This window comes from Pantoea sp. A4, from assembly GCF_000295955.2.
GTDB classification, from domain to species: Bacteria; Pseudomonadota; Gammaproteobacteria; order Enterobacterales; family Enterobacteriaceae; genus Pantoea; species Pantoea multigeneris.
This window is the reverse complement of the sequence record NZ_ALXE01000069.1, coordinates 1-52,705: the sequence shown is the minus strand read 5'-3', so window position 1 is coordinate 52,705 and position 52,705 is coordinate 1. Positions and strand designations below refer to the sequence as shown.

Here is a 52,705-nt window from a genome sequence, read left to right as displayed (position 1 = left end):
AGGGGTTTTTTGCGTTTGCGACACTTAAAATTCCCCCTATCCGAGATATAAACCAGCTGCAAAGTACAACAGAGAGGGGGATAACAGCGTAAATCCACCTCCCAGCCTGTTCTGGGCTGCGCAAAGTGCGTGGTTCTGCTGGAAAAACCGGCCCGTAAACGTGGCGAACCGTGCAAAAAACGGCCTTTATCGCCCATCACCTAGCCGCAATTGCCCGGCTTGTTGCAGATCTTCTGCCATATATCTGCATAAAAAAGCAGAAATCCTACCTCTATCAATAACATTCTGTAATATGTTTAGCCTGCGGCCATCTTTGTGCCGCCATTGAGACGTTCCCTCAATGTTTTACGCTGCTTAGCAGCAAGGAAAAGAGGTTTTACAATGACAATAAAGCAAGAAAACATCGCATCGCCGCAGAGCGGGCAAGACGTTAAACAGCGGATCTGGGCGATAGTAGGCGCATCATCAGGTAACCTGGTTGAGTGGTTCGATTTTTACGTTTACTCATTCTTCTCCCTCTATTTTGCTCATATCTTCTTCCCTAAAGGGGATACCACCACACAGTTACTGCAAACCGCTGGCATCTTTGCGGCAGGTTTCTTAATGCGCCCTGTGGGTGGCTGGCTATTTGGTTATATTGCCGACCGACATGGCCGTAAAAACTCGATGCTGATTTCAGTCTGTATGATGTGTCTGGGATCGCTGGTCATCGCGTTCTTACCCGGCTTCGATAGCATTGGTGTCGCAGCACCGGTTATTCTGCTGCTGGCTCGCATGTTCCAGGGGCTCTCTGTCGGTGGAGAGTACGGCACCAGCGCAACCTACATGAGTGAAGTGGCTTTGGAAGGGCGCAAAGGTTTCTACGCCTCATTCCAGTATGTCACGTTGATTGGGGGGCAACTTTTAGCGGTACTGACCGTGGTGATTTTGCAGAACCTGTTGAGCGATGCCGATCTTCGTCAGTGGGGATGGCGTATTCCCTTCGTGCTTGGGGCTGTGCTCGCCGTTGTGGCCGTCTGGCTACGTCGTTCCTTAAATGAAACCTCGGATAAAAACAGCCGTGAACACCGCGAAGCGGGTAGTATTGTTGGTTTACTACGTCATCACTGGCGTCCATTCCTGATGGTGCTGGGTTTCACCGCCGGTGGATCGCTGAGCTTTTACACCTTTACCACTTATATGCAGAAGTATCTGGTCAACACCGCCGGTATGGATGCCAAAACCGCCAGTAGTCTAATGACCGGTGCGCTGCTGGTATTCATGCTGTTGCAGCCGCTGATTGGCGCTCTGTCGGATAAAATTGGACGCCGTGGATCAATGTTGATCTTTGGTGCGGGCGCTGCAATTTGTACTGTGCCGATTCTGACGCTGCTGCAAAGTGCCGATAATCACTGGGTGGCCTTCTTACTGGTAATGCTGGCATTGGTGATCACCAGCTTCTACACCTCGATCAGTGGGATCCTGAAAGCTGAGATGTTCCCGCCTCAGGTCAGAGCATTGGGTGTGGGTCTTTCTTACGCGGTTGCTAATGCGATATTTGGCGGTTCGGCGGAATACGTCGCCCTGTTGCTGAAAAACGCGGGTATCGAAACCAGCTTCTTCTGGTATGTATCGGCGATGGGTGCAGTAGCCTTTTTCGTTTCGCTGTTACTGCATCGCAAAGGCAAGGGGTTACAGCTTTAATTCTGGCTCAGATTCCATAGCGCCATGCCGGTGGCTGCACCGGCAATATCCCAGCTAAAATCTTTCCAACTCCAGCCGCTGCCACTCGGGCGGCTGTCCCAGCCCTCTTTAGCGGCACCTAATGAAACCGAAAACATCAGTCCGTAAGTCGCGCTCTGGCGGGTATTGAGGTGCTGATGCTGTGCAAATTCACTGCCTGCTGCGGCAAGTGCGGCCGAGGCAATGAAATGTTCTGCTTTGTCTTTACCGGTCCAGCTATCATTTGCGGTATGGGCACAACCACTGCACAAACAGATACAGCCGAGTATCAGGATGCGCATGGTTATGCCCTCGCGGTCAAAGAATACGGCTGATAATGCGATCAACACGAATACGGCGCATACGACGAATCAGTTTACGCACTTTAGCCGGGTAGTCAGAAATGCTTTCCAGTTCACGGAAATGCTGCACAACACGGGTATGAGTGCGGATCAGTTCCAGTTCACGCGCACGCTGTTCTACAAGCTGTTTTTGCGGATCATGGATGAGTACTGCGTTTTCCAGATCCAGTCGCCATGCGCGCGGATTAAGGTTATTTCCGGTGATCAGCGTCCACTCATCATCTACCCAGATGCCTTTCAGGTGATAGCTGTTTTCCCCGTCTTTCCACAGACGCATAGTAAGCTGGCCGTTATCCATGTAGTACTGCAAACGGCTGAGAAAACGGCGCAGATTAATTTCATACAAATAGGGCAGGGCACCAATAACTTTAAACGGCTCTTCAGGCGGGATGTAGAAGTCATTGGCGGTTTTATCCCCCACAATGATCTCCACAGATTTTCCGCTGCGCAGTAAATGAATAATGCTACGCACTAACACCGCCGGCAGATTGAAGTAAGGGGTGCAGATCGTCAGCCTTTCCTCAGTACACGGGATGAGGTGGAAAATGGTTTTATTCAGCAGGCTACGTTTGCCAAGCCCTACCAGGGGCGTAACCGCCAGGCTCTCGTTATCGCCATCAGCCGCGAACTGATAATTGAAGCTGCGCAAATCCTGACGGAACTGGCGGGTTTCATTTTTGATTTCCAGGCTGGAAGGTCGACTTACCTGATCGAGGCGATTAACCGCTTCGGCTTTTTTCAGGTTTTCGTTGATCCAGTCGAACATGGTGTCCGCGAGTTTGGCGTTACGGATCAGTTGATAACGGTCGTAACGGTAGCGCTGGTGCTGATGCAGATAGACATCATTCAGACTCGCGCCACTGTAGAACAGCGTATCATCAATAATAAAGCCTTTCAGATGCAGTACGCCCAGCGCTTCACGGGTGTTCACCGGAATACCATAGACGGGAATTTCCAGCCTTGGGTGCTGCTGAGCCATCTCACAATACCAGTCAGCGTTGGTTGCCGTTCGGGCTGCACCAATACGCCCGCGCTGGGCACGATGCCAGTCTACGCAGACAGAGATGTCTAACTCTGGGCGTGCCTGTTTCGCCGCGTACAGGGCATTGAGCACACTGCGGCCAGCATCATCGTTCTCAAGATACAGTGCAACGATGCTGATACGCTGGGTTGCGGCAGCAATTTTTGCCAGCAGGGTGTCGCGAAACTCTGCTGGTGAGTAGAGTGTCGACACATCCGCAACGGATTGTGACAGTTTTGGCAGTTGCGCCAAGTGCTGTTGGTGTTTATTACGTCTAAATTTAGTCAACATCACAATGCGCTTCTTCTCTGTTCATTGCATGGCCTTTTGCCATCAAATTCATGACTATAACTTCAAATATTAACATCATCTCAGCCAGTAGGTGAGAATTTTACCTTTCTCTACAGGGGATTGCCGCGGTGGTTTGTAGCGGCAGATTCAGGCTGACAATCCCTTCATCAATTTGAATCCCAACGGAAAAGTTGAGTTTTCTCGCCAGCGCAATCATGCCGTTATTGTGCAACATAGTGATACCATTCAATTGTTGCAGGCCATGATCGTGCGTATAGCGAATCATCTTCTCCAGTAACCGTCTGCCCATGCCTAAACCTTTGAGATCCGACCGGACCAGCACGGAGAACTCCGCATCGATGTTATCAGCATCGGAGATCGCGCGGGTTACGCCAATGATCTGCGGCTGTCCCTGGAACTCACGTACGGCGACGATCGCCATTTCACGGTCATAATCGATTTGGGTCATATTGGCCAAATCTTCATGGGTGAATTCATTGATCTCACTAAAGTAGCGATAGTAGAGATCTTCTTTCGTGACCTGACCAATAAAGTCACGCAGCAGAGGTTCATCTTCCGGCAAAATGGGGCGGAACAGGCAGTGCTGACCATCTTTCAGCGTTACCCGCTCTTCGAGATGGTGCGGATAAGGGCGGATAGCAAGGCGAGCTTCATTGTCGCCACTAAACGGTGCCAGGGTCAGAGTCACATCCAGAAGGGTGAATTCGCGTCCGGCAGCCAGTAGCGGGTGAATGTCGAGGCGCTGAATTTCTGGCCGGTCGACCGCCAGCGTGGAAACCTGTACCAATAGCTGGCTGAGGGCGGCAATATCCAGCGGCATCAGCGCACTGCGGCTGCGAATTTTGCCGCTGTTAATCGCCTGCATCACCAGATAACGCGCCAGCGTCATGTTCAAAGGGAGTAGGGCAACAGCGGCCTGGCGCTCTGCTTCCCACTCAACGCCACCTTCCCCCAGTAAAATGACCGGGCCAAACAGCGGATCTTGCTGGACCACCACACGTAATTCTTGCGCACCCGCGCGGTTTGCCATGCTTTGTACCAGTAAGCCATCAATTTGCGCTTCCGGCTGTGCCAGGCGGACGCGATCGATAATCGCATCGGCAGCCTGGGTGACTTCAGCCGCATTGCGCAGATAGAGCATCACCCCCTGCACCTCCGATTTATGCATGATGTCAGGCGATCGCAGTTTCAGTGCCACGGGGAAGCCAATCTGTTCTGCAATTTCGGCCGCCTGCTGGCTATCACTGGCAATCCAGGTGGGCAGTGTGGCAAGGCCATAAGCCTGAAGTACGGGCTGGACTTCGTGCGTATCGAGCGTAGTGATACCGCGATCCAACGCTTGTTGGATCAGCTGATGTGCCTCACTGCTGTTTTGCGTCAGATGGAGGGGGAGTGCTGGCGTTTCACGCAGCAGATGCTGGTTACGACGATACTCCACCTGGTGCATAAAGGCGGTGACTGTCCCTTCCGGGGTTCGCCAGGTGGGGATCCCCGCCTGAGTAAAGGCGCGACGTGCTGGCAGAGAAGAGGACTCACCACACCAGTTGGTGAGTAACGTCACCTGCTTGCCTCGGGGATGGCGCTGGATAGCCTCGATCAGCTTCTCCGCGGTTTCACTGGCTGGTGCCACGGCGCTCGGCGCATGAATAATCATCAGCGCATCCAGATCGTGGCTGTTCAGCAGTATCTCAACGCAGGCAGCATAGCGTTCAGGCGTGGCGTCATCTTTCAAATCCAGTGGATTGCCCTGACCACACCCTTCTGGCAACAAAGCATTCAGACTGTTCAGGGTTTCGCTGTTTAACGTCGCGAGGCGACCATTACGGGCATGCAGTTCATCCAGCGCCAGCGCCGCAGGTGCGGCCCCGTTACTGATGATCATCAGACGTTCACCCCGCAGCGGGCGCATATGGCTCAACGACTCTACGGCAGAAAACAGCTCGTGGGTGTCCTGCACGCGCAGCATGCCGGCGCGTTGAATGGCGGCATCCCAGGCGGCATCCAGCCCTGGCGTGGTGCCAAGCAGCAGCTGTGAGGCGAGGCTACGCCCACTCTTAATCACCAATATGGGTTTATTACGTGAGGCACTGCGCGCCGCAGACACGAAGCGACGTGCATCATCAAGATGTTCAAGATAGAGCAGAATAGCGCTGGTTTTGCCGTCACGCGCGAGGAAATCCAGTAGCTCATCGACGGAGATATCCAGGCTATCCCCAAGGGCGATAAACCAGGAGAAGCCAAGGTTACGCTGCTGTGCCCAGTCGAGAATGGTATTGGAGACCGAGGCGGACTGCGAGATAAAAGCCAACCGGCCTTTAGCGATGGGCACCGGGGAAAAGCTGGCGTTCAGACCTTGCCATGGGGCAAGCAGGCCAAGACTGTTCGGGCCGAGCAGGCGGATTTGCCACTGGCTGGCAGTGGCTTTGAGTTCTTCAAGCTGGCTGGCTGGCGCGGAGAGAATAATGCAGGCTTTACAGCCTTTTTCACCTAACTGCTGCAACAGTTCCAGATTGCGCCGCGCATGGGTGCAAATAATGGCGAGATCGGGAGCAAAAGGCAGGCTGGCAATATCGGGCCAGGCCAGTACGCCATTTACGGCTTTATATTTGGGGGTTACCGGCATCACTGGCCCACTAAAGCCGCCAGCCAGCAGGTTACGCATCATGAAATAACCGGCTCTGCCCGTTTTTACTGAGGCACCAATCACCGCAATGGATTTTGGCCTTAGCAATGCTTCCAGACCGCGCTGACTCATCTTTCGCTCCGTCACCCTGAAATTAGCGAAAGTTTACCCGTTTTCGGGGTGATTTTCCTGCTGATGTATTGGGTGATGCGGTTTTCCAGCCAGATACGCATGGCGGAACTGTTCAAAGTGCTGATGTAGTGCGGCTGCCGCCTGCCGATCGCCTGCCTGAGCCAGTAGCTCTGCGGCCACTTCGGCAGTACAGTGCTGCCCCTCACCGTGGGCTTCACGCAGAGTGTAACGGGAAGGCGTGGTGACATTCAGCGACATCACCGGAAAACCGTCGAGCCACGGGCTTTTGCGGAACATTTTACGCGCTTCGGTCCAGGTCCCATCGAGCATAATAAACAGCAGTGGTTTGCCTTCATGCGGCGGAGAAAAGTGCACTGGCCGTCCGGCATCGGCATAGGAGGCCGGGAACACTACCACGGGCTGCCAGGCGGGATCGGCGACGGCGGCCAGCAACGCGGGATCGGGTTCGGTCCGCGACCAGCCAAACGCCAGAGTATCCGGCAGGATATCGGCAATTAAGCGTCCGGTATTGCTGGGTTTCATCGGTTCGGTGTCGAACATCACCAGACAAAAACGGTTACGAGCAGGCTGTGGCTGAATCGTCGCGCACAGGCAACTTTTTTGCGGTAACAGGCAACCCTGACAGCGAATAACGCGATTACCTCGGGCAAGGAATGGGCGAGTAGCGCGCGCAAGGCGTTGGGCACGCAGGCGCAAAACGGCATTTTCAGACATGAAACGGTGAAACCTGGCAATAAAAACGCCAGTGTAAACCAAAGCCTGATGAAAAGGAAAAGCCCGGTTTTAGCACTGGCGCAGGGGATTACAGTGACTCGTCAAGCCATTGGTTGAACGGTGCTTTCGGCATAGCCCCGCCTAGCGTGTCCACCAGTTTTCCCTGTTTGAACAACATGATGGTGGGAATGCTGCGAATACGGAAACGTTGGCTCAATGCGGGCTGGTCTTCGGTATTCACTTTAATGAATCGCACTTTCCCACTACGCTCTAAAGCAGTGTCCTGATAAATCGGGGCAAAGTTCACGCAAGGTCCACACCAGGGGGCCCAAAAATCGATCACCACGGGCAGGTCATCCTGCAGGTATTTATCCAGCGTCTCCGCTGTTGCATTCACCACTTCGCCGGTAAACAGCGTAGTGCCACAGCGTCCGCATTTTGCCCCATCGGCAACGCGCGCTTCCGGGACGCGATTGGTTGCCTGACAGGAGGCACATACCGTATTCATACACACCTCAAAAGATTGGTAGAGTTAACAGAAATACGACTCATTATGAAAGGGTTGCTGCAGAGTCTCAATCGGTAACGCCCGATAGGTTCAATAGTTGATAGCTAAGCGCCGGGACATCAGGTAATCTGCGCGCTCTCAATGCAGGAGGAACAGATGAACGACGAATTTAAAGGTAAAAGCGGTAAAGTCAGAGTGATGTACGTGCGCGAAGAGGAGGCACAGCGTCCTGGTGGCCAGAATCCGCGAACCGGTAAAGGTGGCCGCCCGGCAGAGCGTCAGGAAAAGCCGCGTCGTGCATCTGGCGATGACTCCCGCAAGCCACGTAATGGCGATGATTTCCGCAAATCACGCTCAGGTGATGATGCACGTAAGTCACGTAGCAGTGATGATTTCCGTGGTTCACGCGGTGATTCACCGTGGCGTACCGTGTCACGCGCCCCAAGCGACGAAGCGACCTCTGAAGTGCAGGAAGCGCCACGTCACATCGTTGATCCAGAACAGATTCGCCGCCAGCGTCAGGAAGAGACGCGCGTATACGGTGAAAATGCCTGTCAGGCACTGTTCCAGCATCGCCCGGAAAGCATTGTGCGCGCCTGGTTTGTACAGAGCGTCACGCCTCGCTTCCGTGAAGCGCTGCGCTGGATGGCGGCGAACCGCAAGGCTTATCACGTAGTGAATGATGATGAGCTGGCAAAAGCGTCAGGGACTGAACACCATGGCGGCGTGTGCTTCATTATTAAAAAACGTCTGGGTATGGCGGTCAGCGACTGGCTGGCGCAGGCAGACGAGAAAGATTGTGTGCTGGCACTGGAAGACGTGAGCAACCCGCACAACCTTGGCGGCATCATGCGTAGCTGCGCACACTTCGGTGTGAAAGGCCTGCTGGTCAACGATGCGTCGTTGCTGGAATCGGGTGCTGCGGTACGTACTGCCGAAGGCGGTGCTGAGCACGTTAAAGCCATCAGCGGTGAATCGTTTGCTGAAGGTCTGGAAGCGTTCCGTCGCGCGGGTTACACCATCGTAACCACTTCAAGTCACCAGGGGACACCGCTGGCGCAGGCACAGCTGCCGGCGAAAATGGTTCTGGTACTGGGTCAGGAGCGTGAAGGCCTGTCCGACTCTACTTTCCAGCAGGGTGATATGAGCCTGTCTATCGGTGGTACCGGGCGCGTTGAGAGCCTGAACGTATCGGTAGCAACCGGCGTACTGCTGGCCGAATGGTGGCGTCAAAACGCCTGAGTCCGGTAAGAAAATAAAAAGCCCGCCAGGTTTCCCCGGCGGGCTTTTTATTGCTATGACTAGTGAGCGCCTCCGCCCCCTCCGCCGCCCGCACCGGCACCAAACGGTGGTCGGGCGAACCAGACCAGCACCAATAATGCCAGGAACACCGCGGCTGAGATCCAGAAAATCTCATTGGCGGAGATAATCAGCCCCTGGTTGGTGATCTGCTGGGCGATATAAGCCGACGCCTGCTGCTGCGACATGCCCATCCCTTCCAGCTGTTGGTACATCTGCTGCGAGTTCGGGTTAAACGGATTTACCGCTTCAGCAAAATGACTGTGATGCAGTGACTCGCGATCGGTCCACAGCGTGGTCGAAATCGAGGTGCCAATTGAACCCGCCAGCGTACGCACAAAGTTCGACAGGCTGGAAGCCGCCGCCAGACGCTGTGGTGGTAAGCCGGAAAGGGTAATGGCCGTCAGTGGCATGAAGAAGCAAGCCACGGCAAAGCCCTGAATAAACTGCGGCCACGCTGAGGCACCAAAATCCATACCCGGCTCAAAGGTATACGCGCGCCAGTAGAAGCACACGGCATACATAATGAAGCTAAAAGTCACCAGGTGGCGCATATCCAGCTTATGCGAGAAGCGACCGATGATCGGCGACAGGATCACCGGAATGATCCCGACGGGTGCCGAAGCCAACCCGGCCCAGGTGGCGGTGTAGCCATATACCTCCTGCAACAGCTGCGGCAACAGGACTATCGAGCCGAAGTAGAGCATATAGGCCAGGCTGATGGAGAGGCAGCCGATGGTAAAGTTGCGCATTTTAAACAGCGACAAATCGACAATCGGGTGATCGTCCGTCAGTTCCCACACCAGCAGGAAGCAGAGTGACACCACCGACACTACCGTGAGAATGACGATCTCCGGCGAGCTGAACCAGTCGAGCTCTTTACCGCGGTCGAGCATCACCTGCAAACAGCCAATGCCCAACACCAGCAGAACCAGGCCTACCACATCAATGGGCTGCTGCTGGGTTTGCGTCTCTCTTCCGCGCAGCGTTTGCAGCGTCAGCATCACCACCACCGCACCAATCGGCACGTTGATAAAGAAGATCCAGCCCCAGTGATAGTTATCGCTGATCCAGCCCCCGAGAATCGGCCCACAGATGGGTGCGACAATTACCGTCATCGCCCACAGTGAAAGGGCGACGCTGCGTTTTGCCGGAGGATAGTTACTCAGTAACAAGCTTTGGGAGAGCGGGATTAATGGCCCGGCCACCACCCCCTGCAGAATACGGAAAAAGATCAGCATCGGCAGGCTGTCGGCCATCCCACAGGCCCACGAAGCAATGGCAAACAGAATCGTTGCCCAGGTGAAAAGCCTGACCTCACCAATGCGTTTTGCCAGCCAGCCGGTGATCGGAATGGAGATAGCATTCGCTACCCCAAACGAGGTGATCACCCAGGTGCCCTGAGAGTTCGAGGCACCGAGGTTACCGGCAATGGTGGGGATAGCCACGTTGGCGATGGTCGAGTCCAGCACCTGCATAAAGGTTGCCAGCGACAGGGCAATGGTCATTAAGACCAGCGGCATACCTTCAAGTGGTTTTTGTCCCATGACAGCCTCCGCGTTGTTACCCGGCATTGGCACGCACGATATCAGCGATCAGCTGATTTACCGGCGCTAAATCAATGGCCAGTGCGTTGCTCTGATAAGCCGGTTGCTGGCGGATGCTGGTCGCCAGTGCTGCGCCACCTTTCTCTGCGGTATCTACCGTGACCAGGGTCGAAAGACCAATACGCAGCGGGTGTTCGGCGACTTCTTTGGCATCCAGTTCAATACGCACCGGCAGACGCTGGACGACTTTGATCCAGTTACCAGTGGCGTTCTGTGCTGGCAACAGTGAGAAGGCGCTGCCGGTGCCCATATCAAGGCCAACCACTTTGCCGTGATAGACCACATCATCACCGTACAGATCGCTCACCACAGTGGCGCTCTGACCAATGCGGACATCCGCTAACTGGGTCTCTTTGAAGTTCGCATCAACCCACAAGCCGTTAGCAGGCACGACGGCCAGCAACGCGGTGCTCGGCGTGATTTGTGAACCGACCTGCACGCTACGACGTGACACATAGCCATCCGTCGAACTGCGGATATCGGTACGTTGCAGTGCCAGCCAGGCATCACGCAGTGCCGCAGCACTTTGCTGAACCGCAGGCTGATTTTCCAACGAGGTATTGAGGATCATTGCCTGGTTCGCGTTGTACTGCTGAACGGCAACGTCGTACTGGGCTTGTGCGGTGGCAACGGCATCACGGGCGTGTTGCAGTTCTTCACGGCCAATCAGATTGGCAGCACCCAGCGGTATGCGGCGTTTCAGGTCAGCTTCGGCCTGATCGAGTGCGGTTTTTTGCAGCGCAATGCTGGCTTGATACTGCTTGCCGTTGATCATTAACTGATGCGTTTGACGCACACTGGTAGCCAGCGCGGTTTGGGCTTTTTCAAAGGCTTGTTCGGCATCGGTTTTATCCAGCGACACCAGAATATCGCCTTGCTTAACCCGATCCGTATTATCGAACCAGACTTTGTTAACGCTGCCGGAGACCTGGGCCATGACCTGCACCTGGTTACCTGAAACGTAAGCATCGTCGGTATCCTGGTAGTGACGTAGTACAAGGAACCAGTAAATCAGATATCCGATACCAATCAGCACGAACACCAAGGCCAACACGACTAACGCCGTTTTGCGCGTCTTCTTTTTCTGTGTTGGCTCTTGGGCGCTCTGCGTTTCCGCTGCTGCACTCATGTTCTTCTCCACGTTTTCCGCTGAGACAGGGTGCACCGATCCTTCAGTGTACGTCCTGAATCGAAAAGCCAGCGTCACAGGACGCTGGCGATAAAAGGGGAGTTAAAATAGCGGTTTCGGAAGGTGATTGTGTCGCACTTCTTGCTATTAGCGCGACAGGTTAGAGATAACCTGATCTTCGTCCATTTTATCCAGACGATTAAGTAATTTACGGGTCAGACCTTCCAGCAGCGCTTGCTCATCACCAGAGAGAGAAGACCACAGATATTGCAGGCTTTGATGCTGCGGTGGCAGTAGCTGGCGCAGGAACTCGTTGCCTTTTTCTGTCAGATGCAAATGCAGGCAGCGACGGTCATTGTCACTTTCACGGCGTTCGATCCAGCCGCGTTTCTCTAATTCATCGGCGATGCGGGTCGCATTGGTACGCGAAGAACCCAGGGCTGCGCTCAGCTCGGAAGGCTGAATGCTCTGGTTTTCCTGCGCATCAAGGGTGATCAGCGCCATGAATAAAGTTTCGTTAATTCCCTGTGCTTTTAACATCTTATTGCGGTTATCCAGCAATTTTCCCTGCATATGCATGCAGAGGCGCGTCAACAAGATTTCCTGCAATGGAAATTCTTTATGACGGCTGGCGCGAATATTCAGCATATGCTCAATGGGAGTAAACGAACTTTCCATTAAAAAAACCTCATTAGTTGCAACTTATATAGTAACGATAATGACATGTTCAGCGTAGCCATTTTCACGCTGCGCGATTGTTGCTGCGATCACATTGCCATCATCAGGCGCAGCTGGCAGGAAATTGTCCTGCTTCAGTCACGCACCCTGTTCGCTGTGGCGGCTAAGCCCCTCAGCATCCTGCCTTAAACCAACGTATAACCATTTTTCCTGCTAAATTGTTTCCAGGGAAAAAATAACGTTAGTGAATAAGTACCCTGCTAACCATATCAAACTCAAACCGGGATGAACAGCCGCATCTCACGGCTGTCATGCATCTTTACGCTTTCCCAACACTTTCGAAGCGGTGACCGCGCCACCAGATAATGATGTTGAGCAGCGTCATCAGCACGCCAGCGGCACACACGCCGTACCAGCCTGCCAGATGGAATGCATTAGCGGAGATCAGTGAACCCACAGCACCACCAATAAAGTAGCTGGTCATGTAGCCGGCATTAAGGCGATTACGTGCTTCCGGCATCAGGCCATAGATCACACTCTGGTTAGTGATGTGAACGCCTTGCACGGCGAGATCCAACAGCAGCACGCCAATAATCAGTGCCACCAGTGAATGCGCGCCCAGCGCAATCGCACCCCATGAAATCAGCATCACGGCCAGCCCGCCGCTGGTGGTGAGTTTGGCTTTGCCCTTGTCAGCAAGGCTACCTGCCTGGCGAGCGGCCAGTGCGCCTGCGGCTCCCACCAATCCAACCAGACCGATTTCTGCTTCGTTATAGTTATACGGTGGGGCAGAGAGCAGAAAGGCCAATGACGTCCAGAACACGCTGAAGTTGGCAAAAGAGAGACAACCAGTGAAGGCGCGAGTCTGTAGCACCCGCTTGCTGGCGTACAGGCGGAAAATCGTGCCAAGCAGCTGGAAATAGTTCAGGGAAACCGATTGCTTCGGCACGCGAGGTAAAAAGCGCCACAGGGCCAGAGCCATCAGCACCATTAATACACTGGCCGTCCAGTAAACGGCACGCCAGCCGCCCAGCTGTGCCAGGCCACCAGCAGCAGTCCGCGCCAGCAAAATGCCTAACAGCAGCCCGCTCATCACTGTACCCACCACTTTTCCGCGCTTCTCTGGCGCAGCCAGCGTCGCGGCCAGCGGCACCAGAATTTGTGCCACCACGGAGAACAGGCCGGTAATCACGGTACCGATGAGCATCATTGACAGAGAGTTTGAGGTGGCGGTAATCACCATTCCGCCAGCGGCGAGCAGGGTCATGCTGACGATCAACCCGCGTCGGTCAAGCATATCCCCCAGCGGAACCAGCAGGAGCAGACCAAGGGCATACCCTAACTGGGCAGTGGTAACGATGAAACCCGCAAGACTAAAAGAGAGGCCAAAATAGTGGGCGATGGTGCTAAGGAGTGGCTGTACATAATAGTTACTGGCAACGGAAAGTCCGGTCGCCAGTGACATCAGCAATACCAGCGCTGGATTCAGGCCATGTCTTGTTGCTTTCATAGGAAATAGTGAATGCGAATAATCATGATGCGGGAATAGTAACTCAAAAAACTATTTCCCGGTTGATTTAATTAACAGGACAAACCAGTGAACAGATGTGTTGGCAGGGGATGGCGGGCATCACGGACGCAATAGCGTCCGTGATTAATTTCACTCAATTATGATTTGGCAGCGGCTTCAGCGTCTTGAATCCACTGATCAAATTGCGCCTGGTGCGCTTTGATCCAGCCATCAACGTGAGCATTGATCGCCGCTTCGGAATTCTGACCATTACGCATTGCAGCATTTTCCGCATTGATATCCGTCAGAGGCAGTTTCATCTCGGCGAACAGTTTTGCGGCGGCCGGGTTTTTCTCAGCCCAGGCTTTATTTGCCACGATGCGCATTACGTTGACCGGGAAGCCATAGTTGGCACCGTTTGGCAGTTTGGTATCGACCTTAGACTGTGCGCCCGGCAGAGAAGAGAAGGGCACTTGCAGCCAGACAACATCGCGGCCTGGTTTTAACACATCGCTTAACCAGTAAGGTGTCCAGGTATAGTACAACACCGGCTTACCCTGTTTGTAACGCGCCAGGACATCGGCAATCATCGCTGAGTAGTTACCCATGTTAGCCTCAACGGTGTTGCTCAAACCGTAGGCCTGGACCTGGTGGCTAATCACCGTTTCACAGCCCCAGCCAGGGGTACAGCCGGTAAGGTCCGCTTTACCATCGCCATTGCTGTCGAACAGTTTGGCAATTTTAGGATCTTTTAACTGGTCAATATTGGTGATGTGGTATTTTTCCGCCGTTTTCTTATCAATCAGATAACCCTGTGCGGCACCGGTCACGTAGACCCCCTCGCGATATAACTTCTGATCGCCACCGGCGGCGCTGTACATGTCGTCATGCAGCGGCTGCCAGTTCACGGCGGTAAAAGTTGCATCGCCAGAGGCAATAGAGGTGTAGCCAACGTTGTAATCCACTTCGTCTGGCTTGTTCACGGTATAACCCAGTTTCTCCAGCGCACGGCTGACGATCAGAGTCTGAAAAGTTTCTTCTGCGATGGTGCTCATCACCGGCTGCACGGTGATGCCTTTGCCAGGGAGATCGGCGGCAAAGCTGTGGGAGGCCGTAAAGGTGGCGAGAGTGGCGACAATCAGAGCTGTCTTGCGCATAGTCGTTCCTTATTGTTGTGTAAGAGGAGGGGGGCGGCACCGCAGTGCCGCCGTCGATCAGTTTTTACGCAAAGGGCGTAAGATCAGTCCCAGTGGACCGGTGTGATACCAGCGGCAATTGCCACGGCTGCGCTTATCGCGTCCGATGGATTGCGTTAATCGATCGAGGATAATCGCGAGAATAACGATGCCGACACCGCCCACGGTAGCCAGACCCATATCCAGGCGGCCGATACCGCGCAATACCATCTGACCCAGGCCGCCAACGGCGATCATCGAGGCGATAACCACCATCGACAGCGCCAGCATCAGCGTCTGGTTTATCCCGGCCATAATGGTCGGCATCGCCAACGGCAGCTGGACTTTAAACAGCATCTGACGCGGACTGGCACCAAAGGACTCGCTGGCCTCGATCAGATCGGCAGGCACTTGTTTAATCCCCAGAATGGTCAGGCGGACAATCGGCGGCAGTGCAAAGATGATGGTCACGACCACGCCTGGCACGTTACCGATGCCAAACAGCATGACAATCGGCACCAGATAGACAAACGCAGGGGTGGTTTGCATCGCATCCAACAGTGGCCGGATGATACGGGCAGCACGCTCGCTGCGCGCCAGCCAGATGCCCAGCGGCAGGCCGATCACCACGCAGAACAGCAGAGCCGTCAGCACCAGCGCCAGCGTCACCATTGCCTGCGACCAGGCACCAATCGCGCCAATCAACACCAGGGAGACCAGCGTGGCGATACCCATGGCCGGGCTGGCCATTTGCCACGCGATCAGGGCGAACAGCACAATCGCCACTGGAGAGGGCAGGCTGGTCAGCGCATGCTGGAACGCACTCAGGATCACATCGACCGGCGTACGGATTGCCTGGAACAGCGGACGGAAGTGGTTAACCACCCAATCGATGCCATGGGTAACCCAGTGGTCGAGTGGGATCCAGGTTTTGTGGAACGGGTCCATGATATTAAAGTGTTCAGCCTGCGGGGCTGGCGCACTGTTGAGCCAGCTGTCAGCGCTGTTGCTGGCGGCATCGCCGGTTGGCGATCCCCATGCGTCGCTGCTACTGGCGGCCTGCGTCGTGGCATGGCTGGTGGTTGCCTGTGAGGCGTCTGGTGCGGCACCCCACGGATCGCTGCTTGTGGATGGCGTAGTGCTGCTGGCATCTGGCGTCGTCGTATCGCCCCACGGATTGCTGGTTTGTTCGGTCATTGTTCTGCCCCCTCACGGTCTAGCGCACGCAACAACGTGCTTTTTGAAATCACCCCAATGTACTGATTCTCTTCGCCAATCACGGGCACGGCATAAGGTGCCTGCGCAACGTGGGACAGGAGTTCATTGAGCGAGGTTTCAGCAGGAACCACTGCGGGTGACTCCAGGAGGGCGCTATCCAGTCCTTCGCCAGCCGCCAGTGCGGCTTTGAGGGAGTCAGTTGACACTACACCCACAAACTTTTGCTTCTCCAGTACGTAGCCATACTCCCGGTCTTCGTCCTGCAACAGCTTGATGGCAGAGCGTGGGCCGAAACCTGCGGCTTTGCGGATCAGCGCAGTGGCACTGCGGCGGGCAATATCTTTCGCACTGAACACATGGCTGATATCAACGCCACGGAAGAAGGTGCGCACGTAGTCATTGGCTGGATTATTGAGGATCTCATCAGGCGTACCGACCTGAACCACTTCGCCACCCTGCATGATGGCGATGCGATCGCCAATACGCATGGCTTCATCGAGATCGTGGGAAATAAATACGATGGTGCGCTGATGACGGGACTGTAATTTCACCAGCTCATCTTGCATCTCGGTACGGATAAGGGGATCGAGCGCAGAGAAGGCTTCATCCATCAATAATATATCGGGATTAATCGCCAGCGCGCGGGCTAATCCAACACGCTGACGCATGCCGCCAGAAAGTTCATCGGGATAAGCATGAGCATATTTTTCCAGCCCGACCTGGCGCAGTGCGTCCAGCGCTTTTTCCTGACGCGTTTCCAGTGCGACGCCCGATAATTCCATGCCAAAGGCTGCGTTATTTAATACGTTCATATGCGGCATGAGCGCAAAGGACTGGAATACCATACTGATTTTATTTCGACGCACTTCACGCAGTTCGCTGTCAGATATTTTGGCAATATCGACACCGTCAATCAGTACCTGGCCCCGGGTGGGCTCTATCAGACGATTGAGAAGGCGAACCATGGTTGATTTCCCTGAACCGGAAAGCCCCATGATGACGAAGATCTCGCCTTCTTCAATGGCCAGACTGGCATTGTTGACGCCGAGGGAAAGTCCGGTTTTCTCCAGAATTTTCTCTTTGCCTTCGCCACGTTCAATATATTTAAAAGCGCGATCGGGGTTGTCCCCGAATATTTTATACAGGTTTTTTACTTCGAGTTTAATTGCCATGCAGTGATGAATTCCTGGTTAAACTAAATTAGTGGCTGTTTCTTATGTGTAGTCCGGTTAAATTTGAGCTGACATTACCGTAGCAGACTGAGATTATTTGACAACCCTTGTTGCGGATAATTAGGCACGGTGATGAAAGGCTTGACAGCGATATAGCCAGTGCTCACAAGGGATGCGGCGGAATCAGGCGCGGGGAAATAAAAATGAATTTTTTTGTAATCTGAGGCGAATTTCACCCTGAAAAGGGCAAAAGAGAAAGCGATGTAAAGCAAAACGGGCCACTGAGGGCCCGTTGAAATGTGTCAGAAATCCCAGTCTTCGTCTTCAGTTTCAACCGCTTTCCCCATTACGTACGAGGAACCGGAGCCTGAGAAGAAATCGTGGTTCTCATCAGCATTTGGTGACAGTGAGGCTAAAATTGCAGGATTCACCGCCGTCATTTCACCCGGGAACAGCGCATCGTAACCGAGGTTCATTAAGGCTTTGTTGGCATTGTAGTGCAGGAAGGTTTTTACCTCGTCTGCCCAGCCCACATCCGCATACAGCGCGTCGGTGTACTCCAGCTCGTTCTCGTACAGCGCCAGCAGCAGCTCAACAGCAAACTGTTGCAGCTCTTCTTTACGCTCATCACTCTCTTTTTCCAGCGCGAGCTGGTACTTGTAGCCAATGTAGTAGCCGTGAACCGCTTCATCGCGAATGATCAGGCGAATCAGGTCGGCGGTGTTGGTCAACTTACCACGGCTTGACCAGTACATCGGTAACCAGAAACCAGAGTAGAACAGGAACGATTCCAGGAACACGCTGGCGATCTTCTTCTTCAGCGGGTCATCAGCCTGATAGTGCTCCAGCACAATGCGCGCTTTGTTTTGCAGCGGGCCATTCTCTTCGCTCCACTGGTATGCAGTGTCAACGTCGCTGGTGTTACACAGCGTTGAGAAGATGGAGCTGTAAGAGCGTGCGTGCACCGCTTCCATAAAGCTGATGTTCGACAGCACCGCTTCTTCATGTGGTGTCTGTGCATCGGGCATCAGGCCCGGCGCACCAATCACGTTCTGGATGGTATCCAGCAGGGTCAGACCGGTAAACACCCGGATCGTCAGCTGCTGTTGCTGTTTATCCAGCGACTGCCACGCGGGCAGATCGTTGGACAACGGCACCTTTTCCGGTAGCCAGAAGTTGGTGGTCAGACGGTTCCACACTTCAAGATCTTTATCGTCCTGAATTCGGTTCCAGTTAATTGCCTGAATACGTGAGAGTGAAGTCATAGTTGTCTTTTAACAGGTTGTCTTTTACAGAGCGCAGGAAACGCAACCCTGCACCTCAGTTCCTTGTAGCGCCATCTGACGCAGGCGGATGTAATAAAGGGTTTTAATCCCTTTCTTCCAGGCGTAAATCTGCGCCTTATTGATATCACGCGTGGTGACGTCATCACGGAAGAACAGCGTCAGTGACAGCCCCTGATCAACGTGCTGGGTGGCTTCTGCGTAGGTATCAATAATCGCTTCTGGCCCAATCTGGTAGGCATCTTCATACATCTCCAGATTGTCATTGGTCATAAACGGTGCCGGATAGTAAACGCGGCCGGTTTTACCCTCTTTACGGATCTCAATACGCGACACAATCGGGTGAATACTTGATGTGGCGTGATTGATATACGAGATCGAGCCGGTCGGTGGAATCGCCTGCAAGTTCTGATTATAGAGGCCATGTTGCATGACTGCCGCACGCAGCGCCTGCCAGTCCGCCTGGGTTGGCAGAGTAATACCGGCATCGGCGAACAGCTTCGCTACGCGTTCAGTGCGTGGCAGCCAGGCTTTCTCGGTGTACTTGGTGAAAAACTCACCGTTGGCATATTGCGACTGCTCAAAACCATCAAAGCGTTGATTACGCTCGGTGGCGATGCGGTTCGAACTGGCAATCGCATGGTAAGTAATGCAATAGAAGTAGAGATTGGTGAAATCCAGCGCTTCTGGTGAACCATAACGCATACCTTCACGTGCCAGGTAGCCATGCAGGTTCATCTGGCCGAGGCCGATAGCATGTGAACGGCGGTTGCCTTCAGCCACCGAAGGCACTGAGTTGATCTCACTCTGATCGGAAACGGCAGTCAGCGCGCGAATCGCCACATCTACGGTTTGCGCAAGGTCACGTGAATCCATCGCATGGGCGATGTTCAGGGAACCGAGGTTACAGGAGATATCTTTACCCACTTTACGGTAAGTCAGGTCGTCGTGATATTCGCTGGCGTTATTGACCTGCAAAATCTCCGAACACAGGTTGCTCATGTTGATGCGACCGGCGATCGGGTTACTGCGGTTCACGCTGTCTTCATACATGATGTACGGATAGCCAGATTCGAACTGAATCTCGGCCAGCGTCTGGAAGAAGTCACGCGGGTGAATATAGGTTTTACGGATACGGTCATCCGCCAGCATCTCTTCGTAGAGATCGCTGATGCTGATATCACCAAAGGCTTTACCGTAGATACGCTCAACGTCATACGGTGAGAACAGCGCCATGTCGCGGTTCTCTTTTGCCAGCTGGAAGGTGATGTCCGGGATCACGACGCCCAGTGACAGCGTCTTGATGCGGATTTTCTCATCGGCATTTTCACGCTTGGTGTCGAGGAAACGCAGGATATCCGGGTGGTGTGCGTTAAGCCACACCGCGCCCGCGCCCTGACGCGCACCCAACTGATTCGCGTAGGAGAAGGCATCTTCCAGCATTTTCATCACGGGAATCACGCCGGAAGACTGGTTCTCAATACGCTTGATAGGCGCACCAGCTTCACGCAGGTTCGAGAGCAGGAAAGCCACACCGCCGCCGCGCTTAGAGAGCTGCAGCGCAGAGTTCACCGCACGACCAATCGACTCCATGTTGTCTTCGATGCGTAACAGGAAGCAGGAGACCAGCTCACCGCGCTGCTGTTTACCGCAGTTCAGGAAGGTGGGGGTCGCGGGCTGGAAGCGGCCACTCAGAATCTCTTTCAGCAGCGCGCGTGCCAGGGTTTCGTCACCCTGTGCCAGTGCCAAAGCCACCATGCAGGCACGCTGCTCAAAGGTTTCCAGGTAACGTTTGCCGTCGAAAGTCTTCAGCGTATAGCTGGTATAGAACTTCCATGCGCCAAGGAAGGTGCGGAATTCAAAACCAAACTCTTCTGCTTGCTGGTGCAGGCTGTCGAGGAAGCCGATGTCGTACTGATTCAGCACGCTCGCTTCGTAGTAGCCTTCGTCAACCAGATAGCGCAGACGTTCCGCCACATTGGCAAAAGGCACGGTATTAGGTTGAACGTGTTGCAGGAAGAACTGACGTGTGGCTTCGTGGTCTTTCTCAAACTGGATACGGCCATCGGCATCGTACAGGTTGAGCATTGCGTTCAGGGCGTGATAATCCAGCCCTACGCCATTGAGTGTGTCTGTTGTTGCCAAAATTTGGATACTCCCGCTTTGACATTAGCGACATCGTCGGGGGTTCCCATGAGCTCGAAGCGGTACAGATAGGGAACCTGGCATTTTTGCGCAATGATGTCGCCTGCGAGGCAAAAACCCTCGCCGAAATTACGGTTACCCGCTGCGATCACACCACGAATGCCACGACGATTATCGTTATCGTTAAGAAACTGTATAACTTGTCTGGGCACGGAACCACGCGCACTGCCGCCGCCATAGCTGGGCACCACGAGAATATAAGGGTGTTCAACATGCAAAGTCTGCCCGAGATCAACCGGAATACGGCGAGCGGGCAGACCCAGACGAGCAATGAATTTGTGCGTGTTTTCCGACTGGCTCGAAAAATAGACCAGTGGGAACATCGCGTTACGCCCCGACAGCGGCTAGCTGGCGCAGGTTCGCAATTTTGTCCGGACGGAAGCCGCTCCAGTGATCGTCATTGGCCATCACTACCGGCACCTGACGGTAACCGAGAGATTTCAGGCTGTCGATATGTTCTGGTTGGGTGTCCAGGTTGATGAGATCGTAGTTGATACCATTACGATCCATGGCATTTTTCGTGGCATTACACTGGACGCAATTGTTCTTGGTGTAAATAATAATGCGCATGATTCGTATTTTCCTTTGGGTCGCGATTAAACAGCACTTAAGCGAAGCAAAAGGGTTGACTTTTTCGCTTCGTTCCGGGTGTTGCCTAGTGTCTGGTTGATGAAGTGAATACTAGATGTAGTATTTAAAGACGTCAACACACCAGATATAGGGTTTTTAGCTTAGCTGAGACACTAGGCGGGAAAGACCAGGAATCATGCGGCCCTGGCTGATAGCAAGAGAAAAAAAATATTTTTACTGCGAAACACGTTTTGAAAAGACTGTTGAAACCCTGCGCAAAAGACAAAAAGAAGCCCCACACGAGGTGAGGCTTTTCTTAGTCGAAATCCGTTAGCGGCGCGACACTAACAGGGCACCGATCACTAAACCGACCGCAGCGCCAATACCAACGCCATACCAGGGTTTGTCATGCACATAAGCATCCACCTGGTAACCAGCGTCGCGCGCTGCCTGGCCAACACGACCATTGCCGCTGAGCTTAGCGCGGGTGCGTTTTAGCAGCGCTTCTGCCGAGCTGCGGGCATTGCTGACCTCATCTTTCGCTTCGCTACCGTAGGATTTCAGCAGCGATTCCAGCGTATCGGCCAGCTCATTCACATCCTGGTTGATATCAACATCATCAATTTTTGGTGTTTTGTTGAACATTTTTTCGCTCCCTTTGATTTTAAACGCAATACTAAGTGTAGTAGAGGAAACAGGAAACGCTTCGGTGGGCAGCGGTTTAGGGATAATTCCGAATGCCCCCGGCAGCCCGGCTGTTGTAAGGTTGCGGGGCTTGAGAACAGAGGAGTGAGCATGTATTTACGACCGGATGAAGTGGCGCGTGTATTGGAGAAGGCGGGGTTTGAGGTGGACGTGGTGACCGCCAAAACCTATGGCTACCGCCGTGGCAACAGCTATGTGTATGTGAACCGTGAAGCGCGGTTAGGCAGAACGGCGCTGGTGATCCACCCGACCCTGAAAGAGAAAAGCCAGGTCTTTGCCGAACCGGCTTCCGAAATGAAAACGTGCGACCACTATACGCAATTCCCGCTTTATCTGACCGGAGAGAGCCACGAGCATTACGGCATTCCGCACGGTTTCAGCTCCCGCATGGCGTTGGAGCGTTATCTGCAAGGCGTATTTAGCGAGTAATCCCACCCTGCTAAATGGGGCGGGGCCGGCGTTGTGTATCTGACGTTGCAATTCTTCGAATCGCAGCGTATAAACCTGTGTCCATATAGATGTACAGACGTCCATATGGAATTTTATGACGCAACCAACGCAAACTTCAGAAACCCCATTCAAACGGACCATGAAAGTCCGCCATCTGGTGATGCTCTCGCTAGGCGGCGTGATTGGCACCGGTCTGTTCTTTAACACCGGCTACATTATCTCTACTACCGGGGCCGCCGGGACGCTGCTGGCTTACCTCATTGGCGCGTTAGTGGTATGGCTGGTGATGGTGTGCCTGGGCGAACTTTCCGTCGCGATGCCGGAGACCGGCGCATTCCATGTGTATGCGGCCCGCTATCTCAGCCCCGCGACCGGCTACACCGTCGCCTGGCTCTATTGGTTAACCTGGACTGTGGCGCTGGGTTCCAGTTTCACCGCCGCCGGATTTTGTATGCAGTACTGGTTCCCGCAGGTGCCGGTCTGGATCTGGTGTCTGGTGTTCTGCCTGGCCATCTATCTGCTGAATACCATCTCTACCCGTTTCTTTGCCGAGGGGGAGTTTTGGTTCTCCATCGTTAAAGTGGTGACGGTGGTGGCGTTTATTCTGCTGGGTGGAGCAGCCATCTTTGGCTTTATTCCCTTGAAAGACGGCAGTGCGGCACCGGGGTTAAGCAACCTCACCGCACATGGCTGGCTCCCGCACGGGATTCTGCCGATTATCATGACCATGGTGGCGGTGAACTTTGCTTTCTCCGGCACCGAATTGATCGGCATTGCCGCAGGTGAAACAGAGAATCCGCAGCGCGTGCTGCCGCTGGCTATCCGCACCACCGTTGCGCGCTTGATTATCTTCTTTGTTGGCACCGTGCTGGTGCTGGCGGCGCTGATCCCGATGGACCAGGCGGGCATTGTTAAAAGCCCGTTTGTGATGGTGTTTGAGAAAATCGGTATTCCGTGGGCGGCAGATATCATTAACTTCGTGATTCTGACGGCGATCCTCTCGGCAGCCAACTCCGGGCTGTATGCGTCAGGCAGAATGCTGTGGTCGCTGGCGAATGAAAATACTCTGCCGCGCTGCTTTGCCCGGGTCAATAAACGCGGTGTCCCGATGCTGGCGTTGACCGTGAGCATGTTAGGTGGCGTGTTGGCGCTGCTCTCCAGCGTTATCGCGCCGGATACGGTATTTGTGGCCTTGTCTGCAATTTCAGGGTTTGCGGTGGTGGCGGTCTGGTTGAGCATCTGTGCGTCGCACTACATGTTCCGTCGCCGTCATTTGCAAGAGGGGAAAGGGCTGGAGGAGCTGGTTTATCGTGCGCCGCTCTACCCACTGACGCCGATTCTCGGTTTCATCCTCTGCCTGGTGGCCTGTGCCGGACTGGCATTCGATCCCTCACAGCGCATTGCGTTGTGGTGTGGCATCCCGTTTGTCCTGCTGTGCTATGCCGCTTATCACCTGACTCATAAGCGCCTCGCCGCCGCAGAAGCCGAAAGCTAAACCAAAAAAATGCCCCGGTTGTTACCGGGGCATTAGACGTTAGCGAGAGTTAGCTCTTTTGCGGCACCTCTGGCAGCGCAAAGGCATACACTTCATCACCGCTGCGTGAACGCAGCTCACCGTGACCCCCTACCGCAATCACAATGTACTCTTTACCGTCTTTGCCCATAAAGACGGACGGGGTAGCCTGTGCTCCGGCAGGCAAGCGTGCCTGATACAGCAGTTTACCGGTGGCGGATTCATAAACGCGCAGGTACTGGTCAATGGTAGCGCCAATGATGAACAGGCCACTGCGCGTAGCAACACCACCGCCGAGGCTCATCATGCCAGTCTGCATCGGCAGGTTATAAGGAATACCCGCGGGGCCCATATCGCGGGTGGTCCCGAACTTCTGTGACCAGACTTGTTTGCCGGTTTCGAGATCGATAGCCGTCAATGTACCAAACGGCGGTGGAGTACAAGGCACTTCCGCCGGGTTGAGCCATGCGGTGATCTGCTCGACGTACGGCTGGCCATAAGCCGCCGCAATGGCATCTTTCAGGCCGCGCGGTGCGTTGTCCGTGTAGTCGGTAACCGGTTCGACCAGGCCACGTTTTTCTGCTTCGGCGCGTGGGATCAATCGGTTAGAGAAGGCCACATAGGTTGCCGGTGCAATAAAAAGATGACGCTTCAGGTCAATGGTCCCACCGGACCAGTCGGTCACGCCGTCATTGGCGGGCATGCCCAGTGCGCCTTTCACGGAAGGTGCGGTGAATTGTCCCTGGTAGTCATGCTGAGCGAAATCGATACGGCACCAGAGTTGGTCGAACATCGTGCCACCCCAGACATCGGTGGCTTTCAGATGAGGTGGACCCATTGAGGCCAAACCGGCGCTATAAGGCTGCGTTGGAGAGAGCCAGTCAGACTGCTCGCCGCTCACCGGCACTTTACGCTCTTCAATCGGGAATACCGGCTTACCGGTCAGGCGGTTAAGGACAAACAGCTCACCGCGCTTGGTGGTTTGTACCAGCGCGGGAATGGTGCCGGTTCCCGTTTTGGCTGGCAGATCAACCAGGGATGGGCCAACCGGGACATCCAAATCCCAGACATCATGGTGCGTAGTCTGGAAGGCCCAGACCTGCTTACCGGTATCAAGATTTAAAGCCACAACGGAACTGTTGATCTGATTATCTACCGGACGGCGCGTTTTACCCCAGTAGTCAGGTGTTGCATTGCCGGTTGGGATGTAGACCAGATTATTTTTCACATCTGCGGTGTAAGTCCCCCAGGCGTTTGGCGTACCGCGTGTGAATTGATCGCCAGGTTGCAGTTTCTCATTAGGATCTTTACGTGCGGCATCCCATGACCAGACCAGTTGGCCGCTGACCGCATCCCAGGCACGAACCACGCCGGATGGCTCATCCAGTGCCCGGTTATCATCGACCGTTGCGCCCTCAATAATCAGGTTTTTCACCACCAGTGGCGCAGAGGTCGGGGTGTAGAAGCCTGGCTGAACCACGCCCATTCCTTCTTTCATATCGATAAAACCGTTGTGACCAAAATCGGTGCAGCGCTCGCCTGTTTTGGCATCCACGGCCATGATACGACCATCAAGGACCGGGCTAATAATGCGGGTTGCACAGGTCTGGCTGCCATCGGCGGCATGGTAGCCAGAATCGGCGGGTGCCTGCCACAAAGAGACGCCACGGCAGTTCATAAAGGTGTTGTGCGACAGATCGGCCTGGGGATCGTTTTCCCACAGGCGTTTGCCCGTTTGGGCATCCAGCGCCTGCACGCGGCCGCGTGGGGTACAGAGGTATAGCACATTATCAACGTGCAGTGGCGTCGCTTCAAAGGCGAAGAAAATCCCTTTGTCTTTCGCCACCTGAGGCAGCACATCACCGGTGGTGTAGTGCCACGCCACTTTCAAATCTTTCACGTTGCTGGCGTTAAGCTGCTCAAACGGCACGTAGCGGTCGGCAGCATGGGTGCCACCATAGGAGTGCCACTGGCTGTTATCTTCACCATCTGGTGAGGCATCTGGCGCGTTACGGTCGGCAACCCCGGTCTCTTCGACAACCGGGTCGCTGCGGTGCAGCCCCCAGTAAAGGGTTCCGGCGACAATCACCAGCGCGACAACGGCCACCACGGAGCGATTGCCAGAACTCAGCGGGCCGGGTTCAGTGATTTCGCCTTTACCCCGCAGTCCACGTCGAACCCAGGGGGTAACCAGCCATGCACCCAGGAAGACAATAACGTCGAAGCGTGGCAGTAATTTCCAGCCATTGAAGCCGACTTCATACAGTGCCCAAATCACGGTATAAATCGTTAGCGCAGCATATACCCATAGCGCCAGCCGTTTACCAAGAGCCAGCAATATTCCTGTTACAAGCAAAGCAATTCCGGCGATTAAGTAGTAGGTGGTATCACCCAGCCCCACCAGTTTTCCCCCGGCAAAGATTAAGGCTAAACCAATTAATGCATAGACTATTCCGCTAATAACGGGCCGTGCCGTTATAAAGCTGTACTTAGACATGATATTTCCTTACCTCAATATGATAATAAGCGACAAAAACATAATGAAAATCATATGGTTGTTTTGTTTGTGTCGCTGGTTTTATCAGCGTTTGTAACGCCTTGTTTTTTAATGAAACCTGATGATTTGAGTTGCACTGCACGTCCCGATGAATATTCAGGGCGATAAATATCCTCCTTAATAAAAAGGTTTATTTTTCTGAACGGGAATCGGTAATATTTATTTACATCCCTGCGTTTTCTGCGGTTATTATTTCCTTTTCATCGTTAAAGATGAAAGTAATACCGATAAAGCGCAGAGAGAATATTGGCCGACGAGAAAAAAATATCTGAAACAGAAATCATTATCAATAACACCCAGACTACATTTCGAATAAAAATTTCACAAAAATGCGTAAATGATGGGAATGCATCAAGAAATTTATAAATGAACCTCGTGGTTCGTTTTTTATTGAAATTATTTTCTTTATAAATCAGGCAACAATCGTTGAAGGGGAATATGAACAACAGAAGGGATTCCCTCCAGCTGGAGGGAATATTTCATCAGGCGATCAGTTCGCCGACGATCCGGCCTTTATCCATGCGCACCGCCCGGTCGCACATGTGATCGATAACATCGGGATCGTGGCTCACCAGCACCATGGTCAGGCCATCCTGCTGTTTAAGATCGTTAAGCAGGTTCAGGATCTCTGCCTGCACCGACATATCCAGCGCGGACGTGGGTTCATCCAGCAGCAGGATTTTCGGTTCCAGCAGTAACGCACGCACAATCGCAACACGCTGACGCTGTCCACCCGAAAGCTGGTGCGGATAGCGGTCTGCCAACGCCGGATCAAGGCCCACATGGCGAAAGCCCTGATCAATACGGTCATCAATGTTGTCGCGACGCAGTATTTTTAACGGTTCAGCCAGCGTGCGGCGCAGGCGATGACGTGGGTGCAGTGACGCGTAAGGGTCCTGGAACACCATCTGCACGTCACGACGCAACGCACCGGTAAACGGTTTTCCTGGCGTCACCTGGCAGCCTGCCAGGGCCATTTCACCCTGCCAGTGTGGATTCAAACCGGCCATCACCCACAGCAGTGAGGACTTACCGCAGCCAGAAGGGCCTACCAGACCAAAGCACTCTCCGGCCTGCACATTGAGATCGACATCATGCACCACGGTGCGCAGCTCGTAGCCCTGCTTATGGGCCACGTTGAGGTGGTTGAGCTTAATCACGCATAGCCTCCAGAGCAGCGCGGTCCAGCACCGGCAGCGCCTGGCCATGCGTGGCTTTGCTCGGGCGGCAGGACCACAGCGTTTTGGTGTAAGGATGGGTGGCGCGTGACAGATCGGCTGCGGGCAGCGTATCCAGCAGCTGGCCCTTGTACATCACCATCACCCGCTCACAGTGCTCTGAAACCTGTTGCAGATCGTGGCTAATCAACAGCAGCCCCATGTTTCTGTCTTCCACCAGTTGGCGGATCAGACCTAACACCTGATCGCGCATCGCATGGTCAAGGGCGGACGTGGGCTCATCGGCAATCAGCAGCTCAGGATCGGTGATCAACGCCATTGCCAGCATCACGCGCTGGCCCATGCCGCCGGAAAGCTGGTGTGGATAGCGCTGCATCAGCGTGCGCGGATCGGGCAGGCCGACCGCGTTGAGCATTTCGCAGACTTTCTCTTTCCGCTCCCCCCGGCCGAGCTTGCGATGTAGCTTAAGCGGCTCTTCCACCTGCCAGCCAATGGTGCGAGCGGGATTCAGAGCATACTTTGGATCTTGCATCACCATGGCCACGCGATGACCGCGAATGGCACACCACTCGCGCTCCTGTAGCTGTAACGCATTCGCGCCGACAACCTGCAACTGCTGCGCCTGCACCTGAAGCGCAGGGGAGAGCAGGCCCATCAGCGTGCGGGCGGTAAGGGATTTACCGGAGCCGGATTCGCCGACCAGCGCTACGCGTTCGCGGCCGATAGAAAAACTGATGTGATCCACCAGCAGCGCATCGTCGCTGCGGATCGCCAGCTTATCGACATGTATAAGATTATTTTGCATTGCGCGTATCCAGGCGGTCACGCAGACCGTCACCCGTCAGGTTAAACGCCAGGCTGGCAAGCAGAATGGCAGCACCTGGCGCTGCGGCTACCCACCACTGGTCGAAAATCACTTTACTGCCTTCGGCAACCATAGAACCCCACTCAGCCGTCGGCGGTTGCACGCCCATACCGAGGAAGCCCAGGCCCGCCGCCGCGAGAATAATCCCGCCAAGGCTCAATGCGGCCCGCACCACCGCGGTGGGCAGGCACAGCGGTAAAATATGCCCTGCCATCAAGCGCAGGCCATTGATTCCCTGCATCCGTGCGGCGGCCAGATAGTCACTGCGGCGCAGCGCCAGCGTCTCTGCACGCGCCTGGCGAGCAAACGGCGGCCAGCTGGTCAGGGCGAGGGCCAGCGCACCGTTCATGAGGCCGGGGCCAAGAATCGCGACCAGCGCCAGTGCAATCACCAGGTTAGGCAGCGACAGGAAGATATCCGTGATACGCATCAAGATGCGCTCAGTCCAGCCGCCAACGTAACCGGCGGTGATGCCGATCAGCAGGCCCACTGGAATGGTCAGGATCAGAATCAGCGCCACCAGCAGCAGCGTAGGACGCACGCCGTAGATCACGCGGGAGAGCAAATCACGGCCAAATCCGTCAGTACCAAACCAGTGTGTGGCATCGGGTGGCATCAGACGCAGGGTCATGGTTTGCAGATTAGGATCAAATGGCGCGAGCAGCGGGGCGAATAGCGCCATCAGAATCAGCAGCACCACCAGCGTCAGACCAATGCTGAGCGAAGTGATGCGCGCTTTACGCCGCTTCGGGCGCACTGTTTCCAGTTCAGAGAGTTGTTGTGTCATCGCGTTCTCGGATCGGTTAACCAGGTCAGGGCATCGGCCAGCGCATTAATCAGAATAAAGCAGCCGCCAATCAGCAGCGTGGCCCCCAGAATCGCCGGAACATCGCCGGAAAACAGGGCATTGGTCATGTAGCGTCCCACGCCAGGCCAGGCAAACACCGTTTCGGTTAATACCGAGCCTTCTAACAGCGTGGCATAAGAGAGAGCAATCACGGTGATCAGCGTACCCAGTACGTTAGGGAAAATATGGCGCAGCAGAATACGTGTACGCCCGGCCCCTTTTGCACGTGCCAGCACCACATACTCTTTACTGCTCTCTTCCAGCAGGGCGGCACGCAGCAGGCGCGTAATCCCCGCCATCGCCAGCAGGCCGAGGATCACCACCGGCAACCATAAATGGGCAATCGCATTGCGGAACATTTCAGGATCGCCAGAGAGTAAGCTGTCGATCAACACAAAGCCGGTTTTCGGTTCCAGCGTGTAGATCCAGATATCATCCAGCCTGCCAGGCCCGGCCGACCAGTGCAGCACCGCATAGAACAGCAGCAGCCCCAACAGCCCAAGCCAGAAGACCGGCACCGAATAGCCGAGCAGGGAGATAAGCCTGGCGAGGTTATCCATCCAGCTACCGGGTTTCCACGCCGCCAGCAGGGCCAACAGCACGCCAAAAAAGGCGGCAAACAGCATGGCACAAGACGCCAGCTCAATGGTGGCCGGGAAGGTGCGCAGCAAGTCCTGGCTCACCGGCTGATTGGTCAGACGCGAGATGCCTAAATCACCGTGGGCGAGATGGCTGATGTAGTGCCAGAACTGCATTAACACCGGCTGATCCAGCCCGAGATCGTGCCGCACCTGGGCGTAGGTCGCTTCGCTGGCGTGATCGCCTGCGATCTGCTGCACCGGATCGATCGGCGAGAAGTGCGACAGCATAAACGTAAAGGCCAGCAACCCCAGCAGGGTAACCAGCAAAGAGAGCAGGCTGGTGGCGATGCGCCCCAGCCGATGACCGAAAAGCCGGGCGGACCCGGCGTTATCTACTGCCATTACTTAGTGACCTGTGAGTAATAAACCATGTCCGGGTTAATACCCTGCTCGTAGCCCTTCAGGTTGCTGCGCAGGGCAATCAGGTTGCGTGCCTGGAGGCCAATCACATACGGTGAGCTTTTCAACACTTCACGCTGCATGGCTTGATACAGCACCACGCGCTTCGCCGGATCGCTCTCTGCCGTGGCTGCCAGCGTCTGTTTGCTCAACTCCGGAATGTGCCAGTCAGAGCGCCAGGCAATGGTTTTGCTGCCATCTTCCGGGTTATAGGCGAAGGACGCGGCGTTGGTGTTCGGGTCAAAGTAGTCTGCACCCCAGGCATTCAGGGTCGCCTGATACTTGTGTGCTTTGACGTTGGTGGAGACTTCGGTGCTGATACCCGGTTCAATCACCACTTTCACGCCACCTTTAGCAAAGCTCCCTTGCAACGCCTGTGCGATGTCCAGATACGGCGGCTGGTTGCTGGTGGAGAGGGTAAAGGTCACGTTGGTCAGACCGGCCTTCTGCAAAATCGCTTTGGCTTTTTCCGGGTCGTACTGATATGGCGTGTCATTCAGTGCGCCAGGGAAGCCCTTCGGTAAGAAGGTCTGGTGCACATCAAACTGGCCTTTTAACAACTGTGTGGCAATGCCCTGATAGTCGAACAGATAGCGTGAAGCTTCCCACAGTGCCGGGTTTTTCAGCACATCATTGGCACCGACATTGAACTGAATGTAGTAGAGCGAAGCCATTGGGTAAGCGGCGGTGGTGACGTCGTTTTTCCCTTTCAGTGCTGCAATCTGGTCTGCGCCCAGGTTACGTGCGATATCAGCATCCCCTTGCTCCAGCAGCAGGCGACGCGTGGCCGGTTCCGGTACGTTTTTGATCATCACATTTTTCAGCTGCGGCGCACCGGCAGGTGACGTCGGGTTCGCCGTCAGCAGTAACACTTCATGTAGCTTAGCGAGGCGGATTTGGTAAGGACCACTGCCCGCCGAATGGGTGGCAAGCCAGCCGTTGCCGAAGTCGCCATTTTTCGCATTGGCAGAGACGGTCTTCTCATCAACGATAGAAGAGACCGGAGCCGACAGCAGGCTTAGCACATACGCCGGGCTGACGTTGGCGCTCCAGCTGATCTCTACGTGGTCATCATCCACTTTCTTGAGATAGCTATCGACGTTCTCTTTATTCCAGCCCAGTTGGGTCAGGATAAATGAGGGATCGAGGTTCAGTTTCACCACGCGGCCGAGTGAGAAGATCACATCTTCCGGACGCAGTGGGTTACCGGAAGCAAACTTCGCATCTTTACGCAGGGCAAACGTCAGGCTGCGGTTGTCTTTGCCCGCCTGCCAGCTGGTGGCGAGTGTCGGTTCCAGCTTGATCGGATCTTTTGGATTGGACTGTACCAGGCGCTGATAGATGTTAGTGAAAGCTTGTACGCTGGTGAGTTCAAACCCTTTAGCCGGGTCGAAGCTGTCTGCATCATCAATGGACTGGGCGATCACCAGCGTGTCTTTCGGTGTAGCGGCCTGAGCTGCAAAAGCGGCAGCTAACGTCAGTGCCAGCAGGGAAAGTGTTGTTTTTTTCATGGGAAATCCTTGCTTTAAGAGTTACCGCGAGTGTACGTAAGGGCTGTAAACAAGAATAGTCAATTGTAGAGAAACGTTATGCATAAAATGGATAAGCATTGTCACTTTGGTTATAAGAAAAAAAAGATCCAGGTTAAGGCAGTTGATGGGCAATTCTGACAACGAAAAGTAAACAACAAAGATTGAGTTAAAAATGTACTTTACTTTGGTTACTACCTTCCTATAATTACCGGCAATTACACATCAGGAGAATTCAGTTGGACAGTCACCCCTTATTTAAAAACATTAAGGCAAGCTGAAGCACTGATCTCTCTTTGCTGCTTGCCGACCTGGCGGGTAGCAATCCTCAAATTGACGATTGTCTCCCTTTAGTATGCTTAAATGACTAATGAGATATCGTTATCATGATTCTATTCCTGTACGCCCTGTTCCCTCCACCCTTGAATTAAAAGGGTTTTATCCGATCGCGGATGGTTAATGCACTGTTCATTCTTCTTTTCACTAATGAGGAATGCATAACGCTGTCTGCTTTCAACATTTAATTATGGTTTCCATTTCATTGCTGTAATGAAAGGGCTAGCCATGCTTATTTTTTTAACTGATGACTTTTAGTTAATTATATCCGTTTCCTGGTGATTTTTTTAACCAGGGGGAATCAACGCATTTTAAATCTGGAGAATGTCAAATGACTGACATGAAAATTGAAACCCAGAAAAAACAACTCAAAGATATCAACGCCTCCAGCCGTCGGGTGAAAAAAGTCTTACCCATTGACGCTGAAGCGCAGACGACGCTTGAGCAAACTTTTCAACGCCTGCGTAGCAGCCCTGCGGGTCTGAGCGCCAGCGAAGCGGAAGCACGCCTGCAAATCTATGGTGAAAACGCCGTAGCACATGAACGCGCACCTCATGCCATCGTTCAGCTATTGGGGGCATTTAATAATCCGTTCATCTACGTGTTGCTGGCACTGGCGCTGGTCAGCTTCATCACCGACTTTTGGCTGCCTCTGCGGCAGGGTGAAGAGACCGATTTAACCGGTGTCACCATCATTTTGACCATGGTGACACTGAGTGGCCTGCTGCGCTTCTGGCAGGAGTTTCGTACCAACAAGGCGGCGCTGGCACTGCGTTCCATGGTGCAAACTACCGTCACTGTGCTGCGCTCCGCGCGCGCAAACAGCGAACCTCAGCAACAGGAAGTGCCGATCGAAACGCTGGTGCCAGGCGATGTGATCTGCCTCTCTGCCGGGGATCTGATCCCGGCGGATGTGCGATTGATCCGATCTCGCGATCTGTTTATCAGCCAGGCCATTTTAAGTGGAGAAGCGCTGCCGGTAGAGAAAACCGATCTCAGCGGTACATCCGACAGCCAGGCGGGCAGCAGCGCAACATTGCCCTTGCTGGATCGCGGTAACGTCTGCCTGATGGGCACCAACGTTGCCAGCGGCACGGCGCAGGCGGTTGTGATTGCCACTGGCGCTGAAACCTGGTTTGGCTCACTGGCCAAAACCCTGGTCGGCAGCCGGACACAAACCGCCTTTGACCGGGGTGTGAACAGCGTGAGCTGGTTGCTGATCCGCTTCATGCTGGTGATGGTGCCCGTGGTGTTGCTGATCAACGGCTTTAGCAAAGGCGACTGGATGGATGCCACGCTGTTTGCTCTGGCGGTCGCGGTGGGCTTAACCCCAGAAATGCTGCCCATGATTGTCAGTGCGAATCTGGCGAAAGGGGCGATTGCCATGTCCCGGCGCAAAGTGATTGTGAAACGCCTGAACGCGATCCAGAACTTTGGCGCAATGGACATTCTGTGCACCGACAAAACCGGTACGCTGACTCAGGACAACATTATTCTGGCTCAGCATCTGGATAGCCGGGGTACCGACAGCAGCAGAGTGCTTCGCGATGCCTGGCTGAACAGCTACCACCAGAGCGGTAGCCGTAACCTGATGGATCGTGCCATTTTGCGCTTTGCGGAACAGCAACTGAGCACACAAGTGGCGCAGCGCTTTACCAAAGTGGACGAACTGCCGTTTGATTTTATTCGCCGTCGCGTCTCTGTGGTGGTGCAGGATCAACGTGATGACAGCCAGCGTCTGATCTGTAAAGGCGCGGTAGAAGAGATGATGGAGCAGGCGGTTGCGGTACGTGAAGGCAACGACGTCATCGCGCTGACCGATGTCCGCCGTGAAGAGATTATCGCGCTGTCAGAGCGTTTTAATCAGCAAGGGTTCCGCGTGCTGCTGCTCGCGACTCGTGAGCTGGGGCCAGCCGGGTTGCAACAGCCGCTGCACAGCAGCGATGAGCGCGATTTTGTGATTGAAGGCCTGCTGACCTTTCTCGATCCGCCGAAAGAGAGTGCGAACCGGGCCATTAAGGCGCTGCATGAAAACGGCGTGGCGGTGAAAGTGCTGACCGGTGATAACCCGATTGTGACCGCGCGGGTGTGCCAGGAAGTGGGTATTGATAGCAGCGAAGTCCTGACCGGCCCAGAAATTGAACGCATGGATGATGAGGCGCTCCAGATCGCCGCAGAACGTTGCACCGTGTTTGCCAAACTGACACCGCAACAGAAATCCCGCATTCTCAATGTGTTGCAGAAAAATGGTCATACCGTCGGGTTCCTCGGTGATGGCATCAATGACTCACCCGCACTGCGTGAAGCGGACGTCGGGATTTCCGTTGATAGCGCGGCGGATATCGCCAAAGAGTCATCTGACATTATCCTGCTGGAAAAAGATTTAATGGTGCTGGAAGAGGGGGTAATAAAAGGGCGTGAGACTTTTGGCAACATCATCAAATACCTCAACATGACCGCCAGTTCGAATTTTGGCAACGTGTTCTCGGTGTTGGTGGCCAGTGCCTTTATTCCCTTTTTACCGATGCTGGCGATTCACTTACTGATTCAGAACCTGCTGTACGATATCTCCCAGCTGGCGCTGCCATGGGACAAAATGGACAAGGAGTTTTTACGTAAACCACGTAAATGGGATGCGGGTAATATCAAACGCTTCATGCTGTGGATTGGGCCAACCTCATCCATCTTTGATATCACCACCTTCGCGCTGATGTGGTATGTGTTCCACGCCAATACTCCGGCGGTTCAGGGACTGTTCCAGTCCGGCTGGTTTATTAAGGGCTGCTGTCACAGACCCTGGTTGTGCATATGCTGCGTACGCAAAAGATTCCGTTTATTCAGAGCCGTGCGGCGCTGCCAGTGATGTTAACCACAATCTGTATTATGGCGATTGGCATCGGCCTGCCTTTCTCTCCGCTGGGGAGCCTGGTGGGATTAGAGCCACTGCCATGGGAATATTTCCCCTGGTTAGTCGCTACCCTGTTCAGCTACTGCGTGGTGGCTCAGGGTATGAAAATGCTCTACGTCAAACGCTTTGGTCAGTGGTTCTGAGGAGGCACGTATGCAGACAGATGAAAACAAAGTGTGCCAGCTCTGCCTTGGGCTGAGTGGGGTCCTGATTGCAATCTCGGGGATCTGCATGTTGTTGACGTAGGAGAATGCTATGCGTAAATCTTCTCTGAAACCGGTATTTGGCTCAATGGTGTTACTGCTGGTGATATTGGTGATTCTCACTGTAGTCATTCGGTAATGTCAGGCCCGCAGCGCGTTCAGGCTGCGGGCCTGGTTTTTCACCCTTGCCGGTTCCACGGCAACCTTCCCAACAGACGAGCCATGCCACACCAGCCGGTCACCCCCGCAAAAATCTGTCCTGCTCCAATCAGCGAAGGCAGAAAATAGAAATAATACGAAAAGGCTGAACCCAGCAGCACACCGGCCATGATCATAAAGCCGGCCAGCATCTGCACCTGACGGCTGAGCGGCAGCGGTAATGAGGGATTGAATACCGTGATGAATTGCGCTTTTTTCCAGCCGTTTAACCCATTTTTCAACATGCAGACTTCCGCGCCCTGTGCCATAACCTCGAGCCGCGCAGCCAGCGCAGCGGTCCGTTGCCCGGTCTGGCAGTAAAACACCACCTGTTTACCCACCAACGACAGATGCGACAACACACCGCTTTCACTGCAAGGAAACGGCAGTGAAAGTGCGCCCTGAATATGTTCCAGTTGCCAGGCATCGGTATCGCGAATATCAATCAGTAGCGCCCCTTGATTAAGTAACGGTTGAATCTCAAGTGGGGTGAGGATTTTCATGGCGAATTCCAGCGGGAAGGTAAATGGACGCGGCAGGGTAGCGGGATAAAACGCGTACAAACACAAGACCAGGCTTGTTTTTGGGTTGCGGGTATTTTCCATCCGCAGCTATCTAAAGTCCGATTTATGCATTACCGGGCAAAGGGATAGCTGCAACCGGGCTTTTTGAATACTCTCCGGCGAGACGGAATACATTTTCACGGATTCGATATGATTAGAAAACTCCTCGCGCTGGGCTTACCGCTGGCTATCGGCTTTATCTCGCAAACCACCATCTCCTTCACGGATGCCATGCTGATTTCCCGACTGGGTAATCAGGACCTTTCCGGCGCAACCCTCGGCATCAGCCTGTTTAGCCTGGTGATGCTGATGGGGATTGGTATTCTTCTGGCCTTTGGGCCGCACATGGCCCGGGCGTTCCGGCAGGATGATTTCGCGCGGCTAAGAAAATGGTTTGCGCAGGGGATTTGGCTGGCGCTGATCCTTGGCGTGGTGGGGATGGCGATTCTGTACAATACCGGGCGCATTCTGACCCTGTTTAACGTCAGTGACGATCTGGCGCAAATCGCCCAGCAGTACAATCAGGGGGCTGCGCCGGGCATCGTGTTCCTGTTTTTGTTTGTACACAGCCGCTGCCTGATGTCCTCGGTGGGTAAACCGGGCTATTTGACGATTATCATGTTGCTGACGGTGCCGGTGAATTTTCTCGTGGCATATGTGGCGATCCTCGGGTTCAACCACACGGGTGGCGCGGGGGTATTGGGTGGGGGACTCTCCAGCTCGCTGATTCGGGCGGTATTACTGATCTCGGCGGTTTGTTTACTGACGCGTGGGCGTCCGTTTCGCCATCTCTCTCTCACCCTGCAACCGGGACGGCTGGACTGGCAAGCGATACGCACCGTGCTGGCCGCCGGTTTGCCAATGGGGGTGCGAATTGCGCTCAGCGAAGGCTTCCTGCCCACAGCCGCGTTTTTGATTGCTGGATTTGGGCTGGAAGCCACCACGGTTCATAGCTTTGCTCTGCGCACCGAATCGTTAATTACCGTGTTTACCATCGGCTTGTCGGGTGCCGCAGGAACGCTGGCGGCATGGTGCGCAGCAGAAAATGACTGGGTCGGGTTGCGCCGACTGCGCTACGGACTCCTGAGTGTCGCTTTCGGCTATGTCTTGCTGGTAGGTGGGGCGATTGCCTTGTTCTACCCGCAGATTCAACGCTATATCTACGATGTGACGGATGCGCACATCATCAGCATGATGTGGAATCTTTTACCGCTGCTCTTAATCGCTTTCCTGTTTAACACCCTTGGCAGTTGCTACAACGGTTTCCTGGTGGGCATGATGGATACGCGCTGGCCGACGCTGGTGGTGATTGGCAGCTACTGGGTGATCGGTTTGGGTGGGGGTTTTATAGTGGCACGTTATTTTCACGCGGGTTTTTACAGCTACTGGATCGCGCTGGGGGTCAGTAACCTGATTATTGCGGCCTATAACTTTTACCGCACCGGTGTCCATGTTCAGCGGATGGTGCGGGAGAGGTTACACGAGCCACAGCCCGCAGTGAGCGGCTGACACGGCTTTCGGACATGCCGGTCAAGGGACTGCCTTGTTTCCGGGGAATGTGCAGACAGTTTAGCGGATTTGGTGCGATGCGTTGAGGAAACGTCGGGGCAGGGGATTTACATGCCAGGCAAGCAGCCAATGTCTGGCTGCTTTGATGAGTGGCGAGATTTACTCTTCGTCGCGCTCTTTGGCGGCACGCTGGCGTTCGTAATGTTCATCTTCTGCGGCAATGATTTCATCCAGCAGCGAGCCCATATCAACATCATGCAGCTCTTCAACAAACATCCCGGTCAGCACCGTTTCTGGGGTGAGCTTACCTTCTTCGTATAACAGCCAGATCTCTTTTGCATAGCGAGTTTGCAGCAACTGCGGGGCAAACTGGCCGTAATAGGCGGTGATGTTATTGACATCACGTTCGAACATCGACTCTGCGTGGTTGTTCGCCGCCGCATCCACCGCCTGCGGCAGGTCGATAATTACCGGGCCTTCCGCATCCAGCAGTACGTTAAACTCTGACAGGTCGCCATGCACAATCCCGGCACACAACATGCGCACGATATTGCGGATCATGGTGTGGAAATCAGCCACCGCATCGGCTTCTGATAAGGTGACATCGCTGAGACGCGGAGCCACAGCCCCTTCGGCATCCGTGACCAGTTCCATTAACAGCACGCCATCAATACACAGGTACGGCTCAGGCACGCGAACACCCGCTTTGGCCAGACGGAACAGGGCTTCGACTTCTGCCGTCTGCCACTCTTCTTCCTGCTGCTTGCGGCCAAATTTAGAGCCTTTCTGCATCGCGCGCGCGTTACGTGAATTGCGCACTTTGCGCCCTTCCTGATACTGCACCGCCTGCTTAAAGCTGCGCTGCGTCGCTTCTTTGTACACTTTGGCACACTGGATTTTGTCGCCGCACAGCACGGTGTAAACGTCCGCTTCTTTGCCGCTTTTCAGCCGCTGAAGCACGTTATCGATCAGGCCATCATCGACCAGAGGTTGGATTCGGTTTGGGATTTTCATGCGGCTTTATACCTCATTTAAGCCACTTTTCGTATCACTAAAACAGCCTGCGTGCTGCTCAGTGTAAAACTGTGTTGCCATCGTTGAATTTCCTCCCGTTGCTGGAGAAGACATTACTGATCTGTATGGGTTTGGGCAATGGGGGAAATCGTAAACCGGGGCAATTTTCAGCAGGCTTTTTTGCGGTGGTCTGGCGCAGGATAGCCGTTACCTGTAGCTCTGGATGTGTCTGTTTTGATCAGAAAGGGAGCGATAAATGCGGCCACCTCTACCGTGTTTCTTTTATTGCTCATGTGGCAAAAGCAGCAGATACATCGCTAATAGATATGCCGGAGTGAATAACTGGCCGCTGTAGGCACAGCCGGTGGCGTGCCAATATCGCGTCCAGATATCACTCCGCCTCATCAGCACATCAGTGATTTAATTTGCTGATAGAGCTGGGAAAACTTTTCGCGCTGCGGCTGCCAGGCTTGATAACGTGCGCTATCCGGTTGATGGCGTTGCACCAGCTTCGGTGCGGGCCATTCACTCTGCGGATCAATCGCCAGCTGCGCCAGGCGCGCGGCACCCAGAGCCGGGCCTACTTCGCCGCCGTGGCAATAATCCAGGGTTAAGCCGCTGATGTCCGCCAGCATTTGCCGCCAGTAGCCACTGCGCGCGCCACCGCCAATCAGCATCACCGTTTCCGGTTGCACGCCACACTCATGCACGGCTGCCATCCCTTCCGCCAGCGCAAAGCCCACTCCCGCCAGCACCGCGTGTGCCAGTTCGGGACGTCGATGTTGATGGGTCAAACCAAAGAAAACACCCTGCGCCTGTGGATTGTTGTGCGGCGTTCGTTCGCCGGAGAGATAAGGCAGGAACCAGATGGGTGTCGCGTGACTGCTGGCTTTTTCCGCTTCTGCCAATAGCTCGGGCACATCTTTACAGCCGGTGAGTGTGGCTGCCCAGTCAAGACAGGATGCGGCACTCAGCATCACCGACATCAAATGCCAGCGGCTGGGTAGCGCATGACAAAAGCTGTGAACGGCACGCTGCGGGTTGCTGAGGTAGCCTTCACTCACCAGGAAATAGACGCCAGAAGTGCCGAGCGACAGCATGCCCTGACCCGGTGCCACCATACCCACCCCCACCGCACCTGCGGCATTATCGCCACCGCCCGCGACGATCGGTATGGTGCGCATATTCCAGCGTGCAGCGACTTCCGGTGATAAGTTACCCGTGATTTGGTTACCTTCATAAAGTGTGGGCATCTGGCGGCGATTAAGATTGCAGGCGCTGAGCATGACGTCGCTCCAGTCGCGCTTTGCCACATCCAGCCACATCGTGCCTGCCGCATCGGACATGTCGCTGGCAAAGTCACCGCTCATGCGCCAGCGCAAGTAATCTTTGGGCAGCAGGACTTTAGCCACTCGCCTGAACAGATCGGGCTCCTGCTGCTGCACCCATAACAACTTGGGCGCGGTAAAGCCCGGCATCATCAGGTTGCCGGTGATGCGACGGGAATCGGGTACGCGCAGCTCCAGTTCCCGGCACTGCTCACTGCTGCGCCCGTCATTCCACAAAATCGCCGGACGCAGCACCTGATTTTCGGCATCCAGCAAGGTCGCGCCATGCATCTGGCCACTCAAGCCAATCGCGCTCACCTTGCTGAGATCGTGCTGCTGCGCCAGCGCTTGCATCGCTTTATCCGTGGCGGTCCACCAGCTTTCGGGATCTTGCTCACTCCATAACGGCTGCGGACGCGATACCTGTAACGGCGAGGTTTCTACGGCGATGACCTGCCCTTGAGTATCCAGCAATACCACTTTGACGCCGGAGGTGCCTAAATCGATCCCGATAACCATGTTAAGCTCCTGAAAGAATTAGAAATCGTAAAGATAGTGATTCACCAAATTTTCTAGCTGCTCCTGGCGTCCACTACGATGCTGCGGATTCAGCTGTTGCTGTTGAGCATGCGCGGCCAGTGATGCCAGCGAAAACTCGCCTTTCAAAATTTGCTGGCCGAACTCACCATTCCAGCCGCTATAGCGCTGCGCCACTCGCCGATCAAGCTCGCCATCCTGCACCATACGCGCTGCGACTTTAAGTGCCAGCGCCATGGTGTCCATGCCGCCAATGTGGCCGTAGAAAAGATCATATTTATCCGTGCTTTGTCGGCGAACTTTGGCATCAAAGTTTAAACCGCCTGTGGTAAATCCGCCCGCTTTGATGATCTCGTACATCACCAGCGCATTTTCCTCTACGCTTATCGGGAACTGGTCAGTATCCCAACCACACTGGATGTCGCCACGGTTGGCATCCACCGATCCAAAAATCCCCAGCGCGATAGCAGTAGCAATTTCATGATGGAACGAGTGACCTGCCAGCGTGGCGTGGTTAGCCTCAATGTTCACTTTGATCTCTTTTTCCAGACCAAACTGTTTCAGGAAACCGTACACGGTCGCTACATCGTAGTCATATTGATGTTTGGTCGGCTCCTGCGGCTTTGGCTCAATCAACAGCATGCCCTGGAAACCGATTTTGTGTTTATGCTCCACCACCATCTGCATGAAACGACCAATTTGTTCCCGTTCCTGGCGCAGGTCGGTATTCAACAGCGTTTCATAGCCCTCACGGCCGCCCCACAGTACGTAGTTTTCACCGCCCAGCGTTTGCGTGGCTTGCATTGCACTGCACACCTGACTGGCGGCCCAGGCAAATATTTCCGGATCGGGACTGGTGGCGGCACCGGCACCGTAACGGGGATGCGTAAAGCAGTTTGCCGTTCCCCAGAGCAGTTTCACGCCGGTTTCCTGCTGTTTTTCCAGCAGCTTGTCGGTCATTGCCACCAGGTTCTCGCGATAGCTACGCAGTGAATCCCCCTCGGGTGAAACATCGACATCATGGAAGCAGTAATAGGGCACATTCAGTTTGTGGAAGAACTCAAAGGCCACGTCCGCTTTCTGTTTCGCCAACTGCAAGGCATCGCCATTTTTCTGCCACGGGCGATCAAACGCGCCAACACCAAACATATCCGCACCGTTCCAGCAGAAGGTGTGCCAGTAACATGCGGCGAAGCGCAGATGCTGCGCCATGGTTTTACCGAGAATCACCTCATCAGGATTGTAATGGCGGAACGCCAGCGGGTTGGTGGATTTGGCCCCTTCATAACGAACGCGCTCAAGCTGGTCGAAATAAGCGTGCATGGTGTTGCTCCTTAGCATCAGACCCGAATGGTCAGCAGTGAATCATTATTTTGCTAAAGGGTTACTACAGGTCTCAATTACGATAATTCACACTCAAGTTAAGATAATTATTAATTGTGAGCGCACTCGCAAAAAACGCCGAATGTCGAGTGGGATCATAAAACAGAAAATAAACAAAAAAACGTAATAGCAGGATGAAAATAAGTAATTGATGTTGACTGAAACACAAGGCAACAATTCATTCGCCTGGTTCATAGCCTTACAACGACAATAGCCTCAACCTACAGGATGACCATGATGAAAATGAAACACACCTTGTTAGCTGCCTGCGCTGCGCTGGCTCTGTTTAGCCATGTGGGCATGGCGAAAGAAGTGAAAATCGGCATGGCGATTGATGATCTCCGCCTGGAGCGCTGGCAGAAAGATCGCGATATTTTCGTTAAACAGGCCGAATCTCAGGGCGCGACGGTGTTTGTGCAGTCGGCCAACGGCAATGAAGAGACGCAGATGTCACAGATTGAAAATATGATCAATCGCGGCGTTGATGTACTGGTCATTATTCCTTATAACGGTCAGGTGTTAAGTAATGTGGTGGCGGAAGCCAAACGTGAAGGCATTAAAGTTCTGGCGTATGACCGCATGATAAATAATGCCGATATCGATTTTTATATCTCCTTCGACAATGAAAAAGTCGGCGAATTACAGGCTGAAAGTATTGTTAAGCAGGTGCCTAAGGGTAACTATTTTTTGATGGGCGGATCGCCGGTGGATAATAATGCCCGCCTGTTCCGTGCCGGGCAGATGAAGGTACTAAAACCCTATATTGATAACGGCAGCATCAAAGTGGTGGGCGATCAGTGGGTGGATGCCTGGCTGCCAGAGAATGCGCTGAAAATTATGGAAAATGCCTTAACGGCGAACGGTAACCACATTGACGCGGTGGTCGCTTCCAATGATGCCACCGCAGGCGGAGCTATTCAGGCACTGAGTGCGCAAGGTCTGGCCGGGAAAGTGGCAATATCAGGACAGGACGCCGATCTGGCCGCTATTAAGCGCATCATAGGCGGTACACAAACCATGACGGTGTATAAACCCATTACTCAGCTCGCCACTGAAGCCGCCAAAATTGCCGTGGAACTCGGTAATAACCAAACCCCCGCCAGCAACGGCAAACTGAATAACGGCCTGAAAGATGTACCCTCGCGCCTGCTGACGCCAATCCCGGTGAATAAAGACAATATCGAAAGCACCGTGGTGAAAGACGGTTTCCACAAACAGAGCGATCTCTAATCGTCTGCTGAGAGGGGAAATAGCGATGCTGCTGGAAATGAACCATATCACCAAGCGTTTCGGCGCGGTGAAAGCGCTGGATAACATCAGCATAAAGCTGGATGCGGGCGAAGTGATGTCTTTGTGCGGCGAAAATGGCTCTGGCAAATCGACGCTGATGAAAATCCTGTGCGGGCTCTATCCGCACGGCGAGTTTGACGGCGAAATTCACTTTGCTGGCGATCCGGTCCAGGCACAAACCATCCGCGATACCGAACGTAAAGGGATTGTGATTATTCACCAGGAGCTGGCCTTGGTGCGCCAGCTCAGCGTGATGGAGAACATTTTCCTGGGTGCCGAAGTGGGGCGCTTTGGCATGGTGGATGATGAAACCATGACGCTGCGCTGCCAGCAACTGCTGGCGAGAGTCAAACTGGATGTTGCACCCGAGACGAAAGTGGGCGAGCTGGGGCTGGGTCAGCAGCAGTTGGTTGAGATTGCCCGCGCGCTCAACAAACAGGTGCGCCTGCTGATTCTCGATGAACCCACTTCGTCACTCACCGAGCAGGAAACGGAGGTGCTGTTAAGCATCATCAACAACCTGCGCGAGCATGGCATTGCCTGCATTTACATCTCGCACAAACTCAATGAAGTGAAAGCCATCTCCGATACCATCTGTGTGATCCGCGATGGTCAACATATCGCCACATGCCCGGCAGCGGGTTTGAGCGAAGATGACATCATCACCATGATGGTAGGCCGTGAGCTGACGGCACTCTATCCACATCAGCCGCACGACATTGGCGAAACGATCCTGGAAGTGAAGAACCTCACCGCCTGGCATCCGGTGAACCGCAGCGTGCGTCGGGTGAATAACGTCTCGTTCAGCCTCAAACGCGGCGAAATCCTCGGCATTGCCGGGCTGGTCGGCGCGGGTCGCACAGAGACGGTCCAGTGTTTATTTGGCGTCTGGCCCGGCCGCTGGCAGGGGGAGATTTCGATAAACGGCACGCCGGTGAAGATCAATGATTGCCGTGAAGCCATAGCGCATGGCATCGCGATGGTGCCGGAAGATCGCAAAAAAGATGGCATTGTGCCGCTGATGGCGGTGGGGAAAAACATCACCCTGGCGGCACTCGACCAGTTCAGCCAGCGCTTCTCCACCGTGGATGAAGCGGCCGAACAGCAGGCGATCAATGATGCAATTCGTCGCCTGCGCGTGAAAACCTCCTCGCCCGAGCTGGCAATCGGACGACTCAGCGGCGGCAATCAGCAAAAAGCCATTCTGGCTAAGTGCCTGTTGCTCAATCCCAAAATCCTGATCCTTGATGAGCCGACGCGCGGCATTGATGTCGGCGCACGTCAGGAGATTTACCTGCTGATCAATGCGCTGGTGCAAGAGGGTATCTCGGTGATTGTGATCTCTTCCGAACTGCCCGAAGTACTGGGCCTGAGCGATCGCGTTTTGGTCATGCACGAAGGGCAAATCAAAGCCGATTTGATTAACAACCATCTGACTCAGGAGCAGGTGATGGAAGCTGCTCTGCGGAGTGAACATTATGCTTAAGTCTGAGAGTACGCAAAGCCTGCCGGGCACCCCCGGCAAACCAACACCGGGTAAATTCCCGCGCTTCAATCTGCAAGTGCTGGTGATGCTGGGGGCGATTGTGCTGATTGCGCTGTTCTTCACCTGGACCACTGACGGTGCGTGGCTCAGCCCGCGCAACGTCTCCAACCTGCTGCGCCAGACGGCGATCACCGGCATCCTCGCCGTCGGCATGGTATTTGTGATTATCTCCGCCGAGATCGATCTCTCCGTGGGGTCGATGATGGGTTTACTCGGTGGTGCGGCGGCCATTTTCGATGTCTGGCTGGGCTGGCCGCTGCCGCTCACCATTGTGGTCACGCTGGTCATGGGCCTGCTGCTCGGCACCTGGAATGGCTGGTGGGTGGCGTATCGCAAAGTGCCTTCCTTTATCGTCACCCTGGCCGGGATGCTGGCGTTTCGCGGCATTCTGGTAGGGATCACCGATGGTACCACCGTCGCCCCAACCAGCCCGGCGATGTCGCAGATCGGGCAAAGTTATCTGCCTGGCGGTGTGGGCTTTGGCTTTGGTTTTGTCGGACTGGCGCTGTTTATCCTTTGGCAGTGGCGCTTACGTTTGCGTCGTCAGCAGTTGGGACTGGCCCAACCGGCGGCAACGGGAACGCTAGCGCGTCAGGCGATCACCGCCGTGCTGGTGCTGGGGGCGATCTGGCTGCTGAATGACTATCGCGGCGTGCCAACTCCGGTGTTGCTGCTGGCGCTGTTGTTGCTGGCGGGGATGTTTATGGCGACGCGTACCGCCTTTGGTCGCCGGATTTACGCGATTGGCGGCAACATTGATGCCGCGCGGCTTTCCGGGATTAACGTGGCACGCACCAAGCTGGCGGTGTTTGCCATTAATGGTGTGATGGTGGCGATTGCGGGATTGATCCTCAGTTCACGTCTTGGTGCCGGTTCACCCTCCGCCGGTAATATTGCTGAACTGGATGCGATAGCTGCCTGCGTGATTGGCGGCACCAGCCTCGCGGGCGGTGTGGGCTCAGTGGCCGGTGCGGTGATGGGCGCTTTTATCATGGCTTCGCTAGATAACGGCATGAGCATGATGGATGTACCCACCTTCTGGCAATACATCGTCAAAGGGGCCATTTTGCTGCTGGCCGTGTGGATGGATACCGCCACGCGCCGTCGGGTGTAATCGTGAAGATGATCACAATGTGGCGCAGACCATTTTTGCTCACCTTGTCGCCATGCTATGCAATGGGCAGAGGTCTTAATGGAACGCGCCACCATGCATGAGAAACGTTACCGCATTACGTTACTGTTTAACGCCAACAAGGCGTATGACCGCCAGGTGGTGGAGGGCGTTGGCGAATATTTGCAGGCCTCGCAAACCGACTGGGATATTTTCATTGAGGAGGATTTTCGCTGCCGCATTGAAAATATCCGCGAGTGGCTGGGTGATGGCGTGATCGCCGACTTCGACGACAGTTTAATCGAAACGCTGCTAGCCAATGTTGCGGTGCCGATTGTCGGCGTGGGTGGCTCTTATCATCAGCCACAAGATTACCCACCGGTGCATTATATTGCGACTGACAACGCCGCGCTGGTGGAGAGTGCCTTCTTGCATCTGAAGGACAAAGGGATCAACCGTTTTGCGTTTTATGGTTTGCCGCCGTCCAGCGGTAAACGTTGGTCGCAGGAGCGCGAGCAGGCATTTCGCCAGTTAGTGATGCGTGAACGTTATCAGGGGGTGGTGTACCAGGGCATGGAAACCGCCCCGGAAAACTGGCAGCACGCACAAAACCGCCTCGCCGACTGGCTGCAAACCCTGCCGCCGCAAACTGGCATTATTGCCGTCACCGATGCGCGTGCGCGTCATCTGCTGCAAGCCTGTGAGTATTTAAAGATTCCGGTGCCGGAGAAGTTAACGGTGATCGGCATTGATAACGAAGAGCTGACACGCTATCTCTCCCGCGTGGCGCTCTCCTCCGTGGCACAGGGCACGCGGCAGATGGGCTACCAGGCCGCGAAGTTGCTGCATCGCCTGTTGGATAAACAGTCGCTACCGCTACAGCGCATTCTGGTGCCGCCAGTGAAAGTGATTGCCCGCCGCTCCACTGATTTCCGCTCGCTAAACGACCCGGCAGTGGTTCAGGCTATGCATTACATTCGTTTCAACGCCTGCAAAGGCATTAAAGTGGAGCAGGTGCTGGATGCGATTGGCATGTCACGATCCAATCTGGAAAAACGTTTCCGGGATGAGACCGGCGATACCATCCACGCCATGATTCACCGCGAAAAGCTGGAAAAAGCGCGTGAGCTGCTGGCCAGCTCTTCACTGAACATTAATGAGATCTCGCAGATGTGCGGCTATCCCTCATTGCAGTATTTCTATTCGGTGTTTAAGAAAAGCTACGCCAGTACGCCAAAAGAGTATCGCCAGCTTCATGGTGAGAATGTTCTGTAGCGAGGCAGGTGTTTGGCGTCAAAGCTGAGTTCAGATGCCCGGGAGGGAAGGCGATTTCCTGGACTCTCCGGAGAGCGTCCGCACCCCCCGAGTCTGATCAAAATATCATTAGGTGCAATGAGTCCAGCAAAGTACCGGCAGCATCTGGGGATCACAACATAACAGCCCAGGAAAACATCCACATCTCCTTAGCGGACATTACAACTTTGTCTCTACATTTGGCGCTTGATTGGCGTTTGTTTGTGCTGGGCCTCGTTGTTTTTGGCGGGGGGAATTAGGACACTTCCGTTTAGACTACCTCTGTTTTTAACGGGAAAATCATCACGGGGCCTTCACTAAAATGGGTTCACAAAATTGCTCCTCGCTAAAGCGCTGGATTTTCCTTTCTGCGGGCGAAAGATCGCAGATCAAACTGATCCGATCGTTTTTTGAATATCCCGAGAAAGGCCCACCAATACTTCCTCCGCTATAAATGCTGCGTTTTTGCCCCTGAAGATCGTCAGCGATCAACGCCCAGCGCCCGACACGATCCTGAGGGCCAATCGGAATAAACAGATTCCAGTTACCGGGAGGCGTCAGGGAGAAATGCCCGCTGCTGCTGGTTTGTGTTATAGCGATTGGCTGGTCGTAGTCAGTTAACGTAACTGTCATCCCAGCCAGTGGCTTGCCTGCGTCAGATAATGTGATCCACTACAATTCAGGGAACGGCTTGCGCGTACGGGTCTGGCGCAGCGGGTGCGGTACCGGCGGGTCGTCCACGCGGCCTGTGCGCTCGTCGCTGAAGCCATGCTGGATAAGGAGGCGCTTCAGGTGGCTCTGGGCCGAAAGTTCTGACGACAGACCAGAAGCGGGAAGCCGTGGAGGTCATGGGTGAGACAACGGGTCTGTCGCAACGCCGTGCCTGCAGGCTGGCTGGTCTGTCCCTTTCAACCTGCCGTTATTCGGCTCAGCGTCCGGCTGCTGACGCGCAACTGTCTCTGCGCATCACAGAGCTGGCACTTGAACGTCGCCGCTTTGGTTACCGGCGCATCTGGCAGTTATTGCGTCGTGAGGGCATTCACGTCAACCACAAGCGGGTTTAACGCATCTATCACCTTAACGGTCTGGGTGTAAAACGCTGGCGACGCTGTAAGGGTCTGGCGACTGAGCGGCTTCCGCTTCTCCGCCCGGATGCGCCGAACCTGACATGGGCGATGGATTTTGTCATGGATGCACTTACCAGTGGCCGCCGGATTAAGTGCCTGACCTGCGTGGATGATTTCACGAAGGAGTGTCTGACGATCACCGCCGCTTTCGGTATTTCAGGCGTTCAGGTCGCGCGTATTCTGGACGACATCGCGCTGTCTCAAAGCTATCCGGCAACGATAAGAACCGATCAGGGCCCGGAATTTACCTGCCGCGCGCTCGATCAGTGGGCTTTTGAGCATGGCGTAGAGCTGCGACTTATCCAGCCGGGTAAGCCAACACAGAGCGGATTTATTGAGAGTTTTAACGGACGCTTTTGGGATGAATGCCTGAATGAGCACTGGTTCAGCGATATTTTTCATGCCCGGAAAATCATTAATGACTGGCGGCAGGACTATAACGAGTCCAGACCCCATTCATAGCTGAATTACCAGACGCCGCTTGAATTTGCAGCATGCTGGCGAAACGGGAAACATGAAGAAAAACCAACCAACATTACTAACTGAAGGTTGTATCTAATACTGGGGGCAGGTCAGCACTGCGCCAGTCGGGGGAGTCCTGCATTAACAGATATCCTTCTGAAAGTTAGAAGGATATCTAATTTATAGATTAGAGGGCGGTTAATGGAGACGGTTCTGACTGGACGCTTACAATGAAACTGCATGAGCTGAACATTACGCCGTCCCACAGCAGGCCGCGGGTGCGTAATGATAACGCGTATGCGGAGTCGCTGTTCTGTACCCTGAAGTCTGTCCCGCAGTGGCCGTCATCGGGGTTCAGAATGCTGGAAGATGCGCGTAACTGGGTGACCAAATTTACCCGCTGGTATAACGAAGAGCACTGTCACAGCGGAATACGGTATGTCACGCCGGGCGAACGGCACCGGGGTGAAGACAGAGTCCTGCTGGAAAAAGGTGATGCACTGTACCGTGAGGCCCAGAAAGCGCGTCCGGAACGGGAAAACAGGCGGCATAAATTAACTAAGAGTGTCAACTACCTTGACACTTACCGAACGATAGAAATGAAAAAGCCCGGCTTAGCCGGGCTTCATGCAAAACGCACTATGGAATTAAGCAGCTTTCTGCTTTTCTTTGAGTTTGCCATGCAACTCATTTCCTTCAAACTTGCCGTCCTGCATCATATGGGGGGCCGCCTGAAGTAATTCTTCCATTGCGACGCCCATACGGGTGAAAACGTCAGTTACTGCGTAATGCTTCTGAGTTTTCTTGTCACTATGCGTCATAGTCATGATTTCCTCTTAGAGGTCAAGCCTCGTCATCCGGTTGTGGATGTCAGGCGCAGCATTCTACCACTGCGCAGAAATTTATCTACTGTTTCTTAGTAGTAATGTAACGTCGTACTACATCGCTAATTGTAGCAAAAGGTGCCGAAAGCAGGTTGATGTCACCTTCAAACCCGAATTTCTTATAGTGCCCAGCTACTTTGTGATTAAGCGATTCAGGGATTCGAATTTCGGTACATCCAACAGCAGCACCGAAAAGATAAACACCCCAAAGTGTAATCATAAACATATTGCCGTAAAGGGGATGAGCGACATCATCTTCCTTCACAAAAGACTCAACAAAGTGAATCTCAATAACGCCACTTTCCTCATCAAAGGTACACAAAGCGGCGCCAGATGGAATATGCCTTAAGGGCCCTGCCAGTAGTTTAAGACAAAACTCAAACTTGTCATCCCGGTTTCCATAGCGTGAAAAACCATGATCCCACTCAAGCTGGGAAAAACCGGACGTCAGGATTGCATAATCTTCATCGTTGATAGGACCAACGGCTAAAGGCAACTTCATGTTGTCTAAGAGCATCTGAAGGTTACTGATGCTTAGACTAGCAATCTGCTCTAAGTTCAATTCTCTATCCTTACTAACGGCATTAATGGCGGACTACTTTAATGTCATTTTCGGACAAAGGCTATAAATCTTTAATGGGACTTTATCAGAGCATTTTCAAGTCTGGCTACCTATCACTGCAACTTGTGGCAGAACACAAAATCTACAACTAACCCCAGCAGGAACTCAACATTTTTCTGACTGCTAATTTTTTCTCGCGCACAAAATGCTTGAATCAGCCAAAATGTGAAAGTTCACTTTTCAGTTTTTTAGCACCCGGCTTTTTCAAAAAACCTCATGCGGCCAATCGCCCCACTGACGTCCTCAAATACATCCTAAGCGGTTTTCTCAATTTACCACTTCCATGCCCAACCCGATTACGGGCGCCCGCCTCCGAGCGGCAGGCGCAGCATGTGCATACATGTTTGCACCCCCTGCATCACGCCAGTGCTGCTGACTTCTGCCAACTTGCGGCAAGCAAGGATAAAGAGTACGACGGGCAGCCTACTCAGTATGCCTGAGTCCACACTGGTGAACCGGGGAAGGTCAGCGACGGATGTTAAGGGGGCATGGCTTCGATGACGTGCTGGCTGGCGGAGCTTCCGTAGTAGTCCGCGATGGGGAAAGCCCATTACATGGCGAAGGGGAGCAGTTTAAATGTGTTTGTTGAGTGAACTAACTGACCTAATGAGGTGAAGACCTTTGATAATCAGCGAAATGCAACACAAGCTTGCCATATGGGCAGCAACCGGCCCGTCCCGACGGATAGAACGGCTGCTGCGTCTGATAACACAACCAGAATGGCTGGCTGAAGCCGCGCGGATCACCCTTTCATCAAAGGGGGCGCATACCCCCGACATTGACGGTGTGAGTTAAGCAAAGCTACAGACCAGACTGCCTGCTGAGTTGCAAAGACTCAGAGAAGAACTTCTCTCTGGTTACTACCAGCCCCTGCCTACCAGACGGGTTTATATCCCGAAAAGCAACGGCAAACTGCGACCACTGGTGATCCCCGCGTTGCGGGATCGTATTGTTCAGCGGGCAATGCTGATGGCGATGGAGCCGATCTGGGAGAGTGATTTTCATGCGCTCTCGTATGGGTTCCGGCCTGAACGCAGTGTCCACCATGCGATCCGAACGGTAAAACTTCAATTGACCGACTGCGGTGAAACCCGGGGTCGATGGGTGATTGAAGGTGATCTGTCCAGCTACTTTGATACTGTGCATAATCGCCTACTGATGAAAGCTGTTCGCCGCAGGATCAGTGACTCACGTTTTATGGCCCTGCTGTGGAAAATCATCAAAGCGGGACATATTGATGTTGGTCTCTTTCAGGCGGCCAGTGAAGGCGTACCGCAGGGTGGCGTAATATCGCCGCTACTGTCGAATATCATGCTGAATGAGTTCGATCAATATCTGCATGAACACTACCAGAGCGGTAAAGCCCGAAAGGATCGCTGGTACTGGAATAACAGTATTCAGCGAGGTCGAAGTACGGCGGTCAGAGAAAACTAGCAATGGAGACCCGCGGTAGCGTACTGTCGCTATGCCGATGATTTTGTTCTTATCATCAAAGGCACCAAAGCATAAGTGGAAGCCATCAGGGAGGAGTGCCGAAGCATGCTTGAAGACAGCCTGAAACTCAGGTTTAACATGGACAAGACCAGGATCACCCATGTTAATGACGGTTTTATCTTTCTGGGCCACAGGATCATCCGCAAACGCAGTCATTACAGCGATATGCGGGTGGTCTCGACGATCCCGAAGGAGAAAGCCAGAAACTTCGCTGCGTCGCTAACGGCTTTGTTATCAGGTAATTATAGTGAAAGCAAAATCGATATGGTTGAGAAACTCAACCATAAGCTGAAAAGCTGGGCTGCTTTCTATCAGTTCGTTGATTTTAAAGCCAAAGTATTCAGTTATATCGACCGAGTTGTGTTCTGGAAGCTGGCTCACTGGTTGGCCAGAAAATATCGTAAAGGTATTGCCTACATGATGAGGTGGTGGTGTAAATCGCCGAAACCAGGTCAGAGTAAAACGTGGGTTTTATTTGGTAAAACCCACCACGGGAAGCTCAATGGTGAAGTACTTTACCGGTTGGTCGGGCAAGGCAAGAAGTTGTTCCGCTGGCGCTTGCCAGAAGGTAGCCCTTACCTGAGGACAGAAGCCAGAAATACGTATACATCGCGTTTCACTGAAATAGCAATGGCGTTCGCCAGTGTTTAAACGGAGAGCCGGATGCGCTGAAAGGTGCATGTCCGGTTCGGGGAGGAGAGGCAGGGAAATAGTCCGACTACGCCCTGTCTCTTACTCTACTGCCGTCGGTGGTGCGCGGCCGCTGGATTTATCTATATATGATAATCGACCTGTACAGCCGAAAAATCACCGGGTATGAAGTGCATGAGACAGAAAACGGTGACCAGATGCAGCGCTGATGCAGAGCGCAGCGTAATGCGCGGAGGCTGCTGACGTGAGCCGCTGGTCCTGCATGCGGATAACGGTGCGGCGATGAAATCCCAGACGCTGCAAATGAAACTGCATGAGCTGA

Annotated in this window: 40 protein-coding genes and 5 pseudogenes; 15 read left to right on the top strand and 30 right to left on the bottom strand. The window is 54.0% G+C overall.

The genetic code is table 11. From position 1 onward, the window contains the following. The first annotated feature begins 381 nt into the window (after positions 1 to 381). Positions 382 to 1,683 (top strand): MFS family transporter, encoded by a 1,302-nt coding sequence (locus tag B880_RS0123800; RefSeq protein ID WP_017349968.1) that lies wholly within the window; start codon positions 382 to 384, stop codon positions 1,681 to 1,683. On the opposite strand, the gene B880_RS0123795 is transcribed toward B880_RS0123800, so the two are convergent. The 5 genes from B880_RS0123795 to trxC form a co-directional block, all read right to left on the bottom strand. Continuing rightward, positions 1,680 to 2,003 carry a YfiM family lipoprotein gene (locus tag B880_RS0123795; protein WP_017349967.1) on the bottom strand — a complete coding sequence of 108 codons (324 nt, stop codon included), beginning with the start codon at positions 2,001 to 2,003 and terminating at the stop codon, positions 1,680 to 1,682. The two genes, B880_RS0123800 and B880_RS0123795, sit on opposite strands and share 4 nt — an antisense overlap. A 16-nt stretch (positions 2,004 to 2,019) precedes the next feature. After that, the gene (pssA, locus tag B880_RS0123790) at positions 2,020 to 3,375 is read right to left on the bottom strand and encodes a CDP-diacylglycerol--serine O-phosphatidyltransferase (protein ID WP_017349966.1); all 1,356 of its coding nucleotides are present in this window, start codon (positions 3,373 to 3,375) and stop codon (positions 2,020 to 2,022) included. A gap of 100 nt (positions 3,376 to 3,475) precedes the next feature. Further along, a complete protein-coding gene (locus B880_RS0123785; RefSeq protein WP_017349965.1) occupies positions 3,476 to 6,151 on the bottom strand; it encodes a bifunctional acetate--CoA ligase family protein/GNAT family N-acetyltransferase in 2,676 nt (891 codons plus the stop codon). Between the two features lie 33 nt (positions 6,152 to 6,184). After that, positions 6,185 to 6,886, bottom strand: a complete 702-nt coding sequence (locus B880_RS0123780) for a tRNA-uridine aminocarboxypropyltransferase (protein ID WP_017349964.1) — start codon at positions 6,884 to 6,886, stop codon at positions 6,185 to 6,187. A gap of 88 nt (positions 6,887 to 6,974) precedes the next feature. Next, positions 6,975 to 7,394 (bottom strand): thioredoxin TrxC, encoded by a 420-nt coding sequence (gene trxC / locus B880_RS0123775; protein WP_017349963.1) that lies wholly within the window; start codon positions 7,392 to 7,394, stop codon positions 6,975 to 6,977. A 156-nt stretch (positions 7,395 to 7,550) separates the two neighbouring features. Here trxC and B880_RS0123770 point away from each other — a divergent pair, with 156 nt between their 5' ends. Next, positions 7,551 to 8,636, top strand: coding sequence for a tRNA/rRNA methyltransferase (locus B880_RS0123770; protein WP_017349962.1), 1,086 nt, complete (start codon positions 7,551 to 7,553; stop codon positions 8,634 to 8,636). Between the two features lie 59 nt (positions 8,637 to 8,695). Here B880_RS0123770 and emrB read toward each other — a convergent pair whose 3' ends face one another. From emrB to mprA, 3 genes are all read right to left on the bottom strand, one after another. Beyond that, positions 8,696 to 10,267, bottom strand: coding sequence for a multidrug efflux MFS transporter permease subunit EmrB (gene emrB, locus B880_RS0123765; protein ID WP_272947545.1), 1,572 nt, complete (start codon positions 10,265 to 10,267; stop codon positions 8,696 to 8,698). Next, positions 10,257 to 11,429: a multidrug efflux MFS transporter periplasmic adaptor subunit EmrA gene (emrA, locus tag B880_RS0123760; RefSeq protein ID WP_017349960.1), complete on the bottom strand. Its 1,173-nt coding sequence runs from the start codon at positions 11,427 to 11,429 to the stop codon at positions 10,257 to 10,259. Before emrA ends, emrB begins: the two co-directional genes overlap by 11 nt. A 147-nt stretch (positions 11,430 to 11,576) precedes the next feature. Further along, positions 11,577 to 12,107, bottom strand: coding sequence for a transcriptional repressor MprA (gene mprA / locus B880_RS0123755; protein WP_017349959.1), 531 nt, complete (start codon positions 12,105 to 12,107; stop codon positions 11,577 to 11,579). Positions 12,108 to 12,152: 45 nt separating this feature from the next. On the opposite strand from mprA, the gene B880_RS26830 reads away from it, so the two are divergent. Next, entirely contained in the window at positions 12,153 to 12,296 is a 144-nt protein-coding gene (locus B880_RS26830; protein ID WP_017349958.1) for a hypothetical protein, read from the top strand. 130 nt (positions 12,297 to 12,426) lie between these two features. On the opposite strand, the gene B880_RS0123745 is transcribed toward B880_RS26830, so the two are convergent. The 9 genes from B880_RS0123745 to B880_RS0123700 form a co-directional block, all read right to left on the bottom strand. Further along, the gene (locus tag B880_RS0123745) at positions 12,427 to 13,617 is read right to left on the bottom strand and encodes an MFS transporter (RefSeq protein ID WP_026042878.1); all 1,191 of its coding nucleotides are present in this window, start codon (positions 13,615 to 13,617) and stop codon (positions 12,427 to 12,429) included. Between the two features lie 158 nt (positions 13,618 to 13,775). Continuing rightward, positions 13,776 to 14,774, bottom strand: coding sequence for a glycine betaine/L-proline ABC transporter substrate-binding protein ProX (gene proX / locus B880_RS0123740; protein ID WP_017349956.1), 999 nt, complete (start codon positions 14,772 to 14,774; stop codon positions 13,776 to 13,778). 57 nt (positions 14,775 to 14,831) lie between these two features. Further along, on the bottom strand, positions 14,832 to 15,989 hold the full coding sequence (gene proW / locus B880_RS0123735; RefSeq protein WP_017349955.1) for a glycine betaine/L-proline ABC transporter permease ProW: 1,158 nt from the start codon (positions 15,987 to 15,989) through the stop codon (positions 14,832 to 14,834). Beyond that, a complete protein-coding gene (proV, locus tag B880_RS0123730; protein WP_017349954.1) occupies positions 15,986 to 17,182 on the bottom strand; it encodes a glycine betaine/L-proline ABC transporter ATP-binding protein ProV in 1,197 nt (398 codons plus the stop codon). The genes proW and proV overlap by 4 nt, the downstream gene beginning before the upstream one ends. Positions 17,183 to 17,484: 302 nt before the next feature. Beyond that, entirely contained in the window at positions 17,485 to 18,447 is a 963-nt protein-coding gene (nrdF, locus tag B880_RS0123725; RefSeq protein ID WP_017349953.1) for a class 1b ribonucleoside-diphosphate reductase subunit beta, read from the bottom strand. Positions 18,448 to 18,471: 24 nt separating this feature from the next. Next, positions 18,472 to 20,610, bottom strand: a complete 2,139-nt coding sequence (gene nrdE, locus B880_RS0123720) for a class 1b ribonucleoside-diphosphate reductase subunit alpha (protein ID WP_026042877.1) — start codon at positions 20,608 to 20,610, stop codon at positions 18,472 to 18,474. Beyond that, positions 20,580 to 20,993 carry a class Ib ribonucleoside-diphosphate reductase assembly flavoprotein NrdI gene (nrdI, locus tag B880_RS0123715; RefSeq protein ID WP_017349951.1) on the bottom strand — a complete coding sequence of 138 codons (414 nt, stop codon included), beginning with the start codon at positions 20,991 to 20,993 and terminating at the stop codon, positions 20,580 to 20,582. The genes nrdE and nrdI overlap by 31 nt, the downstream gene beginning before the upstream one ends. A gap of 4 nt (positions 20,994 to 20,997) precedes the next feature. After that, positions 20,998 to 21,240 carry a glutaredoxin-like protein NrdH gene (gene nrdH / locus B880_RS0123710; protein ID WP_017349950.1) on the bottom strand — a complete coding sequence of 81 codons (243 nt, stop codon included), beginning with the start codon at positions 21,238 to 21,240 and terminating at the stop codon, positions 20,998 to 21,000. A 330-nt stretch (positions 21,241 to 21,570) separates the two neighbouring features. Then, positions 21,571 to 21,885, bottom strand: a complete 315-nt coding sequence (locus B880_RS0123700) for a DUF883 family protein (protein ID WP_017349948.1) — start codon at positions 21,883 to 21,885, stop codon at positions 21,571 to 21,573. 150 nt (positions 21,886 to 22,035) lie between these two features. Between B880_RS0123700 and B880_RS0123695 the strand changes: the two genes are divergently transcribed. Continuing rightward, complete coding sequence (locus B880_RS0123695; protein ID WP_017349947.1) at positions 22,036 to 22,374, top strand: DUF2002 family protein; 339 nt, start codon at positions 22,036 to 22,038, stop codon at positions 22,372 to 22,374. Between the two features lie 115 nt (positions 22,375 to 22,489). Then, complete coding sequence (mmuP, locus tag B880_RS0123690; protein ID WP_017349946.1) at positions 22,490 to 23,890, top strand: S-methylmethionine permease; 1,401 nt, start codon at positions 22,490 to 22,492, stop codon at positions 23,888 to 23,890. A 49-nt stretch (positions 23,891 to 23,939) separates the two neighbouring features. Here the strand turns inward: mmuP and B880_RS0123685 are convergent, their stop codons facing one another. From B880_RS0123685 to B880_RS0123660, 6 genes are all read right to left on the bottom strand, one after another. Then, the gene (locus B880_RS0123685; protein ID WP_017349945.1) at positions 23,940 to 26,405 is read right to left on the bottom strand and encodes a membrane-bound PQQ-dependent dehydrogenase, glucose/quinate/shikimate family; all 2,466 of its coding nucleotides are present in this window, start codon (positions 26,403 to 26,405) and stop codon (positions 23,940 to 23,942) included. 542 nt (positions 26,406 to 26,947) lie between these two features. Further along, a complete protein-coding gene (locus B880_RS0123680) occupies positions 26,948 to 27,625 on the bottom strand; it encodes an ABC transporter ATP-binding protein (protein ID WP_017349944.1) in 678 nt (225 codons plus the stop codon). Continuing rightward, positions 27,618 to 28,448 (bottom strand): ABC transporter ATP-binding protein, encoded by an 831-nt coding sequence (locus B880_RS0123675; RefSeq protein ID WP_017349943.1) that lies wholly within the window; start codon positions 28,446 to 28,448, stop codon positions 27,618 to 27,620. Before B880_RS0123675 ends, B880_RS0123680 begins: the two co-directional genes overlap by 8 nt. Further along, positions 28,438 to 29,295, bottom strand: a complete 858-nt coding sequence (locus tag B880_RS0123670; RefSeq protein ID WP_017349942.1) for an ABC transporter permease — start codon at positions 29,293 to 29,295, stop codon at positions 28,438 to 28,440. Before B880_RS0123670 ends, B880_RS0123675 begins: the two co-directional genes overlap by 11 nt. Next, positions 29,292 to 30,338 (bottom strand): ABC transporter permease, encoded by a 1,047-nt coding sequence (locus tag B880_RS0123665; protein ID WP_017349941.1) that lies wholly within the window; start codon positions 30,336 to 30,338, stop codon positions 29,292 to 29,294. Before B880_RS0123665 ends, B880_RS0123670 begins: the two co-directional genes overlap by 4 nt. Next, positions 30,338 to 31,906, bottom strand: a complete 1,569-nt coding sequence (locus B880_RS0123660) for an ABC transporter substrate-binding protein (protein WP_017349940.1) — start codon at positions 31,904 to 31,906, stop codon at positions 30,338 to 30,340. The genes B880_RS0123665 and B880_RS0123660 overlap by 1 nt, the downstream gene beginning before the upstream one ends. A gap of 685 nt (positions 31,907 to 32,591) precedes the next feature. On the opposite strand from B880_RS0123660, the pseudogene mgtA reads away from it, so the two are divergent. Continuing rightward, positions 32,592 to 35,311: pseudogene (gene mgtA / locus B880_RS25535) on the top strand (magnesium-translocating P-type ATPase). A gap of 112 nt (positions 35,312 to 35,423) precedes the next feature. Beyond that, positions 35,424 to 35,510, top strand: coding sequence for a magnesium transporter protection protein MgtU (gene mgtU, locus B880_RS27410; RefSeq protein WP_369410919.1), 87 nt, complete (start codon positions 35,424 to 35,426; stop codon positions 35,508 to 35,510). Between the two features lie 40 nt (positions 35,511 to 35,550). Here the strand turns inward: mgtU and B880_RS0123645 are convergent, their stop codons facing one another. Next, complete coding sequence (locus B880_RS0123645) at positions 35,551 to 36,072, bottom strand: rhodanese family protein (protein WP_036646754.1); 522 nt, start codon at positions 36,070 to 36,072, stop codon at positions 35,551 to 35,553. Positions 36,073 to 36,282: 210 nt separating this feature from the next. On the opposite strand from B880_RS0123645, the gene B880_RS25530 reads away from it, so the two are divergent. Further along, complete coding sequence (locus B880_RS25530) at positions 36,283 to 37,641, top strand: MATE family efflux transporter (protein ID WP_017349937.1); 1,359 nt, start codon at positions 36,283 to 36,285, stop codon at positions 37,639 to 37,641. Positions 37,642 to 37,800: 159 nt separating this feature from the next. On the opposite strand, the gene B880_RS0123635 is transcribed toward B880_RS25530, so the two are convergent. The 3 genes from B880_RS0123635 to xylA all read right to left on the bottom strand — a co-directional run bounded on the left by B880_RS0123635 (position 37,801) and on the right by xylA (position 41,843). Further along, a complete protein-coding gene (locus B880_RS0123635) occupies positions 37,801 to 38,655 on the bottom strand; it encodes a PA4780 family RIO1-like protein kinase (RefSeq protein WP_017349936.1) in 855 nt (284 codons plus the stop codon). Positions 38,656 to 39,059: 404 nt separating this feature from the next. Then, complete coding sequence (xylB, locus tag B880_RS0123630) at positions 39,060 to 40,502, bottom strand: xylulokinase (RefSeq protein ID WP_017349935.1); 1,443 nt, start codon at positions 40,500 to 40,502, stop codon at positions 39,060 to 39,062. Between the two features lie 18 nt (positions 40,503 to 40,520). Then, positions 40,521 to 41,843: a xylose isomerase gene (xylA, locus tag B880_RS0123625; RefSeq protein WP_017349934.1), complete on the bottom strand. Its 1,323-nt coding sequence runs from the start codon at positions 41,841 to 41,843 to the stop codon at positions 40,521 to 40,523. 297 nt (positions 41,844 to 42,140) lie between these two features. Between xylA and xylF the strand changes: the two genes are divergently transcribed. The 4 genes from xylF to xylR all read left to right on the top strand — a co-directional run bounded on the left by xylF (position 42,141) and on the right by xylR (position 47,125). Further along, the gene (gene xylF / locus B880_RS0123620) at positions 42,141 to 43,133 is read left to right on the top strand and encodes a D-xylose ABC transporter substrate-binding protein (RefSeq protein WP_017349933.1); all 993 of its coding nucleotides are present in this window, start codon (positions 42,141 to 42,143) and stop codon (positions 43,131 to 43,133) included. A gap of 19 nt (positions 43,134 to 43,152) precedes the next feature. After that, complete coding sequence (locus tag B880_RS0123615; protein WP_192841095.1) at positions 43,153 to 44,679, top strand: xylose ABC transporter ATP-binding protein; 1,527 nt, start codon at positions 43,153 to 43,155, stop codon at positions 44,677 to 44,679. Next, positions 44,672 to 45,853, top strand: coding sequence for a xylose ABC transporter permease XylH (gene xylH / locus B880_RS0123610; RefSeq protein WP_017349931.1), 1,182 nt, complete (start codon positions 44,672 to 44,674; stop codon positions 45,851 to 45,853). Before B880_RS0123615 ends, xylH begins: the two co-directional genes overlap by 8 nt. Before the next feature lie 93 nt (positions 45,854 to 45,946). After that, the gene (xylR, locus tag B880_RS0123605) at positions 45,947 to 47,125 is read left to right on the top strand and encodes a D-xylose utilization transcriptional activator XylR (RefSeq protein ID WP_026042875.1); all 1,179 of its coding nucleotides are present in this window, start codon (positions 45,947 to 45,949) and stop codon (positions 47,123 to 47,125) included. A gap of 321 nt (positions 47,126 to 47,446) precedes the next feature. Here xylR and B880_RS25525 read toward each other — a convergent pair whose 3' ends face one another. Both B880_RS25525 and B880_RS27195 read right to left on the bottom strand, forming a co-directional pair. Next, positions 47,447 to 47,776, bottom strand: coding sequence for a hypothetical protein (locus B880_RS25525; RefSeq protein ID WP_017349929.1), 330 nt, complete (start codon positions 47,774 to 47,776; stop codon positions 47,447 to 47,449). Between the two features lie 45 nt (positions 47,777 to 47,821). Next, a pseudogene (locus B880_RS27195) lies at positions 47,822 to 47,905 on the bottom strand (hypothetical protein); the annotation flags it as partial. Here B880_RS27195 and B880_RS26300 point away from each other — a divergent pair. Both B880_RS26300 and B880_RS27190 read left to right on the top strand, forming a co-directional pair. Then, positions 47,897 to 48,816 (top strand): annotated as a pseudogene (locus B880_RS26300) (IS3 family transposase); the annotation flags it as partial. The pseudogenes B880_RS27195 and B880_RS26300 sit on opposite strands and share 9 nt — an antisense overlap. 137 nt (positions 48,817 to 48,953) lie before the next feature. Beyond that, positions 48,954 to 49,268 (top strand): annotated as a pseudogene (locus B880_RS27190) (integrase core domain-containing protein); the annotation flags it as partial. Between the two features lie 370 nt (positions 49,269 to 49,638). On the opposite strand, the gene B880_RS27185 reads toward B880_RS27190, so the two are convergent. Next, a complete protein-coding gene (locus B880_RS27185) occupies positions 49,639 to 50,178 on the bottom strand; it encodes a hypothetical protein (RefSeq protein WP_017349925.1) in 540 nt (179 codons plus the stop codon). Between the two features lie 696 nt (positions 50,179 to 50,874). Here B880_RS27185 and ltrA point away from each other — a divergent pair. After that, positions 50,875 to 52,383, top strand: a pseudogene (ltrA, locus tag B880_RS25505) (group II intron reverse transcriptase/maturase). Positions 52,384 to 52,705: the final 322 nt, after the last annotated feature.

Bases quoted from the DNA above. Each gene is read 5' to 3' on its own strand.
- xylF (WP_017349933.1), top strand. From the start codon at position 42,141: ATGAAAATGAAACACACCTTGTTAGCTGCCTGCGCTGCGCTGGCTCTG.
- nrdF (WP_017349953.1), bottom strand. From the start codon at position 18,447: ATGACTTCACTCTCACGTATTCAGGCAATTAACTGGAACCGAATTCAG.
- B880_RS0123745 (WP_026042878.1), bottom strand. From the start codon at position 13,617: ATGAAAGCAACAAGACATGGCCTGAATCCAGCGCTGGTATTGCTGATG.
- mprA (WP_017349959.1), bottom strand. From the start codon at position 12,107: ATGGAAAGTTCGTTTACTCCCATTGAGCATATGCTGAATATTCGCGCC.
- B880_RS0123695 (WP_017349947.1), top strand. From the start codon at position 22,036: ATGTATTTACGACCGGATGAAGTGGCGCGTGTATTGGAGAAGGCGGGG.
- B880_RS0123800 (WP_017349968.1), top strand. From the start codon at position 382: ATGACAATAAAGCAAGAAAACATCGCATCGCCGCAGAGCGGGCAAGAC.
- B880_RS0123700 (WP_017349948.1), bottom strand. From the start codon at position 21,885: ATGTTCAACAAAACACCAAAAATTGATGATGTTGATATCAACCAGGAT.
- B880_RS0123785 (WP_017349965.1), bottom strand. From the start codon at position 6,151: ATGAGTCAGCGCGGTCTGGAAGCATTGCTAAGGCCAAAATCCATTGCG.
- emrB (WP_272947545.1), bottom strand. From the start codon at position 10,267: ATGCCGGGTAACAACGCGGAGGCTGTCATGGGACAAAAACCACTTGAA.
- B880_RS0123635 (WP_017349936.1), bottom strand. From the start codon at position 38,655: ATGAAAATCCCAAACCGAATCCAACCTCTGGTCGATGATGGCCTGATC.
- proX (WP_017349956.1), bottom strand. From the start codon at position 14,774: ATGCGCAAGACAGCTCTGATTGTCGCCACTCTCGCCACCTTTACGGCC.
- nrdH (WP_017349950.1), bottom strand. From the start codon at position 21,240: ATGCGCATTATTATTTACACCAAGAACAATTGCGTCCAGTGTAATGCC.
- emrA (WP_017349960.1), bottom strand. From the start codon at position 11,429: ATGAGTGCAGCAGCGGAAACGCAGAGCGCCCAAGAGCCAACACAGAAA.
- mgtU (WP_369410919.1), top strand. From the start codon at position 35,424: ATGCGTAAATCTTCTCTGAAACCGGTATTTGGCTCAATGGTGTTACTG.
- B880_RS25530 (WP_017349937.1), top strand. From the start codon at position 36,283: ATGATTAGAAAACTCCTCGCGCTGGGCTTACCGCTGGCTATCGGCTTT.
- B880_RS0123670 (WP_017349942.1), bottom strand. From the start codon at position 29,295: ATGACACAACAACTCTCTGAACTGGAAACAGTGCGCCCGAAGCGGCGT.
- B880_RS0123660 (WP_017349940.1), bottom strand. From the start codon at position 31,906: ATGAAAAAAACAACACTTTCCCTGCTGGCACTGACGTTAGCTGCCGCT.
- B880_RS0123645 (WP_036646754.1), bottom strand. From the start codon at position 36,072: ATGAAAATCCTCACCCCACTTGAGATTCAACCGTTACTTAATCAAGGG.
- xylR (WP_026042875.1), top strand. From the start codon at position 45,947: ATGCATGAGAAACGTTACCGCATTACGTTACTGTTTAACGCCAACAAG.
- proW (WP_017349955.1), bottom strand. From the start codon at position 15,989: ATGACCGAACAAACCAGCAATCCGTGGGGCGATACGACGACGCCAGAT.
- mmuP (WP_017349946.1), top strand. From the start codon at position 22,490: ATGACGCAACCAACGCAAACTTCAGAAACCCCATTCAAACGGACCATG.
- B880_RS0123770 (WP_017349962.1), top strand. From the start codon at position 7,551: ATGAACGACGAATTTAAAGGTAAAAGCGGTAAAGTCAGAGTGATGTAC.
- B880_RS25525 (WP_017349929.1), bottom strand. From the start codon at position 47,776: ATGACAGTTACGTTAACTGACTACGACCAGCCAATCGCTATAACACAA.
- pssA (WP_017349966.1), bottom strand. From the start codon at position 3,375: ATGTTGACTAAATTTAGACGTAATAAACACCAACAGCACTTGGCGCAA.
- B880_RS0123780 (WP_017349964.1), bottom strand. From the start codon at position 6,886: ATGTCTGAAAATGCCGTTTTGCGCCTGCGTGCCCAACGCCTTGCGCGC.
- B880_RS0123665 (WP_017349941.1), bottom strand. From the start codon at position 30,338: ATGGCAGTAGATAACGCCGGGTCCGCCCGGCTTTTCGGTCATCGGCTG.
- B880_RS0123685 (WP_017349945.1), bottom strand. From the start codon at position 26,405: ATGTCTAAGTACAGCTTTATAACGGCACGGCCCGTTATTAGCGGAATA.
- xylA (WP_017349934.1), bottom strand. From the start codon at position 41,843: ATGCACGCTTATTTCGACCAGCTTGAGCGCGTTCGTTATGAAGGGGCC.
- xylH (WP_017349931.1), top strand. From the start codon at position 44,672: ATGCTTAAGTCTGAGAGTACGCAAAGCCTGCCGGGCACCCCCGGCAAA.
- proV (WP_017349954.1), bottom strand. From the start codon at position 17,182: ATGGCAATTAAACTCGAAGTAAAAAACCTGTATAAAATATTCGGGGAC.
- trxC (WP_017349963.1), bottom strand. From the start codon at position 7,394: ATGAATACGGTATGTGCCTCCTGTCAGGCAACCAATCGCGTCCCGGAA.
- B880_RS0123675 (WP_017349943.1), bottom strand. From the start codon at position 28,448: ATGCAAAATAATCTTATACATGTCGATAAGCTGGCGATCCGCAGCGAC.
- nrdI (WP_017349951.1), bottom strand. From the start codon at position 20,993: ATGTTCCCACTGGTCTATTTTTCGAGCCAGTCGGAAAACACGCACAAA.
- B880_RS26830 (WP_017349958.1), top strand. From the start codon at position 12,153: ATGTTCAGCGTAGCCATTTTCACGCTGCGCGATTGTTGCTGCGATCAC.
- xylB (WP_017349935.1), bottom strand. From the start codon at position 40,502: ATGGTTATCGGGATCGATTTAGGCACCTCCGGCGTCAAAGTGGTATTG.
- B880_RS0123795 (WP_017349967.1), bottom strand. From the start codon at position 2,003: ATGCGCATCCTGATACTCGGCTGTATCTGTTTGTGCAGTGGTTGTGCC.